The organism is Parasphingorhabdus sp. (assembly GCF_036963705.1).
In the GTDB taxonomy this organism is placed as follows: domain Bacteria; phylum Pseudomonadota; class Alphaproteobacteria; order Sphingomonadales; family Sphingomonadaceae; genus Parasphingorhabdus.
The window spans coordinates 1-48353 of the sequence record NZ_JBALUT010000001.1 but is presented as its reverse complement, the minus strand read 5'-3'; the positions used below and the strand labels follow the sequence as shown (position 1 = coordinate 48353).

Here is a 48353-nt window from a genome sequence, read left to right as displayed (position 1 = left end):
TTACTTGCGTTTCATTGTGATTGAAATGCGCCGGTTGCGGTCATCCATGCGATCTGCCGGATTATATGGCTCGGTGTCAGCTACCCCTTCGATACGCGCCATGCGGCCCTTGCCGATCCCTTGAAGAACCATTTCCTTTCGGGTCGCTTCTGCTCTGGCGGATGACAGCAGCCAGTTGTTCATATTCTTCCCGCTTGCATAAGGCAGGCTGTCGGTATGGCCCCGGATGACCAGGAGATTGTCGACGGTGTCGATGATTTTGGATACCTCACCGATCAATATCTTGGCTTGTGGGTTAAGACTGTCGGTGGCCAGCGCAAACATGCTGAAATTGGCTTCGTCAATCAGATCGATCCGTAGGCCTTCTATAGTGTCGGTAAACCGTATGTTTTTGAGCAAAGCCAGTTTCTCTGGATCTTTTTTCAGCTGTTCGCGAAGTTTCTTTTCAAATTCCTTGGCGTCCATTTTCTTGTCGTTGGTGCTGCTCTTGCCCTTGTCATTCGCGGTGCCTGTCGCATCGCGCGGAATGGTCATCGATTGGGTGCCGGTTTGAGTCGCTCCGTGAGGATAATTATCTTGAGCGGTCAGTGAATCTCCACCAAATATTCCGTCTGAACCCGCGCTCTCCTGCCGCATCTGGACAAGTGTTGGAGCGAAATAGTCCGCCAGTCCCTTGCGCTGTTTCTCGTCGGTGGCACCAAGCAGCCACATAAGCAGAAAGAACGCCATCATCGCTGTGACGAAATCGGCATAGGCCACTTTCCAGGCACCGCCATGATGGCCGGCATGCTGCTCCATGATAATTTTTTTAACAATGATCGGCGGTTGATTTGAACCCGCATCAGCTTTCTTTGCCATTGATCAACGTGCCCTTATCGCATCAAAAACATCGGCAAAGCTTGGCTGGTTGGCATGCTGCAAACTGGTGCGAGCTGCTTCGATGATCAACGGTTGCGGATGGCCATGCAGGCTGGCGATGATGATCTGCTTTGCCACTTGATAGATGGTACCGTCACTTTCGATGACCGAACGCGCGCGAAGGGCCATTGGCCCGACAAAACCATAAGCCAGCAGAACGCCCAAAAAGGTCCCGACCAAAGCGGAGCCGATCATCCCGCCCAGAATAGCCGGCGGCTGGTCGATGGCACCCATGGTTTTGACGACGCCGAGAACGGCTGCAACAATCCCGAGAGCCGGCAAAGCATCGGCAAGGTTTTGCAGATTATCAGCAGGCCCGATGGCCTCGTGATGATGGGTTTTTATGCTTTGATCCATCACGTCTTCGACGGCATATGGATCGAGAGTTCCGGAAGACACCACGACGAGGCGCAGGCTATCCGCGATAAGGTGGACCAGCGTCTGGTCTTTGAGCAGTTTCGGATATTCGCTGAAGATCGGCGAAGACTGAGGATCCTCGATATGTGGCTCCAGTGCTACCGGGCCTTCGCTCTTGAGAATTTTGGTCAGCTTGGAAGTTAGAAGGATACAATCCATGAAGTCCTGCTTGACGTAGGTCGGACCTTTGAAAACTTTGCCGAAGCCACCCATGAGTGCTTTTAACTGTGCACCTGAGTTGCCGATGATCAGTGCGCCAACGGCGGACCCGCCAATGATGCCCATTTCGATTGGTAGAGCGTGCAAAACCACACCCATATCTCCGCCCGACAACGTGAATACGCCAAAAACCATGACGAGCAGAACAACTATACCAATTGCGGCAAACATATATCAATTCCCCATCATCGTACCCGGATCGTGAGGCCTGCTCTTTTCCCAGCCGATGGAAGGAGCAAACATTGTTATGGTGAACGGAAGAAATGGCGTTTGGTTAAGTGCCAAATAACTCTAAACCGTCCGCTTTAGCCGATCAGTCGGATCAGAGACGTGCTGTTGGATTGAGCATAGAGTCTTTGCGCTGCTTCCAGGTTGACCAACAGTGATTGGAACCGTGAAATTGCTTCTGTGACATCGGTGTTTTCAAGCACTGATCGCCGTTCGGTCGACGTGAGCTGTGATTTTTGCAGTCGGTCTTCTTGTTGATCGAGGCGATTGACCAGCAACCCCTGATTAGCGATCAAGTTCGAGAAATGGTTGACCAATGAATCGGTGCGACCGAGCTGGGTGGCTCTGTCCGCGGTGGTGCCGGTCCGCACCGCGTTGATCATGTCATCCATTATTGTATCAAGGTCACTGGTGCCACCATCGACGTCAATTGACAGCGCAACGGACTGGAGATTGGGTGACGGCGTCACCAAAACATTGGCGTCGACCCTCATTTTAATAGGATCACCGGTGTGGAATAGGTCACCCCCATAGCTATCTTTCGCTTGTACAAGCTGTTTAAACTGGTCGCGAAGGCTTTCGAGTTCGAGCGCTATCACATCACGGTCGGTTGCAGAAAGAGTGCTGTTATTGGCCAGGATCACCAGCTCCTTGGCGCGGATGGCGCCGCTGGCAATCGTGTCGAGTGAGGATTCCGCTTGCTGTGCCATAATGGCGGCTCGACCGATATTGTTGAGCCAAGAATCTTCGATGGCGGCCTTGCGACCCAGGCTGGAGATTTCCAGCCAACTGGAAGGCGCCTCTGACGGCCGTGAAAAGCTTTTGCCGCTTGCTATGGATTCTTGTGTCTTGCCGATAAGCGTCGACAGTTCTGATTGCTTTTGAATGCCATCATTGGGCCTGTTCCGGTTTATCGATTCCATGTTTTTTCCTCTGCGACGATCAACTAGAAGATCGCCAATACGGATTGCATCGTTTCCCGAGCGACTTGAATGACGCGCGCGGCAGCTTCGTAAGATTGTTGCAGACGGATAAGGTCCGCTGCTTCGCGATCAAGATCCACGACCGAAATATTGTCACGCGCTTCGCGGGTGGCCCGGTCGAATGCGGTCGCAGCTTTGCTTTCGCTGCGAGCGGTCAGCAAAGATTGCGCTTGACCGATTGCCAGTTTTTCATAACCTTGTTCGGTACCGGTCGCCGTACGCAAGTCTACGAACGCGAGAATATTACCATTTGCCACACCTGCCGGGGAGGCCAAAGCAAGAGCGTCTGCTGACAGCCCTGTAGCCGACAGGCTCGCTGCGGTACCACTGTGGGCAACGATCGCTGCGCCAGCCACCCCAGCATCGGTCCGCCCATTGGCTTGCCATCCGTTGATTTCATTCGCAAATTGCACCGCCAAGCTGTCCAGATCATTGCTAACGTTGACCAGCTTCGATTGTGCACGATGTAGCCCGCCCAGCGTTCCATTGCTCGGGGCGGCCTGAACCGTTCCGCCAATTTCGATATCAAAGCTTCCACCCGCATTGGCGACAAAGGTCACCGGGCTTACTGCATTGAACGTTAGCAGACTGGTTCCGTTGCGGGTAATATCTGCGGTACCATTATTGCCAAAATTTATCTGAACGTCGAGCTTTTCGGTTATAACCGCCAAAGCAGCATCCCGGCTGTCGAGCAAAGCAGCGTGCTGACCCGTACCCGTTTGCATCGGACGCAACTTTTGGTTTACCGCGGCGAGTTGGTTCAACGCGTCGTTCAGCTCTTCCGCTTCTTGGGAAGCAGCGCCGTTGATCAGTGTAATCGTCGAAGTTAGATTGAGCGAAGTCTGGTTGAATCGTTGAACGGTAGCTTCGACATCACCAATGAATTGACTCCGTAACGCCGGTTCAAACGGTACTGCGGAGAGTTCTTCGGCCGTACCGAATAGTTGAGTCAATTGAGCTCCAATGTCGAGATCATTGTTGGAAAGCGCAATTTCTCCCTGATTGAGCCATTGTACGAGAACTTCCCCACTCACACGGCTTGCGCCGGTTTGTCGAGTTGCCGCTTCGAGGAACTGATCGCTGGAACGGGACATGCTATTGACCTCGACGCCGCCGAGACCGGTTTGGTTTTTGTAAAGTGGACTGATGGCGCTATAGCCTGCCGTGTCCCCGACGTTGAGGGTCTTCCGGACATAATCGGGATTCTCTGCATTGGCGACGTTCGCTCCAACGACCTCCAATGCTCTGGCGTTCACTTTTAATGCGGCTCGTCCAATGTTCAGAAGGTCAGTCATCCTGGTTCTCCACGTGGCGAGCGAGCAGCTGGGCTATGCCGAACACTCCCTTTTGCGCCATCGATTCGGCGACTTTTGCGTCTTGCATATCGCGAAACTGCTCGGTTCCCTGGCCGTCGAACAGACCTTCTCCAAGAGAGGATGTCCGCATTGTTTTCAGCATTTGTCGAACAAATATCGCTTCAAAATCAGCGGCCATGGATTTGATTTCATCCTGTCGTTTATCGGCGGCAGGACTGGTCGAACCCAAAGATGTGGGTGCGACATGTGAAGGGGATAAAATAACGGTCATATGATGATCAATTCTGCTGACAATGCGCCGGCTTGTTTCAAACCCTCCAATATTGCTGTTAAGTCAGACGGTGGAACTCCCAAAGAATTAATAGTCTCGACAATTTCCGCGAGCGATGCACGCCGTCCAATTTCGAAAGCCCGGTTGCTCGGTTCATCGACGGTGATATCGCTATTTTGTTCTACGGCGGTCTGTCCGCGGCTCAACGGTGCGGGTTGCACAACGGTCGGATTTTCTTCTACGCGAACGGTGAGCTTTCCGTGACTTACCGCTGCTGGCCCAATCCGAACCGCGCCGTTGATGACGACCGTTCCGGTTCGCGCATTGACGATGATCCGGGCCGGCGCATCAGCAGGTTTGACGATCAGGTTTTCAATCTTGCCCATCAATATCACGCGTTCCTGTGCGCCAAGCGGTGCGGCGATCCGGACCGTTACGGCATCAGCGGCAATTGCCTGCTGCGACTGCAACGCTTCGTTGATAGCGTCGGCGACGCGCAAGGAAGTGGTTAGATCGGCATCGGTCAGGTTGAAGCTGAGAAATGGTTCGCTTTCAAATCCGGTTGCAACGGTTCTTTCTATCGAAGCACCGCCGGGGATGCGCCCTACCGAAGGAACATTAACGGTGAGTTTTGAACCATCCGCAGCGGATACGCCCAAGCCACCAACCGCGAGGTTGCCCTGAGCCATGGCATAAATCTGTTGATCGGCACCAAAGAGCGGCATCAAAATCAACGTACCGCCGCGTAACGACTTGGCTTTACCGATCGCCGATACGGTAATGTCCAGGCGTTGGCCGGGCTTTGCGAATGCTGGCATTTCTGCCGTGACCAACACCGCTGCGGCATTTTTGGAAGCCGGATTGACTCCAGGGGGCAGGGTCAGGCCAAATCGGTTCGCTACACCTTTCAGGCCAACTGTTGCATATTCCAGACTGTCGTCGCCGGTTCCGGCGAGCCCCACAACGACCCCGTAGCCAACCAGCTGGTTGGTTCGCAGGCCGGCGAAGGTCCCGATGTCTTTGATGCGTTCAGCCTGCACCGGCTGGGTGACAACCACAGCCGCCGACACCAGTGCGAAAAATGTCGCTAGCCATTTTATTGACCGGAGAATTCTTGATGATTGGGTCATGTGATCTTTTATCCCTGGGGCTAAAATGGCGAGATGAAGGAGAAGAATTTCTGCAGCCAACCCTGTTTGCTCGCCGAAGCGATTTCGCCGGTTCCGCCATAAATGATCCGTGCATCCGCCACCTTCGTGGACGGAATAGTATTGTCGGCGGACACATCGATGGCACGAATTAATCCGCTAAACTGGGTGTGTTCGTCGCCCCGGTTTAACGACGTCAGTTTCTGACCGCGGACCAGCATAGTCCCGTTAGGATAGCTTTCCGCCACGGTAACGCTGATCTGTCCCTGCAGGCTGTTTGACTGGTCGGCGCTGCCGGTACCGGAAAAATTCTGGGATCCGCCCGTCGCTACATCGCTGGACGAAAATAGCGAGAAAAGGCCGGTTGTCGGCGGTGATAGAGAAAACCCGCCATCACGGTCTTTGGATGCACTATTGGATTTTGAAGCGCGGGTTTTCTCAACGAGCAATATGCTGATTATATCGCCCTTCCGGCTTGCTCGCGATCCGTTTGTCAGGGCCGAATAGCCAGAGGCTACTTGAAATATCGCTCCGTTGGCGGCTGCGGGCTCGGGCCGCGGTGCGGCCGTGACGGGCGCAAATTCTTGCGCCGAGATGCTGGAAGTCGAGCCCATGCAACCGACGAGCAGAAATGGTGCCACGCCGATCAGCAGGCTTCTATTTGAAAACGCTCTATATGTCATGATTGATGGGCTTCTTTCTTGCGTTAGAATTAGAGTTGCTGGTTCACGAATTGCAGCATGTCATCGGTCGCCGAGATCATTTTTGAGTTGACCTCGTAAGCGCGCTGCGTCTCGATCATGTTGACCAGTTCTTCGACAATATTGACGTTCGAGCCTTCGAGTGCGCCTTGGCGTATATTACCAAGACCCTCTTGGCCGCCTTGCCCCACTTGTGGGGCGCCGCTTGCCGCCGTCTCGGTCAGAATGTTATTGCCAACCGAAAGTAGACCTGCCGGATTGGTAAAATTCGCGAGTTCAATCTGTCCGAGCTCGCTGGCCTCGGTCTGCCCCGGCACCGTCGCGGAAACGGTACCGTTGGTGCCTATGGTTACTGCTGTGGCACCTTGCGGGACCTGGATCGCGGGTACCAGCGGCAGACCATCGCTCGTGACCATATTGCCTTCGGCGGTCAGGCTGAAATTGCCGGCCCTCGTGTAGCCGGTTGTTCCATCCGGCCTTTCGACCTGGAAATAACCAGCGCCTTCGATCGCCAGATCCATGGCATTTTCGGTATTTTGCAAAGTGCCCTGGGTGTCGATCTTGCCGATGCCTGAAAGCCTGACGCCGGTTCCCAATTGAATTCCGCTAGCATAGCGATTCTGTGCATCCGAAGGCGCGCCGGGGGTTACGACATTCTGATATGCAAGAGTTGCAAAATCTGCCCGATCCCGTTTGAATCCGGTTGTGTTTACGTTCGCCAGATTGTTGGCGATCACGCGCATCTTGGTATTTTGCGCGTCCAGTCCGGTGCGCGCAACTTGTAGGGCGGCATTAGTCATCTTTTCTTCTCCTGCATCCGGTTATCATTGCGGCAGCGACATTATTCCTGCGCCGCTATCATCAAGATCTTCTGCGGTTTTGAGCAACTTTGCCTGGGTTTCCCAAGCGCGGCTTGTCTCGATCATGTCGACCAGAGCGCTGGTCATATTGACGTTCGAACCTTCCAGAGCTCCCGAAATGACCTTTGCGTTGTCATCAACCGGCAAAGTGCCATCGTCAGCTACGTGGAAGAGTGTATCTGCACCCTTTGATATTTGACTGCCGGTAACACTGACCAATTTCAGCTTACCGAGTTGCAGCGGCTGGGTTGGGTCTCCACCGACCGGCACATATGAAATCGTACCGTCCGAGCCGATGTCTACACGCTCAGAGGGGGGTAGGGTGACCGGGCCACTGTCGCCAAGGACTGGGAAGCCATCGCCGGTAAGCAGCGTACCCGACGGGTTGATTTTCAGATCTCCCCGCTTGGTATATGCTTCTTTGCCATCGGCATCCTGCACCGCGAGCATTGCATCGCCCTCTAGGGCAATGTCGAGGGGACGATCGGTTTTTGTAATCGCCCCCCCGTTCATATCTGCCTGCATATCCCGGTCGACAGACATTGCGCGACTGTTGTGGCCCGGACCATTCAAATATTGGGCCTTTGCCGAGACCATGTCGGATTTGAACCCGACAGTCTCCGAGTTGGCCATATTATTCGCGATGGCGGTTTGCCGGTGCATCAGCGATTTCATCGCGTTGACCGTTGTATATGCAAGCTTATCCATGGTTCATTCCTTCAGCTGATCAGAAATTAGATCTGAAGATTTATGATCGTCTGGGTAAGGGTATTGGATGTTTCGATAGCTTGCGCATTGGCCTGGAAATTGCGCTGTGCGGAAATCAGCGAGACCAGCTCTTCAGTGATATCGACGTTTGCCAGTTCCAGAGAGCCCGAGCGGACTTGTCCCAGAGGACCATTAGCTGCCTGGTTAATCTGTGCCGGACCGGAATCGCCGGTCGACTGCCAATGGGCGTCGCCTACCGGACGAAGGCCTTCCATGGCTGAGAAACTTGCCATTGCAAGGGCGCCAACATTCATCTGGTTGCCATTGGAAAATGTCGCCGAAACAACGCCTTCGTTATTGATCGATATGTTAGCCAGAAGCGCTGCCGGATCGGAGGGGTCTGAAGCTGGCAGAACAAAGTCGAACATGTCGGCGGCAGTAGTGCTAGTGGCCACACCATTGGCATCGACTGGCAGCAATTGTACTTTCGAGCCAATGGTATCAATGACTTCGCGATTGTTGTTTACCGAAAATGCGCCGTTACGGGTAAAAGTCGTATCCTGGCGTGGCGGCTGGCCTTTCACGGCGAAAAAACCGTCGCCGGCGATGGCCAAATCCAATGTTTTGTCGGTTGACTGCAATGTACCCTGCGTAAATTGCTGCGTTATTCCATTCAGTCGCGTGCCTTGGCCCGCAACGGATTTTGTTTGCTGGGTAGGAGCGGCGGCGAAAAGGTCACCAAATTGAGCTCGGCTTTTCTTGAAGCCGGTAGAATTGGTGTTGGCGACATTATTCGAAATAACATTCAGATCAGTCTGGGCCGCTTTCAGGCCGCTTAGTGAGGTAAAGAATGACATAAAATCTTCTCCGGTTGTGAATTGGTGTTCGGAAGGCGAGAATTAACCGATTTTGAGCGCCTCGGCGGGGAACACGTTGCCGATGGGTGTGACAAGAATGGGAGGTCCGTTGCCTTCGGTTGTTTTTACCGAAGCTACAGGCACCCAAGTTGCCAGGTTAGTCACCGATCCGCCGTTGACTCGAACGCGCAGGCGTCCCTGATCAAGCGGCTTGCCGGCTTCATCCTGGCTGTCGAAGTTAAACTCCACCGGACCGGCTTCCTGCTTGCCAAGTTCGACAAACATCACGATTTCACCGGCTTCGTTAAGCAAGTCGATCGAGAGATTTTCGGTCGCCTGGTTCAGTTCGAATTCACCGGCATATTGACCGTCTTTGCCTGCGACCGAAATATTCCCGGCAACGAGGACCGAATGGCCAATCCATTCCTTGGCGTCTGAGAGACGATTATTGCCCAAGATAGAGGCGATATCCGAAAGAGACTGTTTCATCTCGGAGATGCCGGCAACGCTCGAAAATTGTGCCAGTTGTGCCACCATCGCCTGGTTGTCGAGCGGGTCGAACGGGTCCTGGAATTTCAACTGGGTCGTCATCAGGCGCAGAAAGGAATCTTGATCGAGGCTATTGTCACCTTTTGCGTTTTCCGGCTGTGCTTGAGAGAGGCCGGTGATATTTGTGACCGGTTTCTGGAAAATTTCTGGTGCAATGTTCATTATTGATTCCTCACTGTTTCAAGAATTAAAGATTTTGCGGTTTGTAAAACCTGCACATTATTTTGGTAATTTCGGGCTGTTTCGAGCATGTCGATCAGCTCGGCTGTTTCATCGACGGCGGCCTCCCAGACATAACCTTGTTCATCCGCAATCGGATTTGTCGGATCGTGCCGTCGCTGTGGTGCAGCATCGGTTTGAACGATGCGCTCGACGTCGACTGTGGCGAGATTATCCTCGACCACTGAACGAAAAACCGGGCGCATAGCGCGATAGGCTTCATTCTCGCTGGCGTAGTCCGTGCGGGCATTGGCCAGATTGGACGCGGTGGTGTTTAACCGGACCATCTGCGCAGACATTGCTCTGCCGGCTACATCAAAGACGTTCATGCTACCCATGTTCATTCCCCTTTCAAGGCGCGCCGAATTGAAGACACTTGCCCCTGTAGGAAAGACAGTGTCGTGCGATATTGAATGGCATTTTCAGCAAAGAGTGTTTGTTCTACGGAAAGTTCCACTGTGTTGCCGTCCGCTGATGGTTGCAGCGGAACCCGGTAACCGGTGTGATCACTCATGGCCTGATTGAGCGAACCGCCATTTTGCGCCTGCTTCATCGCCAGGTCAAAATCGAGGTCCTTCGCCTTATATCCAGGCGTCGAAGCATTTGCGATATTTGACGCCAGCATATTGAGGCGCTGAGAGCGGAGCTGTAACGCACCGCCGTTCAAAGCAAATATCTGATCCAAACTAGGCATCTTGTCTAATCCCGTATTAAGAAACTGGTCCGATGACCGTTCTTGTTCATGAGATACACCGCTATTGGCGTACTCGAGGATGACGATGCAAAGGGTGTGCCAACTTACTCGGGTGGCTCCGAAACTGCCGGTTTTCATGGGTTGTCCCCAATATTTGCAGGCGGGTTATCTTGGGTTTTGCCTGACCGGCAAAATTCTGCCGCTGACCGGCAATTTTTTGCCGGTTAATTCAGGATTGGGAACTATGGACATTCTATTGACGAACATCTGGCGGTTTTTCGATCCAGTATTATTCAGCGTAGTTCTTGGCTGCGTCCTAGCGATGGCTTGGGTGCAAAGTGGCCGTCATTCCATAGTCAGGGCTTTCGCGGCACTTGCCAATTGCGGTAGAAATCCGTTCGAGGAAAGCGGAGAAAATGCGACCTATATGTGTCGGAGAATAGATTTTACCCTAAGAGAGCAGGGGCTTGCAGGATTGGAAATCGTGCGTAGCCAGGATCCATTTGTGCTCCGTATTCTCGGTTATCTCGTCAATGCAAAAGATTCGAAAGATTTCGAAGAATGGGTCCGCCTGGAGGAACATTCTGCGCAAACCAAAGAGAATATGTCCGCTAGCTTTTGGCTTTCAGCGGCGGAAATAGCACCGGCAATCGGCCTCATCGGAACCATTACAGGTCTGATTCAGCTATTTGCCACCGGCATCGATCCATTGAAGATGGGGCCGGCGATGAGCTTTACATTGCTTACCAGTCTATATGGTCTCTTTATTTCCCATATAATAGCCTTCCCGATCCATGTGCGTCTGCATACTAGAGCAGAAATACTGAATACCTATCGATCCAAGGTGGTTCAGCATACGATCGACATCGCGATACGGGAGCTTTCCGCCGTTGCGCCTGTGCATTTTGTGCCGGCGAACCCAACAAAGAGGGTCGCCTGATCGATGAACTCCGGTCGCACCACTTTGTCCTTTCTTGACCTGGCGCTTATGTTGCTCAGCGCTTTTGCCTATACGCATTTTGTAAATATTGCGGATACTGAAACCCAAAGAAAGCTGGCCGCAGCAAATGCATCGACCAATCTAGTGCTCGGTTCGTACGATTATGCGGAGGCGGATTTTTTTGGTGACAGCAATGCGATGCTTTCGGATTTTGCCAAAACAGAGATCGCGAGAATTCTCGTCGATCAGCCAAAGCAATTGCTGATCATCGAAGTCGCTGCAGCTCCAGAAATCCAAAACGGTTCTCGCCTCCGTCAGTGGGAAACAGTTTCTGCGCGATCAGCAGCTATCGCAGATGCGTTTGAAACGGCAGGCCAGAACGGCATGGAGATTATTTTGAAGGTCCCCGATAAACTTGTGTCCAAGCCTGCCGAGAAACAAGGCGTGAAATTGACTTTTCTCTCGCGCGAAGCGGATTGATTGGGCTCGCTCAAGGTTAAATGCGAAACTGGTATGATATCTGCATGGTTCGTTCGATTATAGAATAGGAACCAATTAGATGCCCCATTATCATTTTCTACTGCCGATAGTTTCCATCTTGTCCATGGGTGCGGCTGCACCGTTTGAAGATACCACATTGCTGGATCGACAGGTCGCGGCGCATTTGGGGGCAAATGTGGGCGATGCAGGCGGCGCCCATGCAGCGATAGATTCCAGGCTTAAACTCAAACGATGTGCAAATGCAGTAGAGATATCCGAGACGAACCGGAATGCGTTGCAGGTCAGTTGCCGCAATCTCGGGTGGAGGATTTTTGTTCCGATCCGGCTTGGCGGCAATAGCAGTAGCCAAGACGGTGCCGGTTCTACAGAACCATTGATAAAACGCAATCAGCCGGTCACGCTAGTTATTCGGCGCTCGAACTTTAGCATCAGCTATGGTGTTATCGCGCAAGAGAGCGGTGCGATGGGAGACTATATTCCTGTCCGGTCCGATCGGAAATCCAAGGAATTAATGGCCAGGGTTTCGGGTGCGGGTGAAGTGGAAATGACGCCTTGAAAAAATAATTGGGAAAGAACTTAATTTTTCCCCAACAGGCCGTAAATCAATATGAAAGAAGTTAGAAGTGCCACCGGACATGATACGGAAACTTCAAATTTGCTAATGTGGCGCAGTAAGGATGTAGTGATATGAAACCTGTTGATAGCTATTCAGCGATTAATACGCGATTGGATCGTCCGGCTTTGAACGAAGCTGCGGTAAAATCTCTGGCGGGCCCTACAGACCCCGGTAAAGAGCCTGTACCGAGCGCGATCTCGACAACGGCTTCAAAGTTGGCGGCCGAAAAACCACCATTTGATGCGCAGAAGGTCTCCGATATTAAACAGCAGATCACCTCGGGCGGCTATAAGGTTGATACCGACGCTTTGGCCGCAAAGATGCTTGATGCAGGCGTGCTCGGCGTGGAAGCAAAAAAATGAACCAGAAAGTAGAAGCTTTTCGAAATTCGCAAAATAGTCTGGTGTCCGCACTGGATGGACATGACAGCGATGCTATTTTTCAAGCCAGCAAAGAACTCGGCAGGGCAGTTTCGGCGCTGGGTACATTGGAACGGACTGATGTCGATCGATATCTACGGCCGCTGATGGCTGAAGTTGACGAATTGATGCAGGCATCAATTTACCGTCTGCGTTTCTTGAGAGACCATAGCTCGTCTAGGTTGCAGCTATTGTCGGGGTGGCGTGCCAATCAGGCAGACACCTATTCAAATGCAGTAAAGGGGCGCTAAACGCGACCGAACCGGATATTAATTCGGTAAACATCCACAGAATCTGACTGTTGGCATGATCATTGCTTTTCTCTTTGGAAGGAGAATTCGAGCAAGACATGTCAAACCTATCCATCATTCAAAGCCAAGACCGGCGCAGTTTGCCGAACGTGATTGCGCAATCAGCGCAGCGCACGGGCGTTGATTTCAAATATCTGATGGCGCAGGCGCAGCTCGAAAGCGGGATGCGCCCCGATGCTAAGGCAAGCACATCTTCCGCAACCGGCCTATACCAGTTTGTTGAACAAACTTGGCTCGGTCTCGTCGAGGAAAAAGGCGATGAATATGGCCTGGGATGGGCACAAGATGCAATTTCCCGAAACCGGAATGGCAAGTATGTCATTGCTGACGAATCCCAGAAATCAAACATTCTTGCATTAAGAAATGATCCCGCACTTTCGGCCAATCTGGCCGGAGAGTTCGCCCGAGACAATAGTGCCTATCTGGCGAAACGGATTGGACGGGAACCTGCGCCGGTAGACTTGTATCTCGCGCACTTCCTCGGCCCAGCAGGCGCTGGCAAATTCTTGAACTCGTTGGACGCAAATCCCCACGCACCGGCAGCACCGTCTTTTGCGAATGCCGCTCAATCCAATCGTTCGATATTCTATAACCAATCGGGCGGCGCCCGGAGCTTTCAGGATATCAGGAACCTCTTTGCCAAAAAGCTCGAAGATGCATCTGCGTCGGCAGGAAACGGCAAAAGTTTTCCGACGGGTGGAAATAATTTGCCGCAGTCGCAAAAGCCGATGCCGATGGTTCAACCAGCGGATTATCTCCGGATCGCAAAAAACCACATCAATGATCAGAGCAATTCAGAAAAGTCCAAGCCATTCGATGAACAGGCTCGGGTCGCTTATCTGATGCTCGCCTCACTGGGATTATAATAGAACATGATACAAAATATTTTCGCTCTGGACAAAATTGCAGGCCATCTGAAATCGGGACTGCTCCCGATGGCAACGCTTTTGCTGGTCATCTTCATGGTGCTACCGCTGCCGACCATTTTGTTGGATATCGGATTTATCACCAATATCATGCTCTCGCTGGCGATCCTGATGGTTGCGCTCAACGCAACCAAGCCACTCGATTTCTCAAGCTTCCCTACGGTGCTGCTCTTCGCCACGCTTTTGCGATTGGGGTTGAATGTTGCCTCGACCCGGGTGGTGCTCATGGAAGGCCATTCGGGCGGCGATTCCGCGGGGCAGATTATCGAGGCCTTTGGCGGATTGTTGCTCGGCGGCAATTATGTGGTCGGTATATTTGTGTTCTGTATCGTGATGATCATCAATTTGATCGTTATCACCAAAGGTGCAGGACGGGTTTCCGAAGTTTCCGCGCGTTTCACACTCGATGCCTTGCCTGGCAAACAGATGGCGATTGACGCTGACTTGAACGCCGGCCTTATCGCCCCCGAAGAAGCAAAGGAACGACGGTCCGAAGTCGCGACCGAAGCGGATTTTTACGGTTCGATGGATGGTGCTTCGAAATTCGTAAAAGGCGATGCCGTTGCCGGGGTCCTTATCCTCGCGGTCAACATCATCGGTGGTATCGTATTGGGTTTGACGACCCATGGACTTTCCTTTGGTGAAGCGGCAAGCACCTACTCGATGCTCGCGATCGGCGATGCTCTGGTTGCACAGGTGCCGGCCCTGATCCTTTCGATCGCTGCCGCAGCCATTGTCACACGGGTTTCCTCGGCTCAGAATCTAGCCGACCAGGTCACCGGCCAATTCAGTTCGGGAGCGGCGTGGGTTCCCGTTGCTGTCATATTGACGATCCTCGGCATTCTCCCGGGTATGCCCCACGTTATCGTTCTGTCGGCAGCGGCGGTTGCGGGCGGACTTGCTTTCTATCTGATCCGCAAACCCAAGCCGGTGGTCACGGTCGTTGAACCCGTCAAAGAGAAAAACCCAGAGCAGATTGACTGGGAGGATGTTTCCGAAAAGGCACGCCTCGGTATCGAAATTGGATATGGTCTTGTTCCGCTGGTTGAAGACCGCAAGGGCGCGCCGTTAATGAAACGGATTACCGGTATCCGTCGCCAGATCTCCAAAGAGCTGGGTTTTGTTATTCCGCTTGTCCGGATCAAAGACGATCTGTCACTGGAACCCAATGGCTATCGGATAATGATGGGTGGCATGGTTCTTGGTGAAGACACCGTCTGGCCCAATGATTTTATCGCGCTTGATGACGGTCATGTGGATTCGGTGATCGAAGGACGGCCTTGCAAAGATCCGACGTTCGGGATGGATGCAATCTGGATCAGCGCCGACAAAAAATCTCAGGCAATTGCTGAAGGCTATACCGTTGTAGATGCCCCGACCGTGATCGCGACCCATCTCAACGACGTTGTCCGGCGCAATGCGGCGCAGCTATTCGGTATGGATGAAGCGCAGAAGCTGCTCGACTTCCTCAAGGAATCTTCGCCGCAGCTGGTTGACAGTCTCACACCGCAACCCTTGTCGCTATATGCCATCACTGCAATATGTCGTGACCTGCTTGCCGACAAAGTGCCGGTCAAAGACTTCCAGCAGATCTGTCTCGCCATGCTGGAAGCCTCCAGCATGCATAGTGAAACGCCAAAGATGGTTGATGCGATCCGGCAAAAAATTGGCAATCTGATCGTGCAAACGATGGTCCCGATCAGTCTCCCGCTTCCAGTTGTGACTTTGGATGCTGAACTCGAAAACTTGTTGGTCAAGGCTTTGAAGGTGGGCGAAGATGCCAACTATCCGATCGAACCACAGCTGGCGCAGAAAATAATCGAAGCGGTGGATGAAGCTGCACGTATCTTGCCGCTCGAAGCGCGCAACGTAGCGCTAATCACTTCGCCCATCGTGCGACGGCCGCTCGGCGCGCTGCTCAAACAGCGGTTCCCGGACTTGACCGTACTTTCATACCAAGAACTACCGGACGATAAATCCATCGAAGTGCTGACCAAAATCGGGGTTCCGCAATCCAGCCAGACAATGGCTGTCACAGATGCAAACCATAACTGAAAATGATCGGGAATAGGATATGTTGAAAACAAAAAACCGCGCATCACAAGCCTATAGCGCGATGAAAATAAATGAAACCAGGTTGATCGAGGAGAATCAGTCTCTGGTCACGAAGATTGCCTGGCAGGTCAAATCATTCGCGCCTGATCAAATGGAGATCGAAGACCTCATCCAGGTCGGGCTTGTGGCAATGGTTGAGGCGGCCAAGAAATATGTCGACCAGGGGCATAGTTTTAGCACTTATCTTTATGTGCGTGTGCGCGGGGCAATGATCGATGATTTGAGGTCAACCTGCAACCTTCGCCGAACATCGGTAGACTGGCACAAGAAAGTACGCCGGTATCGAGATAAGCTGGTGCAGGAACTGGGGAGAGAACCCAATGAGTCAGAACTGGCCGTTGCAATGGATATGGATCCCGCTGATTTTCGCAAAAATACCGATCGGGCGATCGATGTCCACCTGGGCTCACTGGATGAAGTCTATTGCGATTCCAGCAGCTGGTTCACAGATCAGGAAGATGATCAGCATCAGATATTGGAAAAGTCGCAGATGGCAGAATTGCTATCTTCCAAATTGAAGCAGTTGAACGAGCGCGAGCAACTTGTGCTCAATTGCTACTTCGTGGAGGAAATGCAGCTCGATGAGATCGGTGCGATCCTTGACGTATCTTCCGTGCGGATTTGTCAGATCAAAAAGCGTGCACTGGAGAAATTGCAATTTGCAATGACCGAGAAATAAACTCTTTCGATACATCTATTTGCGAGAAGATATTCGGTTTTGACAAACAGAAAAAGCCTCCTCCCGAAGGAAGAGGCTTTCTCATGCTGGTCTAATCAGATTTTATCGGATCAGGCTTAGTACAGACTGCTGAGACTGGTTAGCCTGCGCTAACATCGCCGTGGAAGCCTGGCTCAGGATCTGGTTTTTAGCCAGCTGAGTGGTTTCCGCCGAGAAGTCGACGTCCATGATGCGCGATCGTGCTTCTGTGATGTTGGCAACTCGATCGGACAGGTTGGACACCGTGGTTTGCAAGCGGTTCTGCGAAGCACCCAGCGTAGCTTGGGCGGTCGTGATCGTATCCAGTGCACTATCCAGCGCGGTCAATGCGGCGGTTGCGCCGGTGTCCGTGCTAATGTCGAGTGCATTAACGCCCAGTGCCGTTGCGCCCACATTGGTCAATCCGATGGACACCGTTTGACTTGCATCGCTGCCGGTCTGGATGGCGATCGAGGCGTTGGTACCATCAAGCAGTTTTACGTCGTTGAAAGTCGTTCGCGATGCAACATCACCGATCTGTGCAATCAGAGCGGTAACTTCGGTCTGAAGGTTGGTACGGTCACCAGAGGAGAGCGTGCCGTTGGCAGATTGGACAGACAGTTCACGCATACGTTGCAGCATGTTGGTGATTTCGTTCATTCCGCCTTCTGCGGTTTGGGCCGCCGAAATGCCGTCATTGGAGTTACGGATAGCCATGTTCAGGCCACGAACTTCCGACGTCATACGTGTGGCAATCGAATTACCAGCAGCATCATCAGCAGCAGAGTTTACGCGTTTGCCGGTTGAAAGGCGTTCGATAGATTTAGCAAGGCCCATTTCAGCTTGGTTTGCAGCATAGCTTGTACGGAGGGCCGAAACGTTTGTTCCTATTACAGTCATGGTGTCGTCCTTTTCACAGTTAACCTAAATTCGGTTCATCTATTGGGTCACCTCGTTAGATGAAGCGGCCTCGAAGGAGTTAACGGCGGACCGTAATTTTAATTAAGCGAGAAAAGTGTCGGGTTTCCGACAAGTCGCTCTGAGAGTGTCCACTTTCCGACACCGATGACGAATTTCCGACAGTTTAAGATGAGGACGATCGGCAGTTTTTTGCCGTTCCTGAAACTGGCACGGCCATTGCAAAGTAGTTGGCGAGCGCTTGGAATTAGATCGAGTGCTTGATTTACTAACGTGAGGGAATGGCCATGATCAATGATAAACTGAACCCTAGCCTGGTCTCTAGGTTTCCAGAACTTGTCGATTTGCTAGCGAGTGTTGATACGATTCACTCGGCCTCCGATCATTCACCGACTGCAGCGCAATTACCCCACACTACTCGCGAAGCATCCAAAGGTGAATGTCGAGGAGCAAAAGATCCGGTCGTGGTTTACCGCGATGGGCCATTCCACTTCGTTCCGGCTAACCTCAGCCATCCACTGCGTATTGAATTCGGCAATGCGGACAGAGAATTTGGTCTGTCCTTGATTGTTGAATCGATGCGCGGTGGCAAGGGGCCAGCTTTTGCCGACCCTAACTCTATAGCCTTATATAGATATGCCGCCCGTGTGGCGCGCAGCGATGCCAATGTCATGATTACCGGCGAGACCGGTACCGGCAAAGAAGGCATGGCTCGATTCATTCACGAAAATAGTGAGCGGGCGAACAAACCGTTTGTCACCGTAAACTGTGCCGCAATTACCGAGTCCATGATCGAGTCCATTTTGTTTGGACATAAGAAGGGAGCCTTCACCGGCGCTTATAACAGCGCGGTAGGCCTCTTCAAAGAAGCCGACGGCGGCACAATTTTCCTCGACGAGATTACCGAGATGCCGCTTGAGAGCCAATCCAAGCTGCTCCGCGTACTCCAGGAAGGAGAAATCCTCCCTGTCGGTGCCTCGCGTCACGAAAAAATCGATGTCCGCGTATTTTGCGCAGCCAACCGTGATTTTGCCTTGGAAGTCGGGGCAGGGCGTTTCCGGGAAGATCTCTACTGGCGGCTGAACGTTATGCCGGTCGAGCTCACCCCTCTCGCCAGCCGGCCTGCAGACATCGTCGCCATCGCTGCGTTCATGATGATCGGTTTCCAAAAGCGGAGCAAAAAATTCATCTCGCTTTCCCGAGGCTGTATCCAACGCCTCAAAGAACATAAATGGCCGGGCAATGTACGGGAACTGTCCAATGTCCTGCAGCGCGCGATTGTAATGTGTGACGGCGAACGGATCGAGGCCGATGATCTTATCTTTTCAGGGGCGCGGCTGACCGCGACGCCGAAGCAGGATGACGTTTCAACAAGGCCATCCTCGCGTTTCATCCGTGGCCGTGATTTGCACTCGATTTCGAAAAATGTCGAATATGAAGCAATCAACGAAACCCTAGAGAAAACAAACGGCAATCGTCGCGATGCTGCAAAAGAGCTCGGTATCTCGGAACGCACATTGCGTTATCGGATGGCCGACATGCGCGCGCTCGCGGCATAGAAAGGAGATAGAAAATGTCTTCCGTCAATATGAACAGCCTGATGGCCGCTCGGAATGCCATCCTTAACCAGAACAACGCGCTGCAAGATATTGCGAAGAACGCGGGTATCGGCGGGCCGGGGCAAACCAATGCTCCGAAAGAAACAACGGGTCCCAACAGCTTCTCGACCCAACTCACCAGTGCGCTTCAAGAAGTCAATAAACTTCAAACGACCGCAGATGAGGAAACGAAAGCTTATCAGATGGGCGAAAGCAATGACGTCGCAGCCGTAATGATGGCGAAGCATAAGGCCTCCCTCGGCTTTGAATCGACTTTGCAGGTCCGCAATAAACTATTGTCGGCTTACAAAGACATTATGAATATGTCGGTATAATAGATGGCCGAGCAATCATCTTCTGGCCAGGCGTTGACGCCCGCGAACCCCAATGGAATGCTATCGCCTAATGGTAGCAATGACAATTCCGGTGGGCCGTTCGGCGCATTGCTGGCCATATTCAAACAGCCCGCTATCGCACGAGCTATGCCGCTCATAATGTTGTCGGCCGTCGTATTGGCCGCGATATCAGTATGGCTGGTTCTGCGCGAGCCAGCACAACGAGATCTGTTCCGCGGTTTGCCCGACAATGACAAATCAGCGGTGATGCAAGCGCTGCAGGTCGCCAATATTGCTTATGGTGTAGATGATGATACCGGAACGCTTACGGTCAGCCGTGAAGATTATCATTCCGCCAAGATCGAATTAGCGGGGCAGGGGTTGCCAAGATCAGCCCCGAGCGGCGACACTATTATGTCGACCATGCCAATGGGGGCAAGCCGGGCAGTTGAATCAGAAAAACTGCGCAATGCCCGGGAAATGGATCTGGCGCGATCGATCGAAGCGATCGATAGCGTCTTGTCGGCTCGGGTTCATTTGGCTGTCGAGCAACCCAGCATATTCTTACGCGATCGGAATGAGCCTTCCGCCTCGGTGATTTTGCATCTTGCGAGCTCAGCGAGACTGGATGAAAAAGAAACACAAGCGATCCTGAACCTGGTTGCTAGCTCGGTTCCCGGGCTTTCGGCGTCGAACGTATCTGTGATCGATCAGAACGGCAGACTCCTGTCAAGCAGTGGCGACGATGCTTCTCCGGGAAGTGATGCACAACTTAAAGTGAAGGCGGCAATCGAAGACCGTTATCGCCAGTCGCTGGCCAGCTTGCTTACGCCGCTCGTAGGCCCAGGGAATTTTGTTGCAGAAGTTACCGCAGACGTAAATTTTGATGAAAAACAGGCGACAAGTGAAACCTATCCTATCGATGGTTCGGTACTGCGTTCTGAACAGGGCCAAAAGTCGAACGAGTTTGGTGGAGCCGGCGGCCGTGCAGGCGGTATTCCTGGCGCACTCTCTAATCGGCCGGCTGAAGCTGCAGAGTTTGCGGATCAACCCGATGGCGGTGTTGAGCAAGCTGCCGGGGCCACCGAAGCAACAAGCACCAGTGAAGAATATCGCCGGAACTTTGAGCTGGCCCGAGAAGTAGCAGTCACCAATCAAGCGACGGGGCAGGTGTCACGGCTGTCTGTCGCAGTTGCAATTGACGAACGGGCGTTGAAAAACAAAAAATCTCCTAAGGAAATCCAGGAGATTGAGAAACTCATCAAAGGCACTGTTGGCTATAGTCTCGACAGGGGGGACCAGATTGCGGTCACCGCGCGTCGGTTTAATGCAGTCGCAGACGCTCCGCTTACAGAGATCTGGTATGAAACTTCCTGGTTCAGTATGCTTATGAGGAATCTCTCAGCGCTCGTTGTCGCCCTGTTGATCATATTCGGCATTGGCCGTCCTATCCTGAAACGTTGGCAGGCTTCCGAGAAAGCCCGGCTCCCCAATCCAGGTCAGACAGCCGCTTTGGAAAATCCCGACGCCGCTGCAATCTATACTCCAAGCGGCGCTGTTGACGGTGGACCATTGGAGAATCAAACCGCTGGCGCGCTAGGTCCGCCGGTGACCATCGACATGATCACTTCGGCAAAAAGCTACCAAGAACGTGCAATCCTTACCCAAAACTTCGTCAAGCAAAACCCGGATCATGCGGCTCTGGTTGTGAAAGAATTGCTCAAAGAATCAGATGCATTGGAGGACGCAAATGGCTGATGCCAACGAAAAAGATGATATCGATTCTACTGAACAAAGCGGACAGCTGGAGCTTATCACTGGCCGCCAGACCGCAGCTATATTGATGCTATTGTTTAACGACGAGGAAGCTGCGCAAATCTTGGAACGGCTGGAGCCCGACGAAGTTGAAGCGCTCGGTGAAGCGATGTTCAGCGTCGCTAATGTCGATGCGACGCAAATTGACGGCTCCTTGGATCGGTTTCTTGTGCTGACGATGAACCAGTCGATGCTATCCTATAAGTCCGATGAAAAGGTGAGCCGCGTTTTCCGGCGGGCGCTGGGTACCTCCCGTGCAGAAACAATCATGAATCGTTTCGCGCCGAAACGGCCCAGCAATATCGCCGAGAAACTGAAGTGGATTCCGGCGAAGGACCTCGCCTTATTGATGACGGAAGAACCGCCACAGGTTGCTGCCGTGCTCATGTCGTTTCTGACGCCAGAAATTGCTGCGGTGATATTGGAATTATTGCCATCAGATATGCAGTCAGATTTGATCTACCGGGTAGCTACGCTTGGTCCGGTCAGCGCTAAGGCACTTGCTCATATCAATGGGCTTTTGGAAAACACCACACCATCGGAAGAAGAGGTCGTCCCGCCGATGCAAGTTGGCGGTGTCCTCGACAGTGCAACGATTATCAACAATCTTTCCAAGGAACGCGGCCGGTCGCTGCTGAAAGAATTGATGAAGCGCGACAAGGTAACAGCGAAATTGATCGAGGATGAATTGTTTGTCTTCGGTGATCTCATGAACCTGTCCAAGAAAGACATCGGTTCCGTGGTGAGGAAAGTGGACTCCAGCATATTAGTTCCTGCGCTGAGAGGAGCATCGGCTGAGCTCAAGGCCAAAATCTTTGGAGCAATGTCCAAACGCGCCGCAGAAACCATCCAGGATGATATGGCCGAGGCACCCCCACAACCGATGGATGCCGTCGTGGCTGCACAGAAAGCCGTTATTGCAGTTGCCAAGGCCATGCTCGACAGCGGCGAAATAAACATGGCTGGTGCCGGTGCTGATTATGTCTGAGTATAGCCCAGCCAATGGTGAAGTGGTCCCGTTGTGGCCGACGACGAGCGCACAAAGACAATTCTCTTCCTGGACGAGTGGGCTAGGAGCCGATGCTGGCGCAGGTGATGGTTTTTCGGGCCTGACCGGTCGCGACCTGCCTGAAAATCTGGTTCCTTCTGACGATCAGGATGCTGATATATTCAGCGTCGCTTACAAGAAGGGATGGGAAGACGGTCAGGCAGCATTCGGGGATGAACATGCTACGACCGGCCAACAAACCGATGCCCTGGCAGAAGCAATACAGCATCTCAATGATCTGTCTTCACGAGGCAGCTATAAGTTTATTTTATCTGCAGTGGAATCGTTGTTCAGGCGTTGCGCCGAACTGGCGATCCCCGATCCGGACTTGTTACAGGCCTGGGCGCTGCAATTATCAGAGCTGGTTGACCAGGATCAAAGAGGAGTTACGCTTCTCCTGCACCCTGATGACGTCGGTCTGATCGATGGCAATATATGCAAATTGGCGCTGCGCGGCGATCCGTCCATGCTGCGAGGGAATATCAAACTCAGTCATTCCGGCGGCTGGATTGAGAAGGGTTCCGAAGTCGTGCTGGACGAACTCCGAACTCTGATCGACGAGTTTAGCGATACCACATCGGTGACTGATCATGACTGATGCCGCTGTAACCGGTGCGGAAACATCCGGATCTCCGTCAGCCGTCTGCGATGTGTTGACGCGGCTTGATGATATCGGAAGCGAGCCGCGATATGTCGGGAAATTATCGGCGCATGACAATGGTATGCTGGAGGTTACCGGTTTTGCGTATCCGCTTGGCTATTCGGGGCGGGTAATCGCAACCGATGGCCGCGAAATCAGCGCCGAAGTTGTGGGATTCAAGGGAGCCAGAACGCTGATGATCCCGATGGTGCAAGATGCGCCGTTGCGCAGCGGGAGCCGTGTATTGCCTTATTCGAAATCCAATCAGGCGGCGGTCGGGGAAGCTCTTTTCGGCCGGGTGATCGGACCAATGGGCGAACCGATCGACGGCAAGGGACCCATTCTCACCACTGAAACTGTTCCCCTGGCAGGGCAGGAAGGGAATGTCCTACGCCGGGCCAGCGTTTCCAAACCGCTCGACATTGGTATTCGCGCTCTAAACGGCCTGCTCACCATCGGGCAGGGCCAACGCATCGCCATCATTGCAGGTTCGGGCGTCGGCAAGTCGATGTTGATAAATCAGATACTTGATGGCGTTGTCGCGGACGTAGTAGTTGTCGGCCTGATTGGCGAACGCGGCCGCGAAGTGAATGATTTCGTCACGCGCCGCCGCGAAAAAAAGGATGCCGTGCCAACGGTAACCATCGCCGTGCCTGCCGACCATTCGCCATCTTCGCGATTGAAAGCGGCTTATCGGGCAACGGCAATAGCGGAACATTTCAGATCCAAAGGGCTGTCGGTGGTTCTGGTTATCGATAGTCTAACCCGCGTGGCGCACGCGCAGCGTGAGATTGGTCTTGCCGCCGGAGAACCTCCGACCATGAAAGGTTATCCACCATCCGCGCTCTCCTTGATCCCGCGATTGGTTGAGCGAGCGGGCAACGACAGTGAAACCGGTGGATCGATAACGGCGATTTACACCGTGCTGGCCGATGGCGATGACATGGATGATCCCGTGGTTGATAGCGCCCGCGCGATCGCTGACGGTCACATTATATTGTCCCGCTCGCTGGCAGAACAGGGGATATTTCCGGCAATCGATGTCGGAAAGTCAATCAGCCGCGTCGCTGTCGACATCATCGAACCGGAACACCTGGAGGTCCAGCTGCACTTCCGGCGCCTTTGGTCCGTTTACGAGGAAAACCGGGATTTGGTCCTGATGGGCGCCTATCAAGCCGGCAATGATCCGAATATCGATGAGGCCCTGGCAAACTGGCCGCGACTTATCGAATATATAAAGCAGAAACCAAGGGAACTTGTCGATCTTCGGACGAGCGTGGCTCAGCTTTCTGACCTGTTTGCGCCATGAGGCGGCGGGTCCGAGGATTACGACGCGTGTTGAAGGTCCGCGACACGCAGAAGCGGTTGAAGGAGCGCGCGCTGATTCAGGCCGGGAGCCATTATGCGCTTTTAGAGAATAACGCCCAGAGAATCAGGAGCCTCCATTCTGAAACACACCAAAGTGAGGTAGCGGTAACGGCCGGCCTCCTTGCTTCCAAAATGGAATTGTCAGACCGATTATTGGACGCTTCGCACGTTGTCGATGTCTCCGTTCAGGCGGCAATGCAAAGTCTTGCCGCGGCAGAGCGGCAAAATTTTGCCGCTCAGGCAATCCACGATGGCACCGAGAAATTGTTGAACGCAAAGATTTCTCTCCTCCGCAAAGCAGATGCCCGGCAGCAGGATGTTTCAAGTAACATATTGTATAATATAGATAATCATAGAAAGAAGGAACGTTGTGATGATTGGTAAAATCATGTCTGAAGCGGCTCACTCCATAATTGGCATGTTTTCTGCAAAGCCATTAGGCATGGAAAACAACGTTTCACATTCTGATTTTGGATCATTTTTGCGGTCACCCGAGGAACAGCCCGAATCCGGGTTTGGTGCCGAGGCAATCGACCGCCTGGATGACGAAAATCTTGGCATCGAGGAAAACAACCCTGTTGCTGCGCATTGGGATACGAACAATGTTCTCCCGTTCATCAATCAGAGTTTTGGTGGCAAATTATTCAACCAGGATCTCATTTCTCAAAAAGTCGAACAGGATAGTTCGACAGTAGATCCCGACAAATCTTTGTTGTCGCCGCAAGCCAATGTCATTCTTGGCAATAATTCACAATTCAACATGGCGCCGGGTCTTGCCGCGCCAGATGTTGCTGATGGCCGATTGGCCAACCAGAAAATTCTTGGTGAGCAACCAGCAGAAGTGACCGTAGCAAAAGAACTTCGGAATCAGCAGGCACTAAAAATAGAAGGCATCCAACTGCAGTCGCAGGTTGATGAAAGTTCAGTCTCTGCCGAGCTGTTTCCAAGCAGCGAAAAGGGGCTTCTAAAGCTGCAAAGCCAACAAGGACAGTTGCGCAACGAGCTGGGTGAGCACGCGACGGAATTGTCTCCTCTCATTACGAAAGGCTCAGAACATAAAGATGCGCGGACCGAGTTAGGCCAACTGGCATTGCATTCTTCGCCACGGGGTAATTCGCAAGACGCACCGACCAATTTGAAAGATTCTGTTGTTTCAGACAGTGAATTTGCCGAACCGGTCAAGTTGGAATCACAGCCCGCAAACAAAAGCCTCGACAAATTGATCGAGCAACAACCGATCACCAATTCTTCTGCCCAATTGGCGGTACGCGAAACGCTGCAGAAACCCATCGCGTTTGATATGTCTTCACCTCAGATTGCCGAGCGCCTTGCGTCTGAAATTGTGGATCTTTCGGTCAGCGGCGGACCAAAGAAATTTGAGCTCAATCCCCGTAATCTCGGCCGGATGGAAATTACTTTTGCTACCCGCGGCGGAATAGAAGTCATCGAAATCCAAACAGAACATCGTGCGGCCAAAGATATGATTATTCAGCATAGTCAGTTGTTGCAGGACATATTGAAATCCCAGGGACGCGATGACCTGACTCTCCGCGTTGACGTGAAAGAGAATATGTCCGCGTCGACAAAAAGCGAAAGCGGTAATCTTGCCCAGCAAGAAAATCGCGACGCAAGGGAACAGCCTGCAAGGCCGTCACAGCGTCGCCAAATGGCTTCGCCATTCGATAGCAGCGCCGAAAACGATCCTGCATCCGACAATAGCCGATACGCCTAAACGCGATTTTCCCATCCACAAATTCAATTAAACCAGAGGTCAAAATGTCAGAGACTAAATCAGATGACGAAAATCCAAAAGCCAAGAAAAAGGGTAAACTAAAACCCATAATTTTGGGCACGGTATTGATTTTGGTGCTTGGAGGTGGCGGCGCGGCCGGTGGTTTTTACGCGGCTGGAATGATTGGCGGTGCTCATGAAGAGCCTGAAGACCCTAACAAGCCAAAGATCATCATGAAAGACGGCACTGCCGTTAGCGATAAAGAAGCAAATCAGGCAACGCCGAAACAGGCGAGCAGCGCTTTCAAGGTCACTTACCACCAGATTGAACAGCCATTTACATCGAACCTTTCGAATTCGCAAAGCTTCGCACAAATGTCCCTGGCCGTGTCGACCTATTATGACGAGCGGGTTTTCGAAAATGTCACCAATCACGAGATTGCTATTCGATCGGCAATCCTCATGGAACTGGGACAACAGGATGCGCTTGAGCTGGAGGCGCCGGAAGGCAAGGTCAAGCTGAAGAAAAAGCTGCGAGATATTATCAATGAAACGCTGAAAGAAAAAACCGGTTTTGGCGGAATTGAGGATGTCTACTTTACCAACTTGGTTGTTCAGTAAGACGCTTCGGAAAGTTGCAAGATCATGACAAATTCCAATTCATCAGCACTCGATTCCGGAACTGCAGCGACAGAGAATATTGCTGGCCCTGCAAATCACAGCCTACTGAAAAAGGGTGGCCCGGACGACATTTTGCTGCTGGCCTATAAAAAGGTCGAGAAAAAACTCGAAGCTGCTCTGAAAACCCATCTTTCAAACATTGTCGATTGTGACATGAAAGTGGAAGTTGCAGATAGTGAAAAGCTGAAGTTCCAAGATTGGATTTCCGGTCAGGAAAGTGTCTCGGTCTATCTCGAATTTCAACTGGGCGCTTTGGATAATCCGATATTGGTCCGGATCGCCAGGACATTTCTGACCGCATCGGTGGACTGCTTCTTTGGCGGACAATTTGATGGCGAAACGCACAGCACCGGCGCTCTCAAAAAGTCTGAAATTGCGATGATCGAACGCTTGGGCGGGGCGATTGCCAACGGATTGAGCGTGTCTTGGTCAACGCTTCTTGAAACGACAGTTCGGTACAATTGCTGCTATTACGCCAAAGAGGATATCGAATTGGAACTGGAAGACGAAAATATTCTGGTTTCCGCTACGTCAGTTCATCTCTCTGGGCATCGGATAGCCGCAATTGATGTCGTCCAGACATTGGATGGGCTGATCGCTATCGAACCGCAGTTAAATCGCCCCCATCTCCACAAGGTGAACGAGATCGATCCGATCTGGAAAGAGAACCTCAAAGATTCCGTCGAACAGATTTACTTGCCTGTCCGTTCCGTTCTCGCCCGCCCAACCATGCTGCTATCGGAACTTTCCCGGCTTGCCGTTGGAGATATCTTGCCCGTCGCACCAACCGACAATGTTCCACTTATCGTCGGCGACCGGGTGTTCGCGCACGGCAGTATCGGTGAGCAAAGCGGCGGCGTCGCCTTCAAAATCAAAAATTTTTTATAGGACCAGATGATGAATGATATGACTCATGATAGCGAACTGCTGGACGCCGCGACCCGCGCCGATATCGACGGCGCATCATCCCAGGACCATTATCGCTTTTTGTCCGATATTAAGGTCAGGCTTTCGGTTGAAGTCGGCAATGTGTCGATGACGATATCCGAAATCATGGACTTGCAAGAAGGTTCTGTTGTCGAACTCGACAGACAGGTTGACCAATTGATTGACATCAATGTGAACGGAACGCTCGTCGCTCGCGGAGAGGTGGTTCCGGTCAAGAATAAATTTGGCGTGCGTATCGCGGAGATCGTGTCAAACGGCATGACGCGCGCGCGGGTGGAAAGGCGCAACTGATGACCTTCTATATTATCAAATTGTTCATCATGCTGCCGCTGATGGGGCTGCTCATTTACGGGTGCCTGTGGCTTTATCGCAAATATCAGCCGCAGATGATCACCGGCCAGAATTCAAATGTCCTGAACGTGGTCGAAACACTGCCTCTCGGTGTCCAGAGTAAACTGGCGGTGGTCGATTTTGGTGGTCGCAAGATTTTGCTGGCCGTGACTCGCAACGGCATCCAGAAGATCGATACGCATCATGCGGAATAGCCTCAAAATTGCTCTGGCTATCGGCCTGTTTTGCGCATCGGCATGTGCGGTAGACCCCGCGTTCGCTCAAGATGCAGCGCCAGGAGCGTCCGTTGCCCTGGAACGGGCATTGGACGATATTTCGGGAGATGGCCAGCCGTTAAGCACCACGTTGCAGATTTTGATCGTCATGGGTTTGATGACGGTTCTGCCGTCAATCATATTGATGATGACCAGCTTTACCCGGATCATCATTGTCCTGTCGATCCTGCGTCATGCGCTAGGATTGCAGCAATCACCGCCCAACCAGGTTCTGCTGGGTCTGGCATTATTCCTATCTATGTTCGTTATGGCACCGCAGATCGAGCAGATCAACGAGCAGGCAATCGCACCTTATTCTGCTGACGAGATCGGGCTCACTGAAGCCATCGAAAAATCCGGTACAATCATGCACGGCTTCATGGCCAAGCAGACCCGGCAGAGCGATCTGAAGCTCTTCATGGAACTTTCGAACAAGAAGGGTTTTGCATCCGCTGAAGAAATTCCGTTTTCGATCATGCTGCCTGCTTTCGTAACCAGCGAGCTGAAGACAGCCTTCCAGATCGGATTTCTCGTTTTCCTGCCGTTTCTCATCATCGATCTGGTCGTGGCAGCTGTATTGATGTCCCTGGGTATGATGATGCTATCACCGGTGATTATTTCCATGCCCTTCAAGCTGCTTTTGTTCGTGATGATTGATGGATGGGCACTGACGATGGGTTCTCTTGCTGGCTCTTTTGCGCGCTAGATCATGACAGATAATCCAGATTTCTTCATTGGCATTGCACAGCAAGCCCTGTGGATCACCGCTCTCGCAGCGGCCCCGTTTCTGATACCCGCACTGCTGGTCGGTCTTTTGCTGGGCATGGTGCAGGCCGCGACGTCGATCAACGAACAAACCTTGACCTTCGTTCCCAAACTGATCGTTGTTGCTGGTGTGGTTGGCGTTTTTGGTGGATCCATTCTGTTGCTGATCGCCGACTTCACTCGCGAAATTTACGCCCGTATTCCGGACCTCTTGCTATGATCGCTCCTGGGTTCGCAGACTTTGAAGCCCAAATGTGGATGTGGTTGATGGCGATGATCCGGCCGAGCGCCGCGATGGTTGTCGCTCCGATCTTCGGTGCGGCCAACGTTCCGGTACAAGTCCGAATCCTGCTCGCGTTCATGATCGGGATGGTTGCTACGAGCAGCGTCAGCTTTGAATTGCCTACCGAAACTGCGATTACCTTGGGTAACAGCTTGTTCGTGATGGGCGAGGTCATCACCGGCCTGGCGATTGGTTTCGCTCTGCAGCTCGGTTATTCCAGCGTATTGATCGCGGGTGAAACGATCAGCAACGCAATGGGCCTCGGTTTTGCCAGCATGTCAGATCCCCAAACAGGACAATCTACGCCGGTAATCGGACAGTTTTTGACAATTTTTGCGACGCTATTGTTGCTCGCTATTGACGGGCACCTGATGTTGATTGCGATCATCGTCAAAAGCTATGCCGCGCTTCCTCCCGGCTTCGCGATGATGGGGCCGGAAATGCTTTACAGCATGGTGCAATTTGGCGGGACCTTGTTCTCCATGGGCCTGCTTATCGCTCTGCCAGTGGGGGGCGCACTCATCCTCGTCCAGGTGATGATGGGCTTCCTCGCGCGAACAGCGCCGGCACTCAACCTGTTTGCGGTTGGGATACCGGTCACCATTACCTTTGGTCTGGTTGCTTTGGCAGCCACAGCCCCGATCCTTGCCGATGCCGTGATCGTAGCACTGGGCATGGGCCTTGACCAGGCGACGCTCGTCGCTGGAGGTGTCTAGTGGCTGAGGAATCCCCCGGTGGCGGTGAAAAAACCGAAGCACCAACCCCTAAAAAACTGGCCGACAGTTCCAAAAAAGGTGATGTTCTCCAATCTCGCGATCTCGGCGGTGCGATGGTCATCTTTGTCGGAACAATTGGTTTTGTGATGTTCGGCGGCGTACTTTTCGGCGCGTTGGCCGATATGGTCGCTGACGCGCTAGTCATCAATCCGCAGGATATCGAGGATTTCGATGTCGGTGGGCGCAGCGTGGACATGGTCACCAGTATCGTACCGGCATTTATGAGTCTGTTTGCCTTGTTGATAGTCGCCGCGATTGCGACCCCGGCAGTTCTTGGATCGTTGGGGTTCCGTTGGTCGGCGATGAAACCGAAGCCGTCAAAACTGGATCCGATAAAGGGATTGAAACGAATTTTCGGTTCCAACGGGGTGATGGAACTCGGCAAGTCATTGATGAAAGTGGTTCTGATCGGTGCTGTGGGCGGATCGATAATATATTTGCATCTCGATGATCTCGCCCAGCTGGCGGCGCAAGATATCAATAATGCAATTGCGAGCTATGCATCCTTATTCCTGAAGCTTCTGCTTGGAATCTGCGTTTGCTTGGTACTGATTGCGATGATTGACGTTCCGATCCAGCTATTTCAACGCGGCAAGCGGTTGAAAATGACGAAGCAGGAAATCAAGGATGAGAATAAGGAAAGCGAGGGCTCTCCTGACGTCCGCGCTCTGCAGCGTCAGCGCCGCGCTGAAATGCTCAATGATTCCACCCGCAAAGCTGTTGCGGATGCCACGGTAATTCTGGTCAATCCAACCCACTTTGCTGTGGCTCTGCGATATGACCGTGAAAAGGACAGTGCTCCCGTTGTGCTCGGCAAGGGATCCGATGCCATTGCGCTGGCGATGCGCGAAATGGCCGGCGAAGTAGGCACACCGGTTATGGAATACCCGGAGCTCACCCGGTCGATATATTATACTTCTGAAGTAGGGCAGTTGATTGATGATCGTCTCTATGCCGCTGTCGCAATGCTGCTCAGTTTCCTGATCCAGCTTGATGCCAAACTGGTCAGTCCAATTCACAAGCCCAAAATATCGCTTCCGGATGACGTCAAATATAGCGTCGATGGCGAGCGGCTGGCCTGATTTCAATTTATATCAAACCATTAAGTTACATCCAGTCGAGCCGTAGAATACCCAAAGGAAGATTTGTTTATGTTCGGAAATATCGCAAATAGCCTCGGGGTTGGCTCCGGAATCAATACCTCGCAGCTAGTTACCGACCTGTTGGCTGCTTCCCAAAGTGCTAAGCTGGGCCAGCTTAATCAGCGTGCCCAGCTCAATTCCTCACAAATTTCTGCAACGGCCGCAACCAAGTCCGCTATTACTACCTTCTCTGCTGCAGTGAAGGAGACATTGAACGGGCAGGGCTTTGTCGGTGAACTGGTGTCCGGGCGTCAGGATCTGGCAACCGCCTCGGCCGTCAAAGGTGCTCGTCCAGAAGGTCTGCCTGCCTCGGTTGAGGTCGTCCAAATCGCCGTTGCCCAACGCGAAATATCGGATGTTTTTGCCACCGCCTCCACGGCAGTAGGCGAACGAACGCTCACCATTAACAACAACGGCGGCAGTTTTGATATTGTCATCGACAGTAGCAATAACAGTCTGAACGGAATGCGCGACGCGATCAATGCTAGCAACAGCGGCGTGACCGCGATGATATTGACGGACAAGACAGGATCCCGACTCGTTATGGAAGCGCAAGAGGGTGTCGACAACGCCTTTACGGTGACGCAATCGGGCGCTTCGCCCGCGATGAACCTTACCAATATTGCAACAGCATTGGATAGCATCGTAAAGATCGACGGCATCGAACTCAATAACAGCAGCAATACCATCACCGGCGCGATACCGGGTGTGCAAATTTCCCTTTTTGCCGCTCAGGCGGGAACGCAATTCACGATCAATGGAGCTTCGGAACCCCTGGATGTTCGCGCGTTGGTAACCGAATTCGTTACTGCCTATAATGAGCTGCGCAGTTCTTTGAACGAAGCCACCAAGCCCGGGCTTGCTGGCGGCAGTGGCGGTCCGCTGGCCGGCGATCGCGGAGCCCGTGAAGTTATCCGCAAGCTTAGTCAGCTGACGTCGACACGACTGACCGATGTCGGAGATTTCAAGACGCTTGCCGATATAGGCGTGCGGACAGAAAATGATGGCACGTTGAGTATTAATAGCCAACGACTCGACGCGGCCCTTGCGCTGGATAGCGGCGCCATCAAATTGATGCTTGAACCAGCTGTTACCAGCGAAACCCAGATCGGTTTGTCCGGGGCTCTTGATGCAGTTTCCACCGCGTTACAAGGCGATGGCGGTGCTCTGAATGCATCTCAGAAGCGTCTGGAAGCTATTCGGGAATCGATTGAGGTATCGCGTGAAAAGATCACCTCCGATGGTGAGAAATTACGTGAACAATTGGAAACAAGCTTTGCGGGGCTTGAGCGCCAACTCTCTCTTCTACGTTCGACGCAATCCTATCTCGAACAGCAATTCGCTTCATATAACGACAACTGATCCTAGAAAGCACTAGCACATGACCTTTCAGTCCAGAATTCAACGCGCCTCTAGCTATCAATCTGTTGCAAAGGACAGCCGTGTATTTGCGGCAGATCCCTATGAACTTGTCGCAGTGCTTTTTGAGGAGCTCCGGGATACGCTAGATCTGATGATCGATAGTGCCCGGCGCGGCGATGACGCGCGAATCTTTCGCTATCGGGCGAAGGCACTGGCGATTCTCGGCGGTCTGGATGAATCATTAAACTTTGAAGCGGCAGGGGATCTGGCGCAAACTTTACATGTAATTTATAGTGAAGCTGCAAAACGCATTCAGATGGATGGACGGGAGTCTCGTGTCGAGCGCGTCGAGTCAGCGCGGGAAATGATCCACGAGATCGAGAAAGCCTGGACCGCGATCGCGCCTTTCCATTAGTCGAGATTTTGAAAGGCTAGACTGCAATCTGGTAGTCTACCCGATCTTCAAGCTGCCAGTCGATTTCATGCTTGCGCATTTTGTCGATCAACGTGGTTCTCTTGATATTGATCGAGCGCGCTGCCTGAGAGACAACGCCATGCGACCGATCGAGAGCGTTCATGATGATGCGGCGTTCTTCAAGTTGCATGTAGGCATTCAGGTCCCGAACATTGTCTGCACGAAGTGCGGAGCTTGACGTCTCCGGAGTAGCTTGAGCGGTAGGAGACAGGTCGGATGGGGCGGATATCGGAGCATCGATGATCGGATTGGCCGGTGCAATAACTGATTGAACCAATGTGGCAACATCGTCAGCAAAAATCTGGCGACCGGAAAAGAAAACTGACGCGCGCTCGACGACATTACGCAGTTCACGAACATTACCCGGCCAATCATAACGTTGCATGGCCGCCAATGCATCCTCGGTAAAGTCGGGAAGGGGATTGGCTCCGTTCTGGTTCTTGAGAAAATGCGCGATCAATGCGGGAATATCCTCTGCCCGTTCGTTTAGTGCTGGCACTTCGATTGGAACGACACAGAGGCGATAGTAGAGATCTTCGCGGAACGCCTTGGCCTTGATGCTTTCACCGAGATTTTTGTGAGTTGCTGCAATCACTCTTACATCGATGCCGATATTGCGATTACCGCCTACACGGTTGACGATCCGGGTTTCCAATACTCGCAGCAACTTGACCTGCATGTTGATCGGCATATCGCCGATCTCATCAAGGAAGATTGTACCGTTATCGGCTTGTTCAAAGAGCCCGACATGCTGATTTACGGCGCCGGTGAAACTGCCTTTTTCGTGACCGAAAAGTTCTGACTCGATCAAATGCTCGGGCAGTGCTCCGCAATTGACGGCAATGTTCGATCCGTTGCAGCGATCTGAAATGGCATGAATGGCTTCGGCAACAACTTCCTTACCGCTGCCCGATGGACCGGTGATCATGATGGAACTGTTGCAGCGCCCGGCAAACTTGATGATGGTGCGCAACTGCTGCATTTTCGGACTATCGCCGATCAGCTTCTCAGCAAGCAACGTCTCTAAATTTACATCGGTCATTAAACCACCCAGATAACAAATCTACACGCACTCCCGAATTGCCGGGGGTGGGTGGTTCGAAGATCCCGCAATCTCCGAACCGTCACCTGGTAACGTCAGAAATGGACATATATGGTTAAATATGGGTTAACGAAGTGACGTCAGTTTAACGAATCCGAGCTCTGTTGAAGATCTTCCGATCAGTCTGTCAGGAGAGGGAACATTGTCGTACGTCTGCACCGGCTTGAAAATACGGATTTGCTTCGGACGACAATTTCGGTTGCGCCGGCTGTCTGTCCGGCTTTATTTGGATGGGTTGTGGGGCAGGGGGATGCTTGCCTGTCCGTGTGGTTGGTGCTCGGCGTTCAGAATGGCGCGCTGGCCAGAAGCTTCTCTATCTTCTTCATACAATCAGGCGAAACCGAGACGAAAATCATGCGATTGTCAGCTGGGTTTGGTTTTTTATCGATCAAATTCTGGTCGACCATCACGTTGATATATCTCATTGCAGTGGTCATCGGGATGCCGGAGCTATGCGCTATGGCAGATACCGTTACCCGCTCGTCTTTGAGTCCGCAGATGTAGATGTCGAGACACATGTTCCAGCATGCATCTGCAAACAGGCCGTTTCCGGTATCCAGGGTCTGGGATCTTAAGCGCCCCCAATGGAGGTATTTTTCGGCACGATCAATCAGATCGACGCGGCTCAGGTCCGAGTTGAAGTTAATCTTCTCTCCGCTGGTCCGTCGGTTCGATTCCGCTATCCGTTTATCCAGTAATTCAAATCTCTGGTTCGCCTGTTCGATAGTCAACCGGAGCTCCGCGAGCTCAGTCTCAACACTATCCATTGCCTTTACACTGCAATTCTAGAGCCCCCCCAGGTCTTGCCACGTTTTCCAAATAAGAGTGCAGTCGGATCTTTGTTCGCTTTCAATCATAACCGGCCCATGACCCGCCATTAGTAAGATGCCGCGGACTTTCATTAATCGATACTCGCTTTCCACTGCTAGGACAATCGGATATCTGGTTTCAGGTGAAACAGGGTAGGTTCCAGTTGGCCTGCGCTGATGGATGGATATTTTTACAGGCTGTTGCCGAAGTCTGCGGCTGGCTAGAGACACGGCACGGCAAGAGACCAGCCAAACTGAATCTCTCTAACGATTGTAACAAGTGTCTGGTCATGCCTTGTTCCCGACCAAGAGAAATGTGAGGAGGCAACGGTCCTGAAGCTTCAAGTTTTTCGTATCATCCATATGCTTTGAACAGTTCTCATGTTTTAAGCTAAGCAGCAGAAAGCAAGCGATTGTGTATGGATGGCGTAGCCTGTCACTTTTTCCGAAGAACTGATACAATATGAGCCAGAACTGCCGGATGCAGCGGAGCGGTAAACTCGCATCCAAAGTCCTCATAACGTACCCACCGTATATGTGCGCCAAGCGTCTGCAATCCGGGAATGGTAACGAATACCAGTTTGTTCTCGTCAAGGCTCGTGCAACTCTGCATTTTGAAACCGGTGACGGATAGATCCGACAATAAAGTACGGAAGAGCTGGGTATTGGTTTGCCGAACAAATATTTCTGACGTTACGGTCTCGCGGTCGCTCGACCGCCTGCTATCTACCACAAGTTCGTCGCTTCGATTAGATTCGAAGTTAACGCGGGTCGTCATCGTTTCATCCTCTGGCAGTTCGCTGTTCAATATCAACGGTAAAAACTTCTGTCGGCTAAGGGCGCCGAAACGAAACAAGCAGCTACTGCGCTCAATTGAATTGATATCGGACATGAAGTGGATATCGGGGCAGACCGTCGATCGCTCTGTTCCATTCGTGCTGGAGCCTTTTTCGGCATGTCGAGGGCCGCGCTGGACATGCCGATATCTCCCGGATTTTGACCGAGAACCAAGAAAAACTTCCTTAGCTTCTTTACCAAATTACCGTCTCTCATCTTATGCTGGCGAAATCGGGTAAAAGAATGAATGTAGAACGGAACTTCGAATGCGAGGTAGAAGCCGCGCGCCAATTTGCGCTGGATCGATATGATGTTTTGGATACGGGTGAGGAAACCTGCTTCGATCACATTACCCAAGCGGTGAAATTGGCCCTCGACGTTCCAATGGCCGCAATTTCATTCATGGATGGAAAGCGCTTGTGGTTTAAATCAAAAGTTGGCTTTGATGCTTCTGAGATGCCTAGAAACGCAGCATTCTGTGATTTTACAATTCACCAAAATGGTGCGCTGATCATTGAAGATACCACCCTTGACCCGCGTTTCAAAAACAACCCCTCGGTTAGCGGCGAGCCGTCGTTGAGAAGTTATATCGGCGTACCGCTCACGACGCCCGACGGACATAATATCGGGACGCTTAGCGCGTTGGATATTGTGCCGAGGAAGTTCCGGCACCCGAAGATAGAAATGATGGAACAGTTGGCAGAGTTGGTCATGCATGAACTGGAATTGCGTCAACAAGCGGATACGGACGTATTGACCGGGGCGCTCACCCGGAGTGGGTTTTCGGTAAAAGTGCAAAACGCAATTTCCCTGTATGACCGTCAAAAGATCGGAAGCACGCTTATCCTGTTCAATGTCGATCGATATATGATGTCGATCGACCGATCCGACGGCCCCTGCAGCGGGAAGCTGATGAAGGCAATCATTCATTCTCTTATCGACCGGCTTCGACCGACGGACTGCGTCGGTCGTATCGGCGGCTCGCAATTTGCCGTTCTCCTCACAGGAACGGCCGGCCCCGAGGCGCGGGAAGTGACCGAGGAGTTCCTGCAGTCGATAGACGGCATGACTTCCGGGGCTATTCTGGATCTTAAACTCTCCGTGATAACGTCTGAAATCGGGATTTGCGATGACTGGCTCAATCAGGCGAGCCAGCATCCTTTCTGTAAAACTAGGTCTGGCCGCGGCGAGACTTCCTCGGAGTCTGACCAGCGCGCTGGTTTGGCATTCTGAACCATTCGGAACCAATGTTTCTAGTCAGGCAATCAGCAAAACTTCTATACGTCGGGAGATGCCTTAAAAAATCGAGGCAGGGGCCTGCTGCCGCCAATTCTGGCTGGTACCGTTGAGGATCGCTCGGCGTGGTCTTTGACCGAAGCGAAGTTTGCCCTTAGGCTTGACATAGAGATGTAAAAGATAGTTTAGTTGAGATTACAGCCAATGCATGCGAGTTTGCATTGACGGCGATATTTCAAGCAAAGGAACTGATCTTGGCAACCGCGATTCAAGCCGATGACACTGCAATAGCAGTAAGCCCTGGATTTTCGATCCCGGATCCTCACGATATTGACAGCCTGAAGGGTAAAGTCTCCGATGTCGAATGGCAGTTGCGCTGTGATCTGGCAGCTACCTACCGGCTTTGCGCGATGCATGCGTGGACCGATCTGGTATTTACGCATATTTCTGTCCGGCTGCCCGACGAAGATGGCGAGGAACGGTTCCTGATCAATCCTTATGGCGTGTTGTTCGACGAAATGACCGCGTCTGCGTTGGTGAAGATCGATCTCGACGGGAACATCAAGCAGGACACTCCATATTTCATCAACCCGGCCGGCTTCACAATCCATAGCGCAGTCCACAGCGCTCGCGAAGATGCTGGGTGCGTGATCCATGTCCATACACCTTATGGCATTGCTGTATCCGTCCAGAAGGCAGGCCTACGGCGCTACACTCAATTTTCGATGCAGGTCCATGATGACGTCGCTTATCATGCTTATGAAGGCATAGCGCTTGATCTGGAAGAGCGTGACCGGTTGATCGATGATCTCGGTGAGCAGAATCTGCTGATCCTGCGCAACCATGGCACGCTCACAGTTGGTCAGAATTGTGCCATCGCATTCCTGCGCATGTATTTCCTTGAGAATGCCTGCAAGACCCAGATACTGGCTCAATCGGTCGGCGGTGAAGAGCATCTCCATGAGGAGAGTGAAGAAATGGGCCATCGTGTTGCCGGGCAGAGTGCCGTCGCGTTCCAGAAAGGCTTTGGCGACAATCTTATCTGGCCGGGCCTGATGCGCAAATTGCAGCGCACCAATCCGGGATATGATCACTAGAGATCAAACGGCTGGCGGGATAGAATTTCGACTTTCTTGTCCGTAAAAACGGCTGAGCCCAATTCCTGCTTCTTTCCTTTGAGAACGACATCGCGCTTGCGGATGATGTCGATTATCGGGTCGTGAAAATGCTGCACCGCTGCGGTCAGCCAGTCGTTGACCAGCGGGTCGCCCGGCGCGCCGGTCATATCGAAATTGCGCAGTTGTGAAGCAATGGCTTCTGCCGGCATCATATATTCATAGGTGACCCAATAGTTGGTGGTGAACCAGCTGATCGGCATGCCATCAAGCCCGAAGCTCAGCGCGCCGAAATGGACGACACCTTGCGTCTTCTTGCCATTGGGTAATTTTGCGGGCGGTTGATAATAAGGTTCGACATTTTCAAACATGTCGAGCGGCAGGAACATGTGAAAGTGGCCATGTTCGCCGTCTTCGCGTTCTTCCGGCTTGTGCGCATGGTAAAACCAGCGCGACTTGTTGCCTGGCGCGATGCAATCCCCTTTGGGATAATGCTGATATTGAACGAAAGGGGCGTCTGCCGGTACCACTCTGGGTACTAGCGAGACGCCCTCATTAGCTATCTGGCCGGTAAGCTCAAACAGCCTTTCTAATGCATTTTTCAATGCGGAATAAGCTAAGCTTACTCGGTAACTGCAGCAGCAGCTTCGTCAGTTGCGTCTGCAGCTGCATCAACAGCTTCGCCGGTTGCGTCAGCAGCAGCACATGTCGCATCTTCAGCGGCACAGGTTGCTTCTTCAGCAGCACATGTTGCTTCTTCAGCAGCACATTCAGCTACAGCAGCAGCGTCGTCAGCTTGTTCTGCACATGCAGAAAGAGCTGGAACAGCAAGTGCAAGGCCGCCGGCTACAGCAAGCATTTTACGGAAGTTGGTTTCGGTATTCATTTAATATATCCCCTTTGGATGAACTAGACTTTTCCCTTTATCTGGAAAGATATGGGCATGGCAAGTCAATTTCGTAAATTTTCCATTAATCCGATCGTTTCCGTATCGCTGATCCGATTCTGGGACACTAAATCCCGCAAAGCGAACGCGCGGCGCTGAAACTTCAGGCTTTATCGTTCGACTCCCCGAATTTTCCCCCATTGGCGGGTCACGGTATAGCCGAGGTAACCGGTGCCGAAGAGCGCATAGAGTGGCTCCGGTATTCCTGCGAGATATGCATTCATGCCGGAGGCGATATCGCGGGCAGCCTCTGGACGGAAGGCGGCGATCAGCCCCATCGGGACCGACCAGAGCAGCAGAAAATACATAACATAAAGAAAACTGGGTCGTGCGCGACTCGTCCAAGGATCGACCGATTGTGCCTCTGCCAATATCGCCGACATTTGCAGACGGACTTCTTCCAGCTCCTGGCTGCCTTCGAGTGCGATAAGTTCCAGCTTGGCCCGATCGCGGGCTTCCTTGTCGGGAATGATCTTGTCGATGATCTTGGAAACGGGGCCGACGAGTGTCGAAAAAATGGACATTTTAATATTCCTTTCGGGGGTTTTCAGATCTCAAAGTTAGTCAAAGTTAGGGCCAAGGACAGGTTTCGCAGGACAAGGCAGTTGAGAATAAGTCTGAAGAGTGACGCCAAAATTTACGAACTTTACACTGTCATAAGAAAAACCGGTTCTGGCAGATTTCAACCGATCCGGTTGGCGATCCAGCCGTAGAGGAATGCCTGGTTGGCTGGACGTTTTTCCGCGAGCTCGATATAGCGCGCTCCCTGGAGCGCCTCGATGGCTTTGAGCAACACGGCTTCGCCCCTTGCACCCCGCTTCCGAAGAAAAATCTCAAGCGCACTCAGCGTTTCTCTGCCGATGATCCGGTCCACCGATATATCCTGATAGTCACGCCCATTGCGGTTGAGCGCATTGAGTGCGCGCTGGAGGAAGCCAGAGGCCGTACCCGTACCCATGTTGATCCCGGTATCAAAAAGCTCGGCCGCGATATCCGGTGCATGTTTGGCTATCCGGTTATAGGCTGGACGAAACCAATATTTGCGTTTGTAAATTGAGGCCGCTTCTTCGCGCGGGAACTGCCGCATGTCGCCTGTATAGCCATGAGTGCGGGCGACTGCTTCAGTAACGCCCCATCGAGTGGGACCGCCGCGGTCTGCGGGATGATCGGAATAGTCGCCTTCAAGCGCGATGGTTTTATTGATCAACATGTCGATGTCATCGTGGGAATTCAGCATGGGGGAATGACCTTTCTTGATGGAACGGTGCAAACATAACCTATTTGGTTAAGTGTAGGAAAGGGTAGATCAGCGCGCAAAGACAGGCGTGGAAATCAATCGAGAAGCCGCGGCATCACCGGTTTTACGTAAGTTTACGGAGTTATCCGGCCTTCTCCCGTGTGTATCGGAAGGCAAATGTTGGAAGCTTCTCAGAGGATCAATCAGATGTCATTGCATATTGGCGACACCGCTCCAGACTTCACAACCGATAGCACCGTCGGGACCATCAATTTGCACGAATGGGCTGGAGATAGTTGGATATTCTTTTTCAGCCACCCAGCGGATTTTACGCCGGTATGTACGACTGAAATGGGCCGGACAGCGCAACTCGCCGACAAATTTGCAGCGCGCAATACCAAGCCATTGGGCCTGTCAACGGACACTGCAGCGGAACATTTGAAATGGATATCGGATGTCAACGACACGCAACATACCGACCTGAGATTCCCGATAGTTGCCGATGCTGATCACAAGATTGCCCGTCTTTATGACATGATCCATCCGGAAGAGAGTGATACGGCAGCGGTGCGTTCGGTGTTCATTATCGATCCGGACAAGAAAATCCGGCTGACGATGACCTATCCGATGAGTGTCGGCCGGAATTTTGACGAGATTTTGCGGGTGATTGATGCTTTGCAACTCTCGGACGCGAAACGTATCGCGACCCCGGCAGACTGGCGCCCCGGCGATAAAGTCATCATTCCGCCATCCATTCCGAATGACGAGGCAAGCAAGCTTTTCCCGCAGGGATGGGACGAACTGCGACCATATCTGAGGCTTACAGACGTTGCTTGAGGAGAATGAAAATGGAAGATTCCCGTAAATTGGAAGTCAGGGAAGCGGTCGGCATATTCGACAGCGAGGCGGGTTTGCAGGCCGCGATTGATGATCTTTTAAGCCATGGATTTGATCGAGCCGAGATCAGCGTGCTCGCGCCGGTGACGGCGGTCGAGGAAAAACTCGGGCACCGGTTCAAATCGGTTGCCGACCTCGAGGATGATCCCAAGGCTTTGACAAAAGCCTATATCCCCGTCGAAAGCATCGGTGATGCCGAAGGCGCGGTGATCGGTGGTCTTATGTATGTGGGCGCATTTGCCGGGATCGTTCTGGTGGCTTCGGGAGGAGCTTTCGCAGCAGCGCTAGCGGGATTAGCCCTGGGCGGTTCGGGCACTGCTATCGGCATTGCCTTGACGCGTTTTATCAAGCAGCATCATGCTGATTATATTGCCGAGCAGCTCGAAAAAGGCGGCTTGCTGCTCTGGGTGCGGACCTGGGATCAGAAAGATGAGGAAAAGGCGGTAAAACTCTTGTCTGCCCACTCCGGTCATGATGTCCATATCCACGCACTGCCTGCTAAAAGTTAGTTTGTTGACTACGCAATATTGCGTATCGCGCTGGCAGGCACACTCGTCCAGACACAGTGCATGACCTGGAAAACAATCCGCCTTGAACTGGCCCGAACCGCTGACCATCCCAATGGCTCGTCAGCCCATGCTTATGTCTTTCGCGTTCCGTTGAACGACGAGGGCTTCATTGAACCGGAGGCGCTTAAGCAAGCCGAAAAGCGGCCGGTCGTGCGTCGGTTCTGGCCAAAGGAAGCCGATCAAAGCGGTGTCGTCATCGCTTCTCCCAAAGGCTGGGCTTTCTCTTACAAAATTGGCGAGGATGATGATGAAGTCATCTTCCGGCTCAAGGATCATCCTCTCAAGGTTGGTGAATATCTGACCATCACCGAAGCCGACGGCAGCGAACTGCCGTTTCGCGTCATCAGTTGTCACGAATGAAGACCAGTTGAGATGTCACGGGGAAGATTTATGTCGAAAAGAATGAGCATTGCCGGAATCTTGTCGGTCGCCACGCTGGCACTGACACTGGCCAGCAGCCCTGCCGCGGCAGAATGCGTGGTTGGGTCTGCGCCATTGTTTGACCCGTTCGCGCCTTACAAGGAACCGGGCGCAATCATTCACAAGGAAAGCGGCTTCATATTTCCGGCGACCGTCTCCGGATTTCGCCGGCAATGTGAAATGACGACTGATTTCTCCGGCAATAATTTCGAGATTGGCTATGTGCGCGACTTTGAAGATCATGAAATTGAAATCAAGATCGCGATTATCCATCTCGAACAACTGAATGCCCAGGACCATTACAAGATCGTAAAACCTGATCTGCTAGCGCAATATTCCAGTGCAGCAGTCGTCTCGGAAGGCGATTATTTCGTCTCGGGACGTCCCGATATCGCTGCCTATCAGGGTATATTCGACGGCGATAATGATGGTGTCCCCTGGCATTTCAGCGTGACTTCGCTGGACTATGGCTATTGGGATGCGCGTTTAACGGCTTCCTATCCCCAGGAAATCGATACCGCAGCACAGCGGGCGATCATGGACATGATCACGGCATTCCAGTGGCAAACGCCTGCCGGTGAACAGGTGGCCGCAGAGGCGCCGTGAAGCGCAACCGAGGTGATTGGCGGGATCGATTGAACCCGAATTTGATCCGTATAACTCCTTATACAGAGTAAGGATTCCCTCATGCTACTCCTCACCCAACACCCATTCCCGAGCGGGAGGGCTTGATCACAGGAGACAGTTTATGAAATCCGTGCTGCTATATATTGCCGATGATGCGGGGCTTGAGGCCCGGCTTCAGGCGGCGCTTGATCTGACCCGTTCGCTTGGTGGACATCTCCATTGCCTGCATGCGAATCCCTATAACGCACAATTGGCTGTTGCCGGCGTTACAGGAATATCCGTGATGGCGGATATCAGAGCAATGTCTCGCGAATTGAGTTCAGAATTGCGTGGCAAAATCGAGAAACGGCTCGCCGATGAAGATGTCTCGTGGGATTATCGCGAGGAAAATACGGAACCGTCTCGGGGGCTTTCGAAAAATTCTGCCCTGGTCGATCTGATCATATTGAGCTCGGCCAGTGGAGAAAAAGAGGCCGCGCTGCCGCTTGGCATATTGGGAGACGTGCTGTTCAATGCGACGGCTCCGATCGTGGTCCAGCCCGATAATGTCAAAAAATTCGATGCTTGCGGTCCGGCCCTGGTCGCCTGGAACGGCAGTTTCGAGTCCGGAAACGCCCTGAGGGCTGCAGTGCCGCTGTTGAAAATGGCCAGCGATGTCCATATTCTGACGGTCGAGGAAGACAAGGATCACGATCTGCCTCAACTCGCTGCTTCGGAATATCTTGCCTATCATGGTATCAAATCCGAGATTCACAGCCCGCCGCCAGGCAAGGCCCGTGTCGATGCCGTACTTCTGGCAGAAGCGAAAAATGTGAATGCGGAATATATCGTCATGGGCGCCTATGGGCACAGCCGCGCGAGAGAATTTCTGTTCGGAGGAGTAACCCGAAACCTTTTCAAAACCAGCCATATCCCGCTTGTCGTTTCACACTGAATGACCAATATTCATAGTATAGGCAGATCAGATTTTCTTATGGCAATGACCGCATTTTGTGTAGGACATGCATATTCGCTAGTCGCGATTGGGCAGCCAAGGGATAGACATAACAGGTGCGCGAAACGACCGTCTTTGACACAAATCAGTTTCCCTATCTGGAATCTATCCTGTCAGGTCTGCCGAACTGTGTCATGATTGTCGACCGCGACCTGCAGGCGATCAATTGCAGTTACGCAGGGTTGAATATTCTCGGTGTGTCCAGCTTTGCCGAACTGCCTCAGGGCGCGCCGGGGTCCTGCGTCGTCGAGGCTCAACGATCAATATTCAACGAAGCGATGCTAAGCGCCTTTGATGCGCGTTCTAGCAAAAATATCGAGCCGTTCGAAGTGACGCTGGAGTTTCCGGATGGACGCTTGATGCTTGCGCTATGCAATCTGGCTCCTTTGGCCAATCCAAAGGGCGATGTCGATGCGGTGATGATTTCCTTCCAGGATATTACAGCGCTGCGAACCGCCGAAGCCAAACTCGACCGCGCCAATTCGATATTGAAATCGATCCTGACGACCATCCCCGATGCCATGATCGTGATTGATGAAGCTGGTCTGGTCAGCTCTTTCAGCTCTACGGCTGAAAAAATGTTTGGTTATCAACAAGAAGAAATAATCGGAGAAAATGTCAAAATCTTGATGCCAGAGCCGTTCAGGGCCGCGCACGATGGTTATGTCAGTCGGTATATCAGGACCGGCGAGAAGCGGATTATCGGTATCGGCCGTACCGTTGTCGGATGCAAGAAGGACGGCACCACCTTCCCGCTGCAGCTGGAAGTCGGAGAGGCGAAAATTGGCGAAGAGCGGTATTTTACCGGCTTCATCATAGACCTGACCGAGAAAAAGCAGACGGAAGCGGAGCTTCAGTCGCTCCAGGCGGATTTGGCTCATGCCTCGCGCCTGAGCGCGGTCGGAACCCTGGCCTCTGCGCTCGCCCATGAAATCAATCAGCCGTTGACCGCGATCGCCAATTATCTCTCCGCAGCGCGGGACATGATGGATGGCGACTTGGCCGAGAACCGGGAGTTTTTCCGCGAGGCACTGCAGGAAAGCGTGTCCGAGAGCTTGCGGGCGGGGACTATTGTCCGGCGGCTGCGGGAATTTGTCTCGCGGGGCGAGATCAACCGGCGGGTATTGTCGATCGCACAGGTGGTGGAAGATGCGACCGTGCTCGGGCTGATCGGTTCGCAGGAAAAAGGTATCCAGTTTTCGATAGATATCGCACCCGACACCAATCATGTGTTCGTCGACCGCGTGCAGATCCAGCAAGTGATGGTCAATCTGATGCGCAACGCGATCGAGGCTATGGCCGATAGCGCTGAGAAGAAGCTGCATATTGGCGTGAGTTCAATTGACGACGAGCGAGTGGAAATTGCTGTATCGGATACCGGGACCGGTATTGATCCGGAACTGGGCGAACGGATCTTCGATCCCTTTGCCAGCACCAAGGGCGACGGCATGGGCCTGGGCCTTTCGATTTGCCGGACGATCATAGAATCGCACGGGGGAACCATCGGCGCCGAACCCAATCCCGAGAGCGGAACGATATTTCGGATAACGCTGGAGAAGGCGGAAAAGGAGCAAGATGATGACCAATGAACGGCTGGTCTATGTTGTCGACGATGATGATTCCGTCCGGCGATCGGCCGCATTCATGTTGCGGCACGCCGGCTTCAAGGTGCAACCGGTGGGGTCCGGGGTCGCCTTTCTGAAGTTGGCGAAAGGGGCCGAGCGTGGCTGTGTGCTGCTCGACGTTCGGATGCCGGAAATGGACGGCCTGCAGGTCCAACAGCAGATGATCAAGGATGGTATCGATATGCCGGTGGTGATCCTGACCGGTCATGGCGATGTCGAAATCGCGGTCCAGGCGATGCGGGCCGGAGCGATAAATTTTCTGGAAAAGCCCTATGAAAAGGAAGCTTTGATCGGGGCGATGGAAGAGGCATTCTCGCGACTGGAAAACAGCGACCTCAAGGAAATGGCAGCATCGGAAGCGAAAGTCCGGCTGGCCTGTCTGACCGGCAGAGAGCAGGATGTTCTGGAAGGCCTTATGGCCGGGTTCCCCAACAAGACCATCGCATATGATCTGGGTATTTCACCGCGAACGGTGGAGATATATCGCGCTAATATGATGGAGAAATTGCGGGTTCGCAGTCTCGCCGAGGCCCTGCGTATCGGGTTCGCGGCTGAAGGACTGGAAGACTTGGAAGGACAAGACGGGCGGGCTGAATAGCCAATAAGCAGATGTCAGCTCTTAGGGGCTTTCTTGCGCGAAAGGCAGGCATGACACGGCTTCGCGCAATCATTGTCGCCATTTTCCTGATCGAGTGGAATAGAAACGTTTCTCACCGTACCATCGGCAGAGCATAGCTCGATACTCATCATGTCCGATTTTGCCGACAGCGGCATGGTCGCAAGCGGCAACGCGATGGCCGCGATCGCAAACTGGCTGAGCCGGGATGTTCTGATCGTCGCAATCATGATGGTTCGTCGTCCTCGTCGATCAACACCCGCTGGGCGGCGCCGTCGAGATCTTCGAACTGGTCGTGCCGCATTGCCCAGAAAAAGAACGCCAGTCCGCATACGCCCATCAACAGGGCCACCGGTATCAGGATCGCCAGGCCGCTCATTTCGCCGCTCCGTTCAGCCGCAGCGCATTGCCGACGACGATCAGCGACGATAGCGACATCGCGACAGCGGCGATCAGCGGGGTGACCATGCCGGTCAGCGCCAGCGGAACAGCGATAATATTATAGCCGATGGCGAGGGCGAAATTCTGGTGGACGATTTGCATCGTGCGCCGTGCGACTCTGATCGAAAGCGCGACCGGCATTAGGGAGTCGCTGGTGAACACGGCATCGGCTGCTTGCTGCCCGACGTCGCTGGCGGTGCCCGGAGCGATCGAGACATGGGCCGCAGCAAGAGCAGGGCCGTCGTTCAGCCCATCGCCAACCATCAATATCTTGTGACCACTATCGGTCAAACGGCTGATCGCTTCGACCTTGTCCTGCGGCGAGGCATCGGCTTGAGCGGTCAGGCCAAGAGCGCGCGCGACAATGGAAACGGAGCGATTATTGTCACCGGAGATGATCGAGCAAGGCAATCCCTGTCTCTCCAAATTGGCGATGGCCTCTGACGCTTCGGGCCGGATCTGGTCGCGCAGCTGGATAACGACTATATCGTCGCCGACGGTGAGTTGGCAGGACAGGTGATCGTCAGACTTTTCCGGCTTGCCGAGCATGACTTTTACATCATCCCAACGAGCCGCCATGCCTTCTCCAGGTATTTCCTTAATGTCGTCCAGCGCGACCGGTTCGATATCCATTGCGAGCAACCCGGTGCGAATGCCTTTGCTGACCGGATGGCGGCTGGCCTGTGCCAGCGCGAGGGCGATCTGTTTCTGGCTGTGGTTTAGGGCGTCAAGATTGACCGGCGCCGGCCGGCCGAGGGTAAGCGTGCCGGTTTTGTCGAAAAGTGCATAGTCGACCTCCGCGAGCCGTTCTAATGCACTGCCGTCCTTGACCATTACGCCCTTGCGCAGCAGCGCACCCGAGGCAACTACCTGGGCAGCGGGAACCGCGAGCCCGAGCGCACAGGGACAGGTGATGATCAACACCGCGACGGCGATCAGCAACGACTGGTGCCAGCCCGCGCCGGCAAACATCCAATAGGCAAAGGCCAGGAGAGCGAGACTATGGACGGCTGGCGCATAATAGCGGGCGGCCCGATCAGCGATGCGCACGTAGAAAGAACGACGCTGCCCCGCGTCGTCCATCATCCGGGCGATGTCGGAGACACTGGTGTCTTCGCCGGTGGCGGTGATCCGCACAGTGACGGGCGATGTAAGGTTGAGCGTTCCGGCCAGCACCATATCGTCTTTTGACCTGGGCTGCGGCGCGCTCTCGCCAGTGATAAGTGAACAGTCAAAACTGCTCGTACCCGAGATAATGACCCCATCTGCCGCCAGGCTTTCACCTGCCGCCACCATCATCTGCATGTCCGGAAGCAGATCCCTGGAAGCCACCCAACGGGTTTTGCCATCCTCCGCTAGCACCATCGCACCTGGGGCGGTCTGTTTGAGCAATGCGCCAATGCCCTCACGAGCGCGGTCGCGCATCATGCCGTCGAGCACTCGACCGGCGAGCAGGAAGAACAGCAGCATTACTGCGCCGTCAAAATAGGCATGTTCGCCACCGGTTGCGGTTTCGTAGATGCTAAGGCCGGTGGCCAGCAATATGCCGATCGAGATAGGCACATCCATATTGGTCCGCCCAGAGCGCAAGGCCATGGCCGCTGACGCAAAAAACGGACGGCCTGCATAAGCAATTACAGGAACGGCGATCAGCGCCGAAAGCCAGTGGAACAAATCGCGTGTGACGCCGGTCGCGCCAGACCAGACGCTGACCGACAGCAGCATGATATTCATCATCCCGAAACCGGCGACGGCGAGCGCGCGGATCAGCTTGTCGGT

58 protein-coding genes and 1 pseudogene are annotated in these 48353 nt (G+C 52.9%); 35 read left to right on the top strand and 24 right to left on the bottom strand.

Features of this window, described 5'->3' with window-relative positions:
- Positions 1-12: 12 nt before the first annotated feature.
- The 13 genes and pseudogenes from V7680_RS00295 to flgB all read right to left on the bottom strand — a co-directional run.
- A pseudogene (locus V7680_RS00295) lies at positions 13-858 on the bottom strand (flagellar motor protein MotB); the annotation flags it as partial.
- A gap of 3 nt (positions 859-861) precedes the next feature.
- Positions 862-1725 carry a flagellar motor stator protein MotA gene (motA, locus tag V7680_RS00290; RefSeq protein WP_335651281.1) on the bottom strand — a complete coding sequence of 288 codons (864 nt, stop codon included), beginning with the start codon at positions 1723-1725 and terminating at the stop codon, positions 862-864.
- A gap of 134 nt (positions 1726-1859) precedes the next feature.
- A complete protein-coding gene (locus tag V7680_RS00285; RefSeq protein ID WP_335651280.1) occupies positions 1860-2705 on the bottom strand; it encodes a flagellin in 846 nt (281 codons plus the stop codon).
- A 23-nt stretch (positions 2706-2728) separates the two neighbouring features.
- Complete coding sequence (gene flgK, locus V7680_RS00280) at positions 2729-4060, bottom strand: flagellar hook-associated protein FlgK (protein ID WP_335651279.1); 1332 nt, start codon at positions 4058-4060, stop codon at positions 2729-2731.
- Positions 4053-4259 (bottom strand): rod-binding protein, encoded by a 207-nt coding sequence (locus V7680_RS00275; RefSeq protein ID WP_335651278.1) that lies wholly within the window; start codon positions 4257-4259, stop codon positions 4053-4055. The genes flgK and V7680_RS00275 overlap by 8 nt, the downstream gene beginning before the upstream one ends.
- Positions 4260-4348: 89 nt before the next feature.
- Positions 4349-5482, bottom strand: coding sequence for a flagellar basal body P-ring protein FlgI (locus V7680_RS00270; protein WP_335651277.1), 1134 nt, complete (start codon positions 5480-5482; stop codon positions 4349-4351).
- Between the two features lie 20 nt (positions 5483-5502).
- Positions 5503-6183, bottom strand: coding sequence for a flagellar basal body L-ring protein FlgH (locus V7680_RS00265; protein WP_335651276.1), 681 nt, complete (start codon positions 6181-6183; stop codon positions 5503-5505).
- A gap of 29 nt (positions 6184-6212) precedes the next feature.
- Positions 6213-7001 (bottom strand): flagellar basal-body rod protein FlgG, encoded by a 789-nt coding sequence (gene flgG, locus V7680_RS00260; protein ID WP_335651275.1) that lies wholly within the window; start codon positions 6999-7001, stop codon positions 6213-6215.
- A gap of 24 nt (positions 7002-7025) precedes the next feature.
- Positions 7026-7769 (bottom strand): flagellar basal body rod protein FlgF, encoded by a 744-nt coding sequence (locus V7680_RS00255; protein ID WP_335651274.1) that lies wholly within the window; start codon positions 7767-7769, stop codon positions 7026-7028.
- Positions 7770-7795: 26 nt separating this feature from the next.
- Positions 7796-8626 (bottom strand): flagellar hook-basal body complex protein, encoded by an 831-nt coding sequence (locus tag V7680_RS00250; protein WP_335651273.1) that lies wholly within the window; start codon positions 8624-8626, stop codon positions 7796-7798.
- A gap of 42 nt (positions 8627-8668) precedes the next feature.
- Positions 8669-9337: a flagellar hook assembly protein FlgD gene (locus tag V7680_RS00245; RefSeq protein ID WP_335651272.1), complete on the bottom strand. Its 669-nt coding sequence runs from the start codon at positions 9335-9337 to the stop codon at positions 8669-8671.
- Entirely contained in the window at positions 9337-9723 is a 387-nt protein-coding gene (flgC, locus tag V7680_RS00240) for a flagellar basal body rod protein FlgC (RefSeq protein ID WP_335651343.1), read from the bottom strand. Before flgC ends, V7680_RS00245 begins: the two co-directional genes overlap by 1 nt.
- Before the next feature lie 11 nt (positions 9724-9734).
- Entirely contained in the window at positions 9735-10088 is a 354-nt protein-coding gene (flgB, locus tag V7680_RS00235; RefSeq protein WP_335651342.1) for a flagellar basal body rod protein FlgB, read from the bottom strand.
- 136 nt (positions 10089-10224) lie between these two features.
- Between flgB and V7680_RS00230 the strand changes: the two genes are divergently transcribed.
- The 8 genes from V7680_RS00230 to V7680_RS00195 all read left to right on the top strand — a co-directional run bounded on the left by V7680_RS00230 (position 10225) and on the right by V7680_RS00195 (position 16595).
- Positions 10225-11028, top strand: a complete 804-nt coding sequence (locus tag V7680_RS00230) for a MotA/TolQ/ExbB proton channel family protein (protein WP_335651271.1) — start codon at positions 10225-10227, stop codon at positions 11026-11028.
- Between the two features lie 48 nt (positions 11029-11076).
- A complete protein-coding gene (locus tag V7680_RS00225; RefSeq protein WP_335651270.1) occupies positions 11077-11508 on the top strand; it encodes a hypothetical protein in 432 nt (143 codons plus the stop codon).
- A 196-nt stretch (positions 11509-11704) separates the two neighbouring features.
- Positions 11705-12085 (top strand): flagella basal body P-ring formation protein FlgA, encoded by a 381-nt coding sequence (locus V7680_RS00220; RefSeq protein WP_335651269.1) that lies wholly within the window; start codon positions 11705-11707, stop codon positions 12083-12085.
- A 131-nt stretch (positions 12086-12216) separates the two neighbouring features.
- Positions 12217-12507 (top strand): flagellar biosynthesis anti-sigma factor FlgM, encoded by a 291-nt coding sequence (gene flgM, locus V7680_RS00215; protein ID WP_335651268.1) that lies wholly within the window; start codon positions 12217-12219, stop codon positions 12505-12507.
- Complete coding sequence (locus V7680_RS00210) at positions 12504-12815, top strand: hypothetical protein (RefSeq protein WP_335651267.1); 312 nt, start codon at positions 12504-12506, stop codon at positions 12813-12815. The genes flgM and V7680_RS00210 overlap by 4 nt, the downstream gene beginning before the upstream one ends.
- 98 nt (positions 12816-12913) lie before the next feature.
- Positions 12914-13741, top strand: coding sequence for a transglycosylase SLT domain-containing protein (locus V7680_RS00205; RefSeq protein WP_335651266.1), 828 nt, complete (start codon positions 12914-12916; stop codon positions 13739-13741).
- Positions 13742-13747: 6 nt separating this feature from the next.
- The gene (gene flhA, locus V7680_RS00200; protein ID WP_335651265.1) at positions 13748-15856 is read left to right on the top strand and encodes a flagellar biosynthesis protein FlhA; all 2109 of its coding nucleotides are present in this window, start codon (positions 13748-13750) and stop codon (positions 15854-15856) included.
- A gap of 19 nt (positions 15857-15875) precedes the next feature.
- A complete protein-coding gene (locus V7680_RS00195) occupies positions 15876-16595 on the top strand; it encodes a sigma-70 family RNA polymerase sigma factor (protein ID WP_335651264.1) in 720 nt (239 codons plus the stop codon).
- A gap of 102 nt (positions 16596-16697) precedes the next feature.
- Here V7680_RS00195 and V7680_RS00190 read toward each other — a convergent pair whose 3' ends face one another.
- Positions 16698-17513 (bottom strand): flagellin N-terminal helical domain-containing protein, encoded by an 816-nt coding sequence (locus tag V7680_RS00190; RefSeq protein WP_335651263.1) that lies wholly within the window; start codon positions 17511-17513, stop codon positions 16698-16700.
- A gap of 305 nt (positions 17514-17818) precedes the next feature.
- On the opposite strand from V7680_RS00190, the gene V7680_RS00185 reads away from it, so the two are divergent.
- The 18 genes from V7680_RS00185 to V7680_RS00100 all read left to right on the top strand — a co-directional run bounded on the left by V7680_RS00185 (position 17819) and on the right by V7680_RS00100 (position 33043).
- On the top strand, positions 17819-19090 hold the full coding sequence (locus tag V7680_RS00185) for a sigma-54 interaction domain-containing protein (protein WP_335651262.1): 1272 nt from the start codon (positions 17819-17821) through the stop codon (positions 19088-19090).
- A gap of 14 nt (positions 19091-19104) precedes the next feature.
- Entirely contained in the window at positions 19105-19464 is a 360-nt protein-coding gene (gene fliE / locus V7680_RS00180; protein WP_335651261.1) for a flagellar hook-basal body complex protein FliE, read from the top strand.
- 3 nt (positions 19465-19467) lie between these two features.
- Positions 19468-21222: a flagellar basal-body MS-ring/collar protein FliF gene (fliF, locus tag V7680_RS00175; RefSeq protein ID WP_335651260.1), complete on the top strand. Its 1755-nt coding sequence runs from the start codon at positions 19468-19470 to the stop codon at positions 21220-21222.
- Complete coding sequence (locus tag V7680_RS00170; RefSeq protein ID WP_335651259.1) at positions 21215-22267, top strand: flagellar motor switch protein FliG; 1053 nt, start codon at positions 21215-21217, stop codon at positions 22265-22267. The genes fliF and V7680_RS00170 overlap by 8 nt, the downstream gene beginning before the upstream one ends.
- Entirely contained in the window at positions 22260-22925 is a 666-nt protein-coding gene (locus V7680_RS00165) for a FliH/SctL family protein (protein WP_335651258.1), read from the top strand. Before V7680_RS00170 ends, V7680_RS00165 begins: the two co-directional genes overlap by 8 nt.
- Positions 22918-24276 (top strand): FliI/YscN family ATPase, encoded by a 1359-nt coding sequence (locus V7680_RS00160; RefSeq protein ID WP_335651257.1) that lies wholly within the window; start codon positions 22918-22920, stop codon positions 24274-24276. The genes V7680_RS00165 and V7680_RS00160 overlap by 8 nt, the downstream gene beginning before the upstream one ends.
- A 26-nt stretch (positions 24277-24302) precedes the next feature.
- On the top strand, positions 24303-24719 hold the full coding sequence (locus V7680_RS00155) for a hypothetical protein (RefSeq protein ID WP_335651256.1): 417 nt from the start codon (positions 24303-24305) through the stop codon (positions 24717-24719).
- Positions 24709-26067: a flagellar hook-length control protein FliK gene (locus V7680_RS00150; protein WP_335651255.1), complete on the top strand. Its 1359-nt coding sequence runs from the start codon at positions 24709-24711 to the stop codon at positions 26065-26067. Before V7680_RS00155 ends, V7680_RS00150 begins: the two co-directional genes overlap by 11 nt.
- A 44-nt stretch (positions 26068-26111) precedes the next feature.
- Positions 26112-26687 (top strand): flagellar basal body-associated FliL family protein, encoded by a 576-nt coding sequence (locus V7680_RS00145; protein ID WP_335651254.1) that lies wholly within the window; start codon positions 26112-26114, stop codon positions 26685-26687.
- 24 nt (positions 26688-26711) lie between these two features.
- Positions 26712-27635 (top strand): FliM/FliN family flagellar motor switch protein, encoded by a 924-nt coding sequence (locus V7680_RS00140; protein WP_335651253.1) that lies wholly within the window; start codon positions 26712-26714, stop codon positions 27633-27635.
- A 6-nt stretch (positions 27636-27641) separates the two neighbouring features.
- Positions 27642-27986 carry a flagellar motor switch protein FliN gene (gene fliN / locus V7680_RS00135; RefSeq protein ID WP_335651252.1) on the top strand — a complete coding sequence of 115 codons (345 nt, stop codon included), beginning with the start codon at positions 27642-27644 and terminating at the stop codon, positions 27984-27986.
- A complete protein-coding gene (locus tag V7680_RS00130) occupies positions 27986-28240 on the top strand; it encodes a FliO/MopB family protein (RefSeq protein WP_335651251.1) in 255 nt (84 codons plus the stop codon). Before fliN ends, V7680_RS00130 begins: the two co-directional genes overlap by 1 nt.
- Positions 28230-29006, top strand: coding sequence for a flagellar type III secretion system pore protein FliP (fliP, locus tag V7680_RS00125; RefSeq protein ID WP_335651250.1), 777 nt, complete (start codon positions 28230-28232; stop codon positions 29004-29006). Before V7680_RS00130 ends, fliP begins: the two co-directional genes overlap by 11 nt.
- 3 nt (positions 29007-29009) lie before the next feature.
- Positions 29010-29285 carry a flagellar biosynthetic protein FliQ gene (locus V7680_RS00120; protein WP_176278394.1) on the top strand — a complete coding sequence of 92 codons (276 nt, stop codon included), beginning with the start codon at positions 29010-29012 and terminating at the stop codon, positions 29283-29285.
- Positions 29282-30064: a flagellar biosynthetic protein FliR gene (gene fliR / locus V7680_RS00115; protein WP_335651249.1), complete on the top strand. Its 783-nt coding sequence runs from the start codon at positions 29282-29284 to the stop codon at positions 30062-30064. The genes V7680_RS00120 and fliR overlap by 4 nt, the downstream gene beginning before the upstream one ends.
- Positions 30064-31206: an EscU/YscU/HrcU family type III secretion system export apparatus switch protein gene (locus tag V7680_RS00110; RefSeq protein WP_335651248.1), complete on the top strand. Its 1143-nt coding sequence runs from the start codon at positions 30064-30066 to the stop codon at positions 31204-31206. Before fliR ends, V7680_RS00110 begins: the two co-directional genes overlap by 1 nt.
- Positions 31207-31275: 69 nt before the next feature.
- Entirely contained in the window at positions 31276-32628 is a 1353-nt protein-coding gene (gene fliD / locus V7680_RS00105; RefSeq protein WP_335651247.1) for a flagellar filament capping protein FliD, read from the top strand.
- A gap of 19 nt (positions 32629-32647) precedes the next feature.
- On the top strand, positions 32648-33043 hold the full coding sequence (locus tag V7680_RS00100; RefSeq protein WP_335651246.1) for a flagellar export chaperone FliS: 396 nt from the start codon (positions 32648-32650) through the stop codon (positions 33041-33043).
- A 16-nt stretch (positions 33044-33059) separates the two neighbouring features.
- On the opposite strand, the gene V7680_RS00095 is transcribed toward V7680_RS00100, so the two are convergent.
- From V7680_RS00095 to V7680_RS00085, 3 genes are all read right to left on the bottom strand, one after another.
- On the bottom strand, positions 33060-34145 hold the full coding sequence (locus V7680_RS00095; protein ID WP_335651245.1) for a sigma-54 interaction domain-containing protein: 1086 nt from the start codon (positions 34143-34145) through the stop codon (positions 33060-33062).
- A 344-nt stretch (positions 34146-34489) separates the two neighbouring features.
- Positions 34490-34936, bottom strand: coding sequence for a hypothetical protein (locus V7680_RS00090; protein WP_335651244.1), 447 nt, complete (start codon positions 34934-34936; stop codon positions 34490-34492).
- Positions 34937-35450: 514 nt separating this feature from the next.
- Positions 35451-35906, bottom strand: coding sequence for a PilZ domain-containing protein (locus V7680_RS00085; RefSeq protein WP_335651243.1), 456 nt, complete (start codon positions 35904-35906; stop codon positions 35451-35453).
- A 188-nt stretch (positions 35907-36094) separates the two neighbouring features.
- Here V7680_RS00085 and V7680_RS00080 point away from each other — a divergent pair, with 188 nt between their 5' ends.
- Entirely contained in the window at positions 36095-37084 is a 990-nt protein-coding gene (locus V7680_RS00080) for a sensor domain-containing diguanylate cyclase (protein WP_335651242.1), read from the top strand.
- A 257-nt stretch (positions 37085-37341) separates the two neighbouring features.
- Positions 37342-38184 carry a class II aldolase/adducin family protein gene (locus tag V7680_RS00075; RefSeq protein ID WP_335651241.1) on the top strand — a complete coding sequence of 281 codons (843 nt, stop codon included), beginning with the start codon at positions 37342-37344 and terminating at the stop codon, positions 38182-38184.
- Here V7680_RS00075 and V7680_RS00070 read toward each other — a convergent pair.
- From V7680_RS00070 to V7680_RS00055, 4 genes are all read right to left on the bottom strand, one after another.
- Positions 38181-38807, bottom strand: a complete 627-nt coding sequence (locus V7680_RS00070) for a DUF6969 family protein (RefSeq protein WP_335651240.1) — start codon at positions 38805-38807, stop codon at positions 38181-38183. The genes V7680_RS00075 and V7680_RS00070 overlap by 4 nt on opposite strands.
- A 17-nt stretch (positions 38808-38824) precedes the next feature.
- A complete protein-coding gene (locus tag V7680_RS00065) occupies positions 38825-39088 on the bottom strand; it encodes a hypothetical protein (RefSeq protein WP_335651239.1) in 264 nt (87 codons plus the stop codon).
- A 170-nt stretch (positions 39089-39258) separates the two neighbouring features.
- The gene (locus V7680_RS00060; RefSeq protein WP_335651238.1) at positions 39259-39672 is read right to left on the bottom strand and encodes a holin family protein; all 414 of its coding nucleotides are present in this window, start codon (positions 39670-39672) and stop codon (positions 39259-39261) included.
- Positions 39673-39830: 158 nt separating this feature from the next.
- Positions 39831-40385 carry a glycoside hydrolase family 108 protein gene (locus V7680_RS00055; protein WP_335651237.1) on the bottom strand — a complete coding sequence of 185 codons (555 nt, stop codon included), beginning with the start codon at positions 40383-40385 and terminating at the stop codon, positions 39831-39833.
- Positions 40386-40592: 207 nt separating this feature from the next.
- Between V7680_RS00055 and V7680_RS00050 the strand changes: the two genes are divergently transcribed.
- The 7 genes from V7680_RS00050 (at position 40593) to V7680_RS00020 (ending at position 46115) form a co-directional block, all read left to right on the top strand.
- Positions 40593-41222, top strand: a complete 630-nt coding sequence (locus V7680_RS00050) for a peroxiredoxin (protein WP_335651236.1) — start codon at positions 40593-40595, stop codon at positions 41220-41222.
- Positions 41223-41233: 11 nt separating this feature from the next.
- The gene (locus V7680_RS00045; protein ID WP_335651235.1) at positions 41234-41791 is read left to right on the top strand and encodes a hypothetical protein; all 558 of its coding nucleotides are present in this window, start codon (positions 41234-41236) and stop codon (positions 41789-41791) included.
- A gap of 60 nt (positions 41792-41851) precedes the next feature.
- On the top strand, positions 41852-42211 hold the full coding sequence (locus V7680_RS00040; protein ID WP_335651234.1) for a hypothetical protein: 360 nt from the start codon (positions 41852-41854) through the stop codon (positions 42209-42211).
- Positions 42212-42241: 30 nt separating this feature from the next.
- Complete coding sequence (locus tag V7680_RS00035) at positions 42242-42877, top strand: hypothetical protein (protein WP_335651233.1); 636 nt, start codon at positions 42242-42244, stop codon at positions 42875-42877.
- A 142-nt stretch (positions 42878-43019) separates the two neighbouring features.
- Positions 43020-43832, top strand: a complete 813-nt coding sequence (locus V7680_RS00030) for a universal stress protein (RefSeq protein WP_335651232.1) — start codon at positions 43020-43022, stop codon at positions 43830-43832.
- 116 nt (positions 43833-43948) lie between these two features.
- Entirely contained in the window at positions 43949-45481 is a 1533-nt protein-coding gene (locus tag V7680_RS00025; protein WP_335651231.1) for a PAS domain-containing sensor histidine kinase, read from the top strand.
- A complete protein-coding gene (locus tag V7680_RS00020) occupies positions 45471-46115 on the top strand; it encodes a response regulator transcription factor (RefSeq protein WP_335651341.1) in 645 nt (214 codons plus the stop codon). Before V7680_RS00025 ends, V7680_RS00020 begins: the two co-directional genes overlap by 11 nt.
- A gap of 14 nt (positions 46116-46129) precedes the next feature.
- Here the strand turns inward: V7680_RS00020 and V7680_RS00015 are convergent, their stop codons facing one another.
- The 3 genes from V7680_RS00015 to V7680_RS00005 all read right to left on the bottom strand — a co-directional run.
- Positions 46130-46363 (bottom strand): hypothetical protein, encoded by a 234-nt coding sequence (locus V7680_RS00015; protein WP_335651230.1) that lies wholly within the window; start codon positions 46361-46363, stop codon positions 46130-46132.
- Positions 46360-46512, bottom strand: a complete 153-nt coding sequence (gene ccoS / locus V7680_RS00010; RefSeq protein ID WP_335651229.1) for a cbb3-type cytochrome oxidase assembly protein CcoS — start codon at positions 46510-46512, stop codon at positions 46360-46362. The genes V7680_RS00015 and ccoS overlap by 4 nt, the downstream gene beginning before the upstream one ends.
- Positions 46509-48353: copper-translocating P-type ATPase (locus V7680_RS00005; protein WP_335651228.1), on the bottom strand; the 1845-nt coding region annotated here is incomplete at its 5' end. The genes ccoS and V7680_RS00005, both read right to left, overlap by 4 nt.

What these genes read in the sequence shown, in the direction of transcription:
- motA (WP_335651281.1), bottom strand. Translation starts at nt 1,725, where the DNA reads ATGTTTGCCGCAATTGGTATAGTTGTTCTGCTCGTCATGGTTTTTGGC.
- V7680_RS00285 (WP_335651280.1), bottom strand. Translation starts at nt 2,705, where the DNA reads ATGGAATCGATAAACCGGAACAGGCCCAATGATGGCATTCAAAAGCAA.
- flgK (WP_335651279.1), bottom strand. Translation starts at nt 4,060, where the DNA reads ATGACTGACCTTCTGAACATTGGACGAGCCGCATTAAAAGTGAACGCC.
- V7680_RS00275 (WP_335651278.1), bottom strand. Translation starts at nt 4,259, where the DNA reads ATGGCCGCTGATTTTGAAGCGATATTTGTTCGACAAATGCTGAAAACA.
- V7680_RS00270 (WP_335651277.1), bottom strand. Translation starts at nt 5,482, where the DNA reads ATGACCCAATCATCAAGAATTCTCCGGTCAATAAAATGGCTAGCGACA.
- V7680_RS00265 (WP_335651276.1), bottom strand. Translation starts at nt 6,183, where the DNA reads ATGACATATAGAGCGTTTTCAAATAGAAGCCTGCTGATCGGCGTGGCA.
- flgG (WP_335651275.1), bottom strand. Translation starts at nt 7,001, where the DNA reads ATGACTAATGCCGCCCTACAAGTTGCGCGCACCGGACTGGACGCGCAA.
- V7680_RS00255 (WP_335651274.1), bottom strand. Translation starts at nt 7,769, where the DNA reads ATGGATAAGCTTGCATATACAACGGTCAACGCGATGAAATCGCTGATG.
- V7680_RS00250 (WP_335651273.1), bottom strand. Translation starts at nt 8,626, where the DNA reads ATGTCATTCTTTACCTCACTAAGCGGCCTGAAAGCGGCCCAGACTGAT.
- V7680_RS00245 (WP_335651272.1), bottom strand. Translation starts at nt 9,337, where the DNA reads ATGAACATTGCACCAGAAATTTTCCAGAAACCGGTCACAAATATCACC.
- flgC (WP_335651343.1), bottom strand. Translation starts at nt 9,723, where the DNA reads ATGAACGTCTTTGATGTAGCCGGCAGAGCAATGTCTGCGCAGATGGTC.
- flgB (WP_335651342.1), bottom strand. Translation starts at nt 10,088, where the DNA reads ATGCCTAGTTTGGATCAGATATTTGCTTTGAACGGCGGTGCGTTACAG.
- V7680_RS00230 (WP_335651271.1), top strand. Translation starts at nt 10,225, where the DNA reads ATGGGTTGTCCCCAATATTTGCAGGCGGGTTATCTTGGGTTTTGCCTG.
- V7680_RS00225 (WP_335651270.1), top strand. Translation starts at nt 11,077, where the DNA reads ATGTTGCTCAGCGCTTTTGCCTATACGCATTTTGTAAATATTGCGGAT.
- flgM (WP_335651268.1), top strand. Translation starts at nt 12,217, where the DNA reads ATGAAACCTGTTGATAGCTATTCAGCGATTAATACGCGATTGGATCGT.
- V7680_RS00210 (WP_335651267.1), top strand. Translation starts at nt 12,504, where the DNA reads ATGAACCAGAAAGTAGAAGCTTTTCGAAATTCGCAAAATAGTCTGGTG.
- V7680_RS00205 (WP_335651266.1), top strand. Translation starts at nt 12,914, where the DNA reads ATGTCAAACCTATCCATCATTCAAAGCCAAGACCGGCGCAGTTTGCCG.
- flhA (WP_335651265.1), top strand. Translation starts at nt 13,748, where the DNA reads ATGATACAAAATATTTTCGCTCTGGACAAAATTGCAGGCCATCTGAAA.
- V7680_RS00195 (WP_335651264.1), top strand. Translation starts at nt 15,876, where the DNA reads ATGTTGAAAACAAAAAACCGCGCATCACAAGCCTATAGCGCGATGAAA.
- V7680_RS00190 (WP_335651263.1), bottom strand. Translation starts at nt 17,513, where the DNA reads ATGACTGTAATAGGAACAAACGTTTCGGCCCTCCGTACAAGCTATGCT.
- V7680_RS00185 (WP_335651262.1), top strand. Translation starts at nt 17,819, where the DNA reads ATGATCAATGATAAACTGAACCCTAGCCTGGTCTCTAGGTTTCCAGAA.
- fliE (WP_335651261.1), top strand. Translation starts at nt 19,105, where the DNA reads ATGTCTTCCGTCAATATGAACAGCCTGATGGCCGCTCGGAATGCCATC.
- fliF (WP_335651260.1), top strand. Translation starts at nt 19,468, where the DNA reads ATGGCCGAGCAATCATCTTCTGGCCAGGCGTTGACGCCCGCGAACCCC.
- V7680_RS00170 (WP_335651259.1), top strand. Translation starts at nt 21,215, where the DNA reads ATGGCTGATGCCAACGAAAAAGATGATATCGATTCTACTGAACAAAGC.
- V7680_RS00165 (WP_335651258.1), top strand. Translation starts at nt 22,260, where the DNA reads ATGTCTGAGTATAGCCCAGCCAATGGTGAAGTGGTCCCGTTGTGGCCG.
- V7680_RS00160 (WP_335651257.1), top strand. Translation starts at nt 22,918, where the DNA reads ATGACTGATGCCGCTGTAACCGGTGCGGAAACATCCGGATCTCCGTCA.
- V7680_RS00150 (WP_335651255.1), top strand. Translation starts at nt 24,709, where the DNA reads ATGATTGGTAAAATCATGTCTGAAGCGGCTCACTCCATAATTGGCATG.
- V7680_RS00145 (WP_335651254.1), top strand. Translation starts at nt 26,112, where the DNA reads ATGTCAGAGACTAAATCAGATGACGAAAATCCAAAAGCCAAGAAAAAG.
- V7680_RS00140 (WP_335651253.1), top strand. Translation starts at nt 26,712, where the DNA reads ATGACAAATTCCAATTCATCAGCACTCGATTCCGGAACTGCAGCGACA.
- fliN (WP_335651252.1), top strand. Translation starts at nt 27,642, where the DNA reads ATGATGAATGATATGACTCATGATAGCGAACTGCTGGACGCCGCGACC.
- V7680_RS00130 (WP_335651251.1), top strand. Translation starts at nt 27,986, where the DNA reads ATGACCTTCTATATTATCAAATTGTTCATCATGCTGCCGCTGATGGGG.
- fliP (WP_335651250.1), top strand. Translation starts at nt 28,230, where the DNA reads ATGCGGAATAGCCTCAAAATTGCTCTGGCTATCGGCCTGTTTTGCGCA.
- V7680_RS00120 (WP_176278394.1), top strand. Translation starts at nt 29,010, where the DNA reads ATGACAGATAATCCAGATTTCTTCATTGGCATTGCACAGCAAGCCCTG.
- fliR (WP_335651249.1), top strand. Translation starts at nt 29,282, where the DNA reads ATGATCGCTCCTGGGTTCGCAGACTTTGAAGCCCAAATGTGGATGTGG.
- fliD (WP_335651247.1), top strand. Translation starts at nt 31,276, where the DNA reads ATGTTCGGAAATATCGCAAATAGCCTCGGGGTTGGCTCCGGAATCAAT.
- V7680_RS00100 (WP_335651246.1), top strand. Translation starts at nt 32,648, where the DNA reads ATGACCTTTCAGTCCAGAATTCAACGCGCCTCTAGCTATCAATCTGTT.
- V7680_RS00095 (WP_335651245.1), bottom strand. Translation starts at nt 34,145, where the DNA reads ATGACCGATGTAAATTTAGAGACGTTGCTTGCTGAGAAGCTGATCGGC.
- V7680_RS00085 (WP_335651243.1), bottom strand. Translation starts at nt 35,906, where the DNA reads ATGTCCGATATCAATTCAATTGAGCGCAGTAGCTGCTTGTTTCGTTTC.
- V7680_RS00080 (WP_335651242.1), top strand. Translation starts at nt 36,095, where the DNA reads ATGAATGTAGAACGGAACTTCGAATGCGAGGTAGAAGCCGCGCGCCAA.
- V7680_RS00065 (WP_335651239.1), bottom strand. Translation starts at nt 39,088, where the DNA reads ATGAATACCGAAACCAACTTCCGTAAAATGCTTGCTGTAGCCGGCGGC.
- V7680_RS00060 (WP_335651238.1), bottom strand. Translation starts at nt 39,672, where the DNA reads ATGTCCATTTTTTCGACACTCGTCGGCCCCGTTTCCAAGATCATCGAC.
- V7680_RS00055 (WP_335651237.1), bottom strand. Translation starts at nt 40,385, where the DNA reads ATGCTGAATTCCCACGATGACATCGACATGTTGATCAATAAAACCATC.
- V7680_RS00050 (WP_335651236.1), top strand. Translation starts at nt 40,593, where the DNA reads ATGTCATTGCATATTGGCGACACCGCTCCAGACTTCACAACCGATAGC.
- V7680_RS00045 (WP_335651235.1), top strand. Translation starts at nt 41,234, where the DNA reads ATGGAAGATTCCCGTAAATTGGAAGTCAGGGAAGCGGTCGGCATATTC.
- V7680_RS00040 (WP_335651234.1), top strand. Translation starts at nt 41,852, where the DNA reads ATGACCTGGAAAACAATCCGCCTTGAACTGGCCCGAACCGCTGACCAT.
- V7680_RS00035 (WP_335651233.1), top strand. Translation starts at nt 42,242, where the DNA reads ATGTCGAAAAGAATGAGCATTGCCGGAATCTTGTCGGTCGCCACGCTG.
- V7680_RS00030 (WP_335651232.1), top strand. Translation starts at nt 43,020, where the DNA reads ATGAAATCCGTGCTGCTATATATTGCCGATGATGCGGGGCTTGAGGCC.
- V7680_RS00020 (WP_335651341.1), top strand. Translation starts at nt 45,471, where the DNA reads ATGACCAATGAACGGCTGGTCTATGTTGTCGACGATGATGATTCCGTC.
- V7680_RS00015 (WP_335651230.1), bottom strand. Translation starts at nt 46,363, where the DNA reads ATGATTGCGACGATCAGAACATCCCGGCTCAGCCAGTTTGCGATCGCG.
- ccoS (WP_335651229.1), bottom strand. Translation starts at nt 46,512, where the DNA reads ATGAGCGGCCTGGCGATCCTGATACCGGTGGCCCTGTTGATGGGCGTA.